Origin of the sequence: Asanoa sp. WMMD1127 (assembly GCF_029626225.1) — a bacterium.
In the GTDB taxonomy this organism is placed as follows: Bacteria; Actinomycetota; Actinomycetes; order Mycobacteriales; family Micromonosporaceae; genus Asanoa.
Map to the genome: position 1 here is coordinate 3,810,704 of NZ_JARUBP010000001.1, position 55,222 is coordinate 3,865,925.

Annotated in this window: 57 protein-coding genes (2 of these 57 cut by a window edge); 34 read left to right on the forward strand and 23 right to left on the reverse strand. The window is 73.4% G+C overall.

The features are described from left to right. Positions 1 to 561 carry the 5' portion of an MFS transporter gene (locus tag O7635_RS18175; protein WP_278081622.1) on the reverse strand. The gene continues 753 nt to the left of window position 1, outside the view, so only the first 561 of its 1,314 coding nucleotides appear in the window; its start codon is at positions 559 to 561; its stop codon lies off the left edge, out of view. Positions 562 to 658: 97 nt separating this feature from the next. Between O7635_RS18175 and O7635_RS18180 the strand changes: the two genes are divergently transcribed. After that, a complete protein-coding gene (locus tag O7635_RS18180) occupies positions 659 to 1,537 on the forward strand; it encodes a LysR family transcriptional regulator (protein WP_278081623.1) in 879 nt (292 codons plus the stop codon). Positions 1,538 to 1,697: 160 nt separating this feature from the next. On the opposite strand, the gene O7635_RS18185 is transcribed toward O7635_RS18180, so the two are convergent. Together O7635_RS18185 and O7635_RS18190 are read right to left on the reverse strand one after the other, a co-directional pair. Then, a complete protein-coding gene (locus O7635_RS18185) occupies positions 1,698 to 2,390 on the reverse strand; it encodes a TrkA family potassium uptake protein (protein WP_278085521.1) in 693 nt (230 codons plus the stop codon). Further along, on the reverse strand, positions 2,387 to 3,061 hold the full coding sequence (locus tag O7635_RS18190; protein WP_347405288.1) for a TrkA family potassium uptake protein: 675 nt from the start codon (positions 3,059 to 3,061) through the stop codon (positions 2,387 to 2,389). Before O7635_RS18190 ends, O7635_RS18185 begins: the two co-directional genes overlap by 4 nt. A gap of 108 nt (positions 3,062 to 3,169) precedes the next feature. Here O7635_RS18190 and O7635_RS18195 point away from each other — a divergent pair, with 108 nt between their 5' ends. Both O7635_RS18195 and O7635_RS18200 read left to right on the forward strand, forming a co-directional pair. Then, positions 3,170 to 5,263, forward strand: coding sequence for an APC family permease (locus O7635_RS18195; RefSeq protein ID WP_278081625.1), 2,094 nt, complete (start codon positions 3,170 to 3,172; stop codon positions 5,261 to 5,263). Then, positions 5,260 to 6,468 (forward strand): TRAM domain-containing protein, encoded by a 1,209-nt coding sequence (locus O7635_RS18200; protein ID WP_278081626.1) that lies wholly within the window; start codon positions 5,260 to 5,262, stop codon positions 6,466 to 6,468. The genes O7635_RS18195 and O7635_RS18200 overlap by 4 nt, the downstream gene beginning before the upstream one ends. Before the next feature lie 40 nt (positions 6,469 to 6,508). Here the strand turns inward: O7635_RS18200 and O7635_RS18205 are convergent, their stop codons facing one another. Further along, positions 6,509 to 6,730, reverse strand: a complete 222-nt coding sequence (locus tag O7635_RS18205) for a hypothetical protein (RefSeq protein WP_278081627.1) — start codon at positions 6,728 to 6,730, stop codon at positions 6,509 to 6,511. Positions 6,731 to 7,145: 415 nt separating this feature from the next. Here O7635_RS18205 and dxs point away from each other — a divergent pair, with 415 nt between their 5' ends. The 7 genes from dxs to O7635_RS18240 all read left to right on the forward strand — a co-directional run bounded on the left by dxs (position 7,146) and on the right by O7635_RS18240 (position 15,254). Then, positions 7,146 to 9,104: a 1-deoxy-D-xylulose-5-phosphate synthase gene (gene dxs / locus O7635_RS18210; RefSeq protein ID WP_278081628.1), complete on the forward strand. Its 1,959-nt coding sequence runs from the start codon at positions 7,146 to 7,148 to the stop codon at positions 9,102 to 9,104. Between the two features lie 3 nt (positions 9,105 to 9,107). Continuing rightward, on the forward strand, positions 9,108 to 10,367 hold the full coding sequence (locus tag O7635_RS18215; protein ID WP_278081629.1) for a PQQ-binding-like beta-propeller repeat protein: 1,260 nt from the start codon (positions 9,108 to 9,110) through the stop codon (positions 10,365 to 10,367). Between the two features lie 10 nt (positions 10,368 to 10,377). Further along, positions 10,378 to 11,772, forward strand: coding sequence for a PQQ-binding-like beta-propeller repeat protein (locus O7635_RS18220; RefSeq protein ID WP_278081630.1), 1,395 nt, complete (start codon positions 10,378 to 10,380; stop codon positions 11,770 to 11,772). 44 nt (positions 11,773 to 11,816) lie between these two features. Continuing rightward, positions 11,817 to 12,488, forward strand: a complete 672-nt coding sequence (locus tag O7635_RS18225) for a response regulator transcription factor (RefSeq protein WP_278081631.1) — start codon at positions 11,817 to 11,819, stop codon at positions 12,486 to 12,488. Continuing rightward, entirely contained in the window at positions 12,485 to 13,696 is a 1,212-nt protein-coding gene (locus O7635_RS18230; protein WP_278081632.1) for a HAMP domain-containing sensor histidine kinase, read from the forward strand. The genes O7635_RS18225 and O7635_RS18230 overlap by 4 nt, the downstream gene beginning before the upstream one ends. Before the next feature lie 32 nt (positions 13,697 to 13,728). Next, positions 13,729 to 14,115: a VOC family protein gene (locus O7635_RS18235; RefSeq protein ID WP_278081633.1), complete on the forward strand. Its 387-nt coding sequence runs from the start codon at positions 13,729 to 13,731 to the stop codon at positions 14,113 to 14,115. Between the two features lie 113 nt (positions 14,116 to 14,228). Beyond that, a complete protein-coding gene (locus tag O7635_RS18240) occupies positions 14,229 to 15,254 on the forward strand; it encodes a hypothetical protein (RefSeq protein WP_278081634.1) in 1,026 nt (341 codons plus the stop codon). Positions 15,255 to 15,364: 110 nt separating this feature from the next. Here the strand turns inward: O7635_RS18240 and O7635_RS18245 are convergent, their stop codons facing one another. Next, a complete protein-coding gene (locus O7635_RS18245; protein ID WP_278081635.1) occupies positions 15,365 to 17,359 on the reverse strand; it encodes a 3-hydroxyacyl-CoA dehydrogenase NAD-binding domain-containing protein in 1,995 nt (664 codons plus the stop codon). Beyond that, complete coding sequence (locus tag O7635_RS18250; protein ID WP_278081636.1) at positions 17,356 to 18,549, reverse strand: acetyl-CoA C-acyltransferase; 1,194 nt, start codon at positions 18,547 to 18,549, stop codon at positions 17,356 to 17,358. The genes O7635_RS18245 and O7635_RS18250 overlap by 4 nt, the downstream gene beginning before the upstream one ends. Before the next feature lie 106 nt (positions 18,550 to 18,655). Here O7635_RS18250 and galE point away from each other — a divergent pair, with 106 nt between their 5' ends. From galE to O7635_RS18265, 3 genes are all read left to right on the forward strand, one after another. Next, entirely contained in the window at positions 18,656 to 19,660 is a 1,005-nt protein-coding gene (gene galE / locus O7635_RS18255) for a UDP-glucose 4-epimerase GalE (protein WP_278081637.1), read from the forward strand. Positions 19,661 to 19,725: 65 nt separating this feature from the next. After that, the gene (locus O7635_RS18260; protein ID WP_278081638.1) at positions 19,726 to 19,980 is read left to right on the forward strand and encodes a hypothetical protein; all 255 of its coding nucleotides are present in this window, start codon (positions 19,726 to 19,728) and stop codon (positions 19,978 to 19,980) included. Continuing rightward, positions 19,977 to 20,480: a PIN domain-containing protein gene (locus O7635_RS18265; RefSeq protein ID WP_278081639.1), complete on the forward strand. Its 504-nt coding sequence runs from the start codon at positions 19,977 to 19,979 to the stop codon at positions 20,478 to 20,480. The genes O7635_RS18260 and O7635_RS18265 overlap by 4 nt, the downstream gene beginning before the upstream one ends. Before the next feature lie 44 nt (positions 20,481 to 20,524). Here the strand turns inward: O7635_RS18265 and O7635_RS18270 are convergent, their stop codons facing one another. Further along, positions 20,525 to 21,874 carry a ribonuclease D gene (locus O7635_RS18270; RefSeq protein ID WP_278081640.1) on the reverse strand — a complete coding sequence of 450 codons (1,350 nt, stop codon included), beginning with the start codon at positions 21,872 to 21,874 and terminating at the stop codon, positions 20,525 to 20,527. Positions 21,875 to 21,985: 111 nt separating this feature from the next. Between O7635_RS18270 and O7635_RS18275 the strand changes: the two genes are divergently transcribed. Beyond that, a complete protein-coding gene (locus tag O7635_RS18275) occupies positions 21,986 to 23,026 on the forward strand; it encodes a trypsin-like peptidase domain-containing protein (protein WP_347405289.1) in 1,041 nt (346 codons plus the stop codon). Positions 23,027 to 23,131: 105 nt separating this feature from the next. Here the strand turns inward: O7635_RS18275 and O7635_RS18280 are convergent, their stop codons facing one another. Continuing rightward, positions 23,132 to 24,322: an MFS transporter gene (locus O7635_RS18280; RefSeq protein WP_278081641.1), complete on the reverse strand. Its 1,191-nt coding sequence runs from the start codon at positions 24,320 to 24,322 to the stop codon at positions 23,132 to 23,134. A gap of 180 nt (positions 24,323 to 24,502) precedes the next feature. Between O7635_RS18280 and hemE the strand changes: the two genes are divergently transcribed. From hemE to hemQ, 4 genes are all read left to right on the forward strand, one after another. Then, positions 24,503 to 25,543, forward strand: coding sequence for a uroporphyrinogen decarboxylase (hemE, locus tag O7635_RS18285; protein WP_278081642.1), 1,041 nt, complete (start codon positions 24,503 to 24,505; stop codon positions 25,541 to 25,543). Positions 25,544 to 25,636: 93 nt separating this feature from the next. Further along, complete coding sequence (locus O7635_RS18290; RefSeq protein ID WP_278081643.1) at positions 25,637 to 26,200, forward strand: DUF3000 domain-containing protein; 564 nt, start codon at positions 25,637 to 25,639, stop codon at positions 26,198 to 26,200. A 24-nt stretch (positions 26,201 to 26,224) separates the two neighbouring features. Then, positions 26,225 to 27,628, forward strand: coding sequence for a protoporphyrinogen oxidase (gene hemG / locus O7635_RS18295; RefSeq protein WP_278081644.1), 1,404 nt, complete (start codon positions 26,225 to 26,227; stop codon positions 27,626 to 27,628). A gap of 14 nt (positions 27,629 to 27,642) precedes the next feature. Next, positions 27,643 to 28,347 (forward strand): hydrogen peroxide-dependent heme synthase, encoded by a 705-nt coding sequence (gene hemQ / locus O7635_RS18300; RefSeq protein ID WP_278081645.1) that lies wholly within the window; start codon positions 27,643 to 27,645, stop codon positions 28,345 to 28,347. 38 nt (positions 28,348 to 28,385) lie between these two features. On the opposite strand, the gene O7635_RS18305 is transcribed toward hemQ, so the two are convergent. Genes O7635_RS18305 through O7635_RS18315 form a run of 3 tightly spaced genes read right to left on the reverse strand, consistent with a single transcriptional unit; the run spans position 28,386 to position 29,586 of the window. Continuing rightward, positions 28,386 to 28,847: a group II truncated hemoglobin gene (locus O7635_RS18305; RefSeq protein ID WP_278081646.1), complete on the reverse strand. Its 462-nt coding sequence runs from the start codon at positions 28,845 to 28,847 to the stop codon at positions 28,386 to 28,388. 10 nt (positions 28,848 to 28,857) lie between these two features. After that, positions 28,858 to 29,304, reverse strand: a complete 447-nt coding sequence (locus O7635_RS18310; RefSeq protein ID WP_278081647.1) for a GNAT family N-acetyltransferase — start codon at positions 29,302 to 29,304, stop codon at positions 28,858 to 28,860. 21 nt (positions 29,305 to 29,325) lie between these two features. Continuing rightward, positions 29,326 to 29,586, reverse strand: coding sequence for a Prokaryotic metallothionein (locus tag O7635_RS18315; RefSeq protein WP_278081648.1), 261 nt, complete (start codon positions 29,584 to 29,586; stop codon positions 29,326 to 29,328). 178 nt (positions 29,587 to 29,764) lie between these two features. Between O7635_RS18315 and O7635_RS18320 the strand changes: the two genes are divergently transcribed. Continuing rightward, entirely contained in the window at positions 29,765 to 30,052 is a 288-nt protein-coding gene (locus O7635_RS18320; protein ID WP_278081649.1) for an isoamylase early set domain-containing protein, read from the forward strand. A 40-nt stretch (positions 30,053 to 30,092) separates the two neighbouring features. Continuing rightward, the gene (locus O7635_RS18325; RefSeq protein ID WP_278081650.1) at positions 30,093 to 31,004 is read left to right on the forward strand and encodes an aminoglycoside phosphotransferase family protein; all 912 of its coding nucleotides are present in this window, start codon (positions 30,093 to 30,095) and stop codon (positions 31,002 to 31,004) included. Here the strand turns inward: O7635_RS18325 and msrB are convergent. Then, entirely contained in the window at positions 30,988 to 31,422 is a 435-nt protein-coding gene (msrB, locus tag O7635_RS18330) for a peptide-methionine (R)-S-oxide reductase MsrB (protein ID WP_278081651.1), read from the reverse strand. The genes O7635_RS18325 and msrB overlap by 17 nt on opposite strands. Before the next feature lie 69 nt (positions 31,423 to 31,491). Between msrB and O7635_RS18335 the strand changes: the two genes are divergently transcribed. The 4 genes from O7635_RS18335 to ligD all read left to right on the forward strand — a co-directional run bounded on the left by O7635_RS18335 (position 31,492) and on the right by ligD (position 34,577). Continuing rightward, entirely contained in the window at positions 31,492 to 32,034 is a 543-nt protein-coding gene (locus tag O7635_RS18335) for a hypothetical protein (protein ID WP_278081652.1), read from the forward strand. Between the two features lie 111 nt (positions 32,035 to 32,145). Further along, a complete protein-coding gene (locus O7635_RS18340) occupies positions 32,146 to 32,868 on the forward strand; it encodes a chaplin family protein (RefSeq protein ID WP_278081653.1) in 723 nt (240 codons plus the stop codon). Positions 32,869 to 32,995: 127 nt separating this feature from the next. Continuing rightward, the gene (locus O7635_RS18345) at positions 32,996 to 33,436 is read left to right on the forward strand and encodes an NUDIX domain-containing protein (protein ID WP_278081654.1); all 441 of its coding nucleotides are present in this window, start codon (positions 32,996 to 32,998) and stop codon (positions 33,434 to 33,436) included. Positions 33,437 to 33,536: 100 nt separating this feature from the next. Beyond that, complete coding sequence (gene ligD, locus O7635_RS18350) at positions 33,537 to 34,577, forward strand: non-homologous end-joining DNA ligase (protein ID WP_278081655.1); 1,041 nt, start codon at positions 33,537 to 33,539, stop codon at positions 34,575 to 34,577. On the opposite strand, the gene O7635_RS18355 is transcribed toward ligD, so the two are convergent. From O7635_RS18355 to O7635_RS18365, 3 genes are read right to left on the reverse strand one after another with little or no spacing between them, the layout of a single operon-like run. Further along, on the reverse strand, positions 34,574 to 35,032 hold the full coding sequence (locus O7635_RS18355; protein ID WP_278081656.1) for a GNAT family N-acetyltransferase: 459 nt from the start codon (positions 35,030 to 35,032) through the stop codon (positions 34,574 to 34,576). The two genes, ligD and O7635_RS18355, sit on opposite strands and share 4 nt — an antisense overlap. 25 nt (positions 35,033 to 35,057) lie before the next feature. Then, complete coding sequence (locus O7635_RS18360) at positions 35,058 to 36,203, reverse strand: DUF6596 domain-containing protein (protein ID WP_278081657.1); 1,146 nt, start codon at positions 36,201 to 36,203, stop codon at positions 35,058 to 35,060. Positions 36,204 to 36,209: 6 nt separating this feature from the next. Continuing rightward, on the reverse strand, positions 36,210 to 36,617 hold the full coding sequence (locus tag O7635_RS18365; RefSeq protein WP_278081658.1) for a YciI family protein: 408 nt from the start codon (positions 36,615 to 36,617) through the stop codon (positions 36,210 to 36,212). Between the two features lie 147 nt (positions 36,618 to 36,764). Here O7635_RS18365 and O7635_RS18370 point away from each other — a divergent pair, with 147 nt between their 5' ends. Next, positions 36,765 to 37,223: a potassium channel family protein gene (locus O7635_RS18370; RefSeq protein WP_278081659.1), complete on the forward strand. Its 459-nt coding sequence runs from the start codon at positions 36,765 to 36,767 to the stop codon at positions 37,221 to 37,223. Here the strand turns inward: O7635_RS18370 and O7635_RS18375 are convergent. From O7635_RS18375 to O7635_RS18395, 5 genes are read right to left on the reverse strand one after another with little or no spacing between them, the layout of a single operon-like run. Next, the gene (locus O7635_RS18375) at positions 37,177 to 38,736 is read right to left on the reverse strand and encodes an alpha/beta hydrolase (protein ID WP_278081660.1); all 1,560 of its coding nucleotides are present in this window, start codon (positions 38,734 to 38,736) and stop codon (positions 37,177 to 37,179) included. The genes O7635_RS18370 and O7635_RS18375 overlap by 47 nt on opposite strands. Continuing rightward, positions 38,736 to 39,857 (reverse strand): ATP-dependent DNA ligase, encoded by a 1,122-nt coding sequence (locus O7635_RS18380; protein ID WP_278081661.1) that lies wholly within the window; start codon positions 39,855 to 39,857, stop codon positions 38,736 to 38,738. Before O7635_RS18380 ends, O7635_RS18375 begins: the two co-directional genes overlap by 1 nt. A gap of 45 nt (positions 39,858 to 39,902) precedes the next feature. After that, positions 39,903 to 40,403: a DUF456 domain-containing protein gene (locus O7635_RS18385; RefSeq protein WP_278081662.1), complete on the reverse strand. Its 501-nt coding sequence runs from the start codon at positions 40,401 to 40,403 to the stop codon at positions 39,903 to 39,905. 12 nt (positions 40,404 to 40,415) lie between these two features. After that, entirely contained in the window at positions 40,416 to 41,927 is a 1,512-nt protein-coding gene (gene dgt, locus O7635_RS18390; RefSeq protein WP_278081663.1) for a dGTP triphosphohydrolase, read from the reverse strand. Between the two features lie 9 nt (positions 41,928 to 41,936). Further along, positions 41,937 to 42,395: a GNAT family N-acetyltransferase gene (locus O7635_RS18395; RefSeq protein ID WP_278081664.1), complete on the reverse strand. Its 459-nt coding sequence runs from the start codon at positions 42,393 to 42,395 to the stop codon at positions 41,937 to 41,939. 90 nt (positions 42,396 to 42,485) lie between these two features. On the opposite strand from O7635_RS18395, the gene O7635_RS18400 reads away from it, so the two are divergent. Further along, positions 42,486 to 43,283, forward strand: coding sequence for a YndJ family protein (locus tag O7635_RS18400; RefSeq protein WP_278081665.1), 798 nt, complete (start codon positions 42,486 to 42,488; stop codon positions 43,281 to 43,283). Next, positions 43,280 to 43,768, forward strand: a complete 489-nt coding sequence (locus O7635_RS18405; RefSeq protein WP_278081666.1) for a DUF1990 domain-containing protein — start codon at positions 43,280 to 43,282, stop codon at positions 43,766 to 43,768. Before O7635_RS18400 ends, O7635_RS18405 begins: the two co-directional genes overlap by 4 nt. On the opposite strand, the gene O7635_RS18410 is transcribed toward O7635_RS18405, so the two are convergent. Both O7635_RS18410 and O7635_RS18415 read right to left on the reverse strand, forming a co-directional pair. After that, positions 43,765 to 44,652, reverse strand: a complete 888-nt coding sequence (locus O7635_RS18410) for a DNA-3-methyladenine glycosylase 2 family protein (RefSeq protein ID WP_278085523.1) — start codon at positions 44,650 to 44,652, stop codon at positions 43,765 to 43,767. The genes O7635_RS18405 and O7635_RS18410 overlap by 4 nt on opposite strands. A gap of 33 nt (positions 44,653 to 44,685) precedes the next feature. Further along, on the reverse strand, positions 44,686 to 45,558 hold the full coding sequence (locus O7635_RS18415) for a fused MFS/spermidine synthase (RefSeq protein WP_278081667.1): 873 nt from the start codon (positions 45,556 to 45,558) through the stop codon (positions 44,686 to 44,688). A gap of 62 nt (positions 45,559 to 45,620) precedes the next feature. Here O7635_RS18415 and O7635_RS18420 point away from each other — a divergent pair, with 62 nt between their 5' ends. Further along, the gene (locus O7635_RS18420) at positions 45,621 to 46,127 is read left to right on the forward strand and encodes a SigE family RNA polymerase sigma factor (RefSeq protein WP_278081668.1); all 507 of its coding nucleotides are present in this window, start codon (positions 45,621 to 45,623) and stop codon (positions 46,125 to 46,127) included. Further along, positions 46,124 to 47,452, forward strand: a complete 1,329-nt coding sequence (locus O7635_RS18425) for a hypothetical protein (protein WP_278081669.1) — start codon at positions 46,124 to 46,126, stop codon at positions 47,450 to 47,452. Before O7635_RS18420 ends, O7635_RS18425 begins: the two co-directional genes overlap by 4 nt. Here the strand turns inward: O7635_RS18425 and O7635_RS18430 are convergent. Next, complete coding sequence (locus O7635_RS18430) at positions 47,437 to 48,195, reverse strand: pyrimidine reductase family protein (protein ID WP_278081670.1); 759 nt, start codon at positions 48,193 to 48,195, stop codon at positions 47,437 to 47,439. The two genes, O7635_RS18425 and O7635_RS18430, sit on opposite strands and share 16 nt — an antisense overlap. A 92-nt stretch (positions 48,196 to 48,287) precedes the next feature. Between O7635_RS18430 and O7635_RS18435 the strand changes: the two genes are divergently transcribed. The 5 genes from O7635_RS18435 to O7635_RS18455 form a co-directional block, all read left to right on the forward strand. Further along, a complete protein-coding gene (locus O7635_RS18435) occupies positions 48,288 to 48,833 on the forward strand; it encodes a plasmid pRiA4b ORF-3 family protein (RefSeq protein WP_278081671.1) in 546 nt (181 codons plus the stop codon). Between the two features lie 113 nt (positions 48,834 to 48,946). Beyond that, positions 48,947 to 50,686, forward strand: coding sequence for an ATP-binding protein (locus O7635_RS18440; RefSeq protein ID WP_278081672.1), 1,740 nt, complete (start codon positions 48,947 to 48,949; stop codon positions 50,684 to 50,686). 14 nt (positions 50,687 to 50,700) lie between these two features. After that, the gene (locus tag O7635_RS18445; RefSeq protein ID WP_278081673.1) at positions 50,701 to 51,846 is read left to right on the forward strand and encodes an exonuclease SbcCD subunit D; all 1,146 of its coding nucleotides are present in this window, start codon (positions 50,701 to 50,703) and stop codon (positions 51,844 to 51,846) included. Continuing rightward, complete coding sequence (locus O7635_RS18450; protein ID WP_278081674.1) at positions 51,843 to 54,317, forward strand: SMC family ATPase; 2,475 nt, start codon at positions 51,843 to 51,845, stop codon at positions 54,315 to 54,317. Before O7635_RS18445 ends, O7635_RS18450 begins: the two co-directional genes overlap by 4 nt. Further along, positions 54,314 to 55,222 carry the 5' portion of a hypothetical protein gene (locus O7635_RS18455; protein ID WP_278081675.1) on the forward strand. It continues 63 nt past the right edge of the window, so only the first 909 of its 972 coding nucleotides appear in the window; the start codon lies at positions 54,314 to 54,316; the stop codon falls past the right edge of the window. The genes O7635_RS18450 and O7635_RS18455 overlap by 4 nt, the downstream gene beginning before the upstream one ends.

Consider the following 55,222-nt stretch of genomic DNA (forward strand, 5'->3'; position numbering starts at 1 on the left):
GCGGTGGACCGGTGGCGCTGCTGTGACGCGTCGGGTCAGCGCCAGCACCGCGAGCCCGATCGGCACGTTGGCGAGGAAGACCGCACGCCAACCGGCGCTCGCGACCAGGGCGCCACCGACCACCGGGCCCACCGCGACCGCGGCGCCGCTGATCGCGGCCCAGGCCGCGATCGCCCGGGCCCGGGCGGCGGGCGCCGGATGGTGATGGGCGATCAGGGCGAGTGAGGCCGGGACACAAGCCGCCGCGGCGGCGCCTGCCAGCACCCGCAACGCGATGAGCGTCCCCAGGTGCGGCGCCAGCGCGCTCAGCAGGCTGGCCGCGGTGAACCCGGCGATGCCGGCCCGGAACAGCCGTCCGGCACCATGCCGGTCGGCGGCGGCGCCGGCCGCCAGCAACAGCGCGGCGAACGCCAGGGTGTAGGCGGTGGTGATCCATTGCAGGCCCGCCCGGCCGGCGCCGAGGGAGGCGGCCAGGTCGGGTTCGGCCACCGCCAGCACCGTCAGGTCCAGCAGCACCATGAAGTAGCCGAGCGAGATGCCGGTCAGGGTAAGTGGGAGCACGGGAGCAACGGTGCGATCGGCGGCCACGTCGGCTCCACCGCGCGAGCCGCAGGCGGCGTTCGGAATTTCCGCATGCGCGGCGCGCTTGATCCACCGTGTGGAGCTCGCCCAACTGAGGACGTTCGAGGCCGTGCTGCGACACCGGACGGTGACGGACGCGGCGGTCGCGCTCGGCCTCGCGCCGTCGTCGGTGTCGCAGCAGATCAGGACGCTGGAGGCCGGCCTGGGCGTGAGCCTGTTCGAGCGGGGCCCGAAAGGCATGAGGCCCACGGCGGCCGGCGACCGTCTGCGCGGTTGGGCGCGCTCGCTTCTCGACCAGGCCGAGCAGGCCCGGCTCGCCGTCCGGGGCGAGCGCCAGCGGCTGCGCGTCGGCGCCCTGGAGACGCTGGCCGGCACGCACCTGCCCGGGGTGGTCGCCCGGCTCGCCGCCCGCCGCCCCGACCTGGCCATCGAGCCGCACACCGACCGCAACCGGTCCGGACTCCTCGCGGATCTCGTGGCGCTGCGCCTCGACGCCGCCCTCCTGCTGGACGCCGGCGCACGCCTCGGCGGGCTCGGCTTCTCGGCGCCGGCGGAACCGCTCACCTACGTCGACCTCGGACCGGTGCCGCTGGTGCTCGTCGCGGCGCCTGGGCACCCCCTCGCTGGCCGGCCCTTGACTCCAGACGAGCTGACCGGCGAGCGGTTGCTGGTCAACGTGCCGGAGTGCTCGTTCTGGATGGCGGCGGACCAGGCGCTCGGCCCGGTGCCCGAGCGGGCCCGGGTCGGTGGGGTTCCGGTGATGCGGGCCTGGGCCGAGCAGGGGCTGGGCATCACGCTGCTGCCGGCCTTCGCGGTCGGCGACAGCCTGGCCGCGGGGCGTCTGGTCCGGCTCGACCTGCCCGTCCCCGACCTGAGCCTCCGGCTGGTCTGGCGGGCCGACCGCGAGCGGCTCCCGGGCCTCCGCGACGTGCTCTACGCCGCGGCGGCGGGTTAGGGCCTGTCCTGCCGATCAACGCGGCCTGCGACGGGCCCAGCCGCCGCCTGGCGGCGTCCCAGAATCACCCGGATACAACACCGGTATCCGGGCAATTCTGGGCCACCACCAGACGACACCTGGACTCCGTCTCGGCTCACGTTGATCGGCAGGACAGGCCCTAGCTGACGGCGCGGCGGCCCGCGGCCTCCGGGCCGAGGATGACCGCGCGGACGGCGTCCTCGACCTCGGCCGTGCAGACGAAGATGAGCTCGTCGCCGGCCTCCAGCGGGTCGTCCGGTGTGGGCACCAGCACCCGGCGGCCGCGCAGGATGGCCACCAGCGCCGAGTCGCGGGGGAGCGGGACGTTGCGCACCGGCAGGCCGACGTAGGGCGCGGTCGGCGGCAGGGTGATCTCGACCAGGTTGGCCTCGCCCTGCCGGAAGGTCATCAGGCGGACCAGGTCGCCGACCGTGACCGCTTCCTCGACCAGGGCGGCCATCAGCCGCGGCTTGCTGACGGCGACGTCGACGCCCCACTGCTCGGTGAACAGCCACTCGTTCTCGGCCCGGTTGACCCGGGCGACCACCCGCGGCACCGCGAACTCGGTCTTGGTCAGCAGCGAGACGACCAGGTTGACCTTGTCGTCGCCGGTCGCGGCGACCACCACGTCGCAGCCCGCGACGTTGGCCTCCTCGAGGCTGGCCAGCTCGCAGGCGTCGGCCAGGATCCACTCGGCGGCCGGCACCCGCTCGGGGCGCAGCATCTTGGGGTTGCGCTCGATGAGCATCACCTCGTGGCCGTTGCCGACCAGCTCCGCGGCGATGGAGCGGCCCACGTTGCCCGCTCCGGCGATGGCGACCCGCACGGTCAGTGCCCCCCTTCCGGCGCGGCGCCGGCGACCTCGGTCACCGACGTGGCGATGTCGTCGGTGACCAGCATGAACAGCTGGTCACCCTCCTGGATCACGGTCGACGCCGTGGGCAGGGTCCCGATGCCGAACCGCATCAGGTAGCCCGTCCGGGCGCCGATCGCGTCCTCCAGCGCCCGCAGCTGGCGGCCGATCCAGTCCTTGTGCACCGGCACCTCGATGATCGAGACGGTGCTGGTCGGGTCACGGAAGATCTCGACGTGCCCCTCGGGGACCAGGTGCCGGATCATCCGGTCGGCGGTCCAGCGGACCGTGGCCACGGTCGGGATGCCCAGGCGCTCGTAGACCTCGGCGCGCTTCTGGTCGTAGATGCGGGCCGCGACGCGCGTCACACCGAACGTCTCGCGGGCCAGCCGGGCCGAGATGATGTTGGAGTTGTCGCCGCTGGAGACGGCGGCGAACGCGTCGGCCCGCTCGATGCCGGCCTCCCGCAGGACGTCGCGGTCGAAACCGACGCCGGCCACCGTGACGCCACCGAACTCGGGGCCCAGCCGGCGGAAGGCGTCGGGGTTCTGGTCGATCACGGCGACCGAGTGGCCGCGGTCCTCCAGGGTGTGCGCGAGCGTCGAGCCGACGCGACCACAGCCCATGATCACGACGTGCACCGGTGACACCCCTTCCACGGCGGTTTTGCGGCCGATTGACCGTACCCCCTGATGGCGGATCTCCGGACCTCGGCACCGCTCGGCAACGCTGATCAGCCCGCCGTACCCTTACCCGTTGTGGTTAGACCCACCTCGGTGATGAAGCGCCTGCTCCTCGGTCGGCCGTTCCGGTCCGACCGGCTGCAGCACACCCTGCTGCCCAAGCGGATCGCGCTGCCGGTGTTCGCCTCGGACGCCCTGTCCAGCGTCGCCTACGCGCCCGACGAGATCCTGCTGACGCTCTCCATCGCCGGCGCCTCCGCCTACGTGTTCTCGCCGTGGGTGGCCCTGGCCGTGGTCGTGGTCATGCTCACCGTGGTCGCCAGCTACCGGCAGAACGTGCACGCCTATCCCTCCGGCGGCGGCGACTACGAGGTCGCCACCGTCAACCTCGGCCCGAAGTTCGGCATCGGCGTGGCCAGCGCGCTGCTGGTCGACTACGTGTTGACGGTGGCCGTCTCGGTCTCGTCGGGCGTGGCCAACCTCGGCTCCGTCGTGCCCTGGGTGGCCGAGCACAAGATCGGCGTGGCGATCGGCGCCGTGGTCGTGCTGACCGCGATCAACCTGCGCGGCCTGCGGGAGTCGGGCACGGCGTTCGCGATCCCGACGTACGGCTTCCTGATCGTGATCATCGGCATGCTGCTGACCGGCTTCTTCCGCATCTTCGTGCTCGGTGAGGACCTCCGGGCCCCCAGCGCCGGCCTGACCATCGCCGCCGAGCACGACGTGACCGGGTTCGCCATGGTCTTCCTGTTACTCCGGACGTTCTCGTCCGGCGCCGCGGCCCTGACCGGCGTCGAGGCGATCTCCAACGGCGTGCCCGCGTTCAAACCGCCGAAGAGCCGCAACGCCGCGACCACCCTGCTGCTGCTGGGCACCGTGGCGGTCACGATGCTGGTCGGCATCGTCTATCTCTCGCGGCTGACCCACCTCCAGTTCATGGAGGACCCGACCCGGCAGATCGTCGGGGGAGCCGGCGACTACGTGCAGAAGACGGTCACCACCCAGCTCGGCGAGACGGTGTTCGGCGCCGACTCGATCCTGCTGTACGTGGTGGCCGGCGCGACGGCGCTGATCCTGTTCCTGGCGGCCAACACGGCGTTCAACGGCTTCCCGGTGCTCGGCTCGATCCTGGCCCAGGACCGCTACCTGCCCCGCCAGCTGCACACCCGGGGCGACCGGCTGGCCTTCTCCAACGGCATCATCTTCCTGGCCGTCTGTGCCGGCGTGCTGATCTTCGCGTTCCAGGCGGAGGTCACGCGGCTGATCCAGCTCTACATCGTGGGCGTGTTCGTCTCGTTCACGCTGTCCCAGGCCGGCATGATCCGGCACTGGAACCGGCTGCTGCCCCGCGAGCGCGATCCCGAGGCCCGCCGGCGCATGCTGCGGGCCCGGGCGATCAACACCTTCGGCGCGTTCCTCACCGGCACGGTCCTGGTCATCGTGCTGATCACCAAGTTCCTGCTGGGCGCCTGGATCGCGATCGCGGCGATGCTGGTGATCTACGTCGTGATGCTGGCCATCCGCCGGCACTACGACCGGGTCTCCCGCGAGCTCGCGCCGGACGAGGGCCGGCCGATCCTGCCCGCCCGCAACCACGCCGTGGTGCTCGTCTCCAAGGTGCACATGCCGACGCTGCGCGCGGTCGCGTACGCCCAGGCGACCCGGCCCGACACCCTGACCGCGGTGACGGTCAACGTCGACGAGAAGGACACGCGGGTCGTCCAGGCGGAGTGGGAGCGGCGCCAGGTGCCCGTCCCGCTGACCGTCGTCGACTCGCCCTACCGGGAGATCACCCGGCCGATCATCGACTTCGTCAAGCGGGTCCGCACCGACTCGCCGCGCGACGTGGTCACCGTCTTCATCCCCGAGTACGTGGTCGGCCACTGGTGGGAGAACTTCCTGCACAACCAGAGCGCCCTGCGGCTCAAGGGCCGGCTGCTGTTCGAGCCCGGCGTGATGGTGACCAGCGTGCCGTGGCAGCTCGCGTCGAGCCAGAGCCGCGACCTCGACCGCCTGGACGCGACCCTGATCCGCGGCCCGGCCCGCGGCCCGCGCAACCGGGGCGGCCACAAGATCGACTCGTCGGGCCTGCCGCGCGCCGACGGGGACGCGGCGGCCGGCGGCGCCGACGACGGGACGCCCGCGTCGAGCCAGGCGGACCGGTCGTGAACCCCGGCGACCGCGAGCCGATCGGCGAGGCGGAGCGGATCACGCTGACCGTGGGCGCGCCGGCGCACGGCGGGCACTGCGTGGCACGGCTCGACGGCCAGGTCGTGTTCGTGCGGCACGCGCTGCCCGGCGAGCGGGTCGTCGCCGTGGTCACCGAGGTGCACAGCGGCTACCTGCGGGCCGACGCGGTGGAGATCCTCGAGCCGTCGCCGGATCGGGTCGCGCCGCCCTGCCCGTACGCCGGGCCCGGGCTGTGTGGCGGTTGCGACCTGCAGCACGCGACCGCCGACGCGCAGCGGGCCTGGAAGACCGCGGTCCTGCGCGAGCAGCTCACCCGCCTGGGCAAGCTGGGCGACGACGAGGTCGACGCGCTCGGTGCCGCGGTCGACGGGTTGCCCGGCGAGCTGACCGGCTGGCGCACCCGGGTCCGCTACGCGGTCGACGCGGCGGGTCGCGCCGGCCTGCTCAAGCACCGTTCGCACGAGGTCGTGCCGATCGACCGCTGCCTGATCGCCCACCCGGCCATCCAGGCGCTGCCCGTGCTGGACCGGCAGTGGCCGACCGCCGACGCGGTGGAGACGGTGGCGACCTCGGGCGGCGACGTCGCGGTGCTGGAGCGGCCCGGTGGCGAGGTGCGCACGGTGCGTGAGGACGCGCTCGGTCGCACGTGGACGATCGGCGCGGAGACGTTCTGGCAGGTGCACGCCGCCGCGGCGGCGACGCTGGTCGGCGCGGTGCTCGACCTCGTCGGACCGCGGGCCGGCGAACGGGCCTGGGATCTCTACGGCGGCGCCGGGCTGTTCGCGGCCGCGCTGGCCGAGCGGGTCGGCCCGGACGGCCGGGTGACGCTGGTGGAGTCGGCGCCGGACGGGGTGGCCGCGGCCCGGGCCAACCTCGCCGACCTGCCGTGGGTCGAGGTCGTGGCGGCGAAGGTGGAGACCGCGCTGGCCCGCCGCCGGGTCGCCGGCCCGGTCGACGTGGTGGTGCTCGACCCGCCGCGCACCGGCGCGGGCGCGCGGGTGGTCGACGCGCTGGCCGGTTCGGGGGCGCGGGCGGTCGGCTACGTCGCGTGCGACCCGGCCGCGTTCGCCCGCGACGTCCGCACGTTCCGCGAGCGCGGTTGGCGGCTCGCGGAACTGCGCGGCTACGACTGTTTCCCGATGACGCACCATCTCGAGTGTGTCGGATTGCTCGTCCCGAATTAGTTTTCGGAATCAGTTTCGGTAATTGACCCCCGAACGGGGGTCAGCGTTGCGGTGCGGGGATCCTGCGGGGCCGGGGAGGGACGAAGCTGCCCTCCGTTTCCTGGCCGGCCGCGCGTGACGCGGCGCGCCGGTCACGGAGCCGGATCCAGCCGATGACAAGCAGGATCAGCGGGAGCAACGGCAACGCGATGATCGCCAGAACGATCAGCGCGATCAGTTGTCCCACGGCGTACTTTCCGGAAACGCGCGAGGAACCTGACATGTGGGCAAACCTTTTGGGGAGGGAAACTCTGCGCCCATCGTACGTCCTTTCGCGCTTGTGCCCTATTTATCACCCGACCGGAAAATCGCCGCCCCTGCGCATCGATCATGGCCATAGCGTGGGCTTTTGAAGATCCGCCGAGGAGCGGGGCCCGGTTCGCCGCCGAAAAATTGTCGCGGTCCCGTCAACAAGACTTGCCCGATCGGGCCGCCGGGCCGCCCGTTCGGGCCGCCGGCCGGCGCGGATAGTCCCATCGGCGGGAGCGTGGTGGCCGGGTCACGGACCGTCCACATGACGGAGACCGGCTGTGCCGCTACTGAACGTGAAAACTCCACGCTTTGCAAGAAGGGAGATTCGGTGAAGACGATCTCGGATCGGGGTGCGGCAGGTGCATACCCCGATACACTTGCCGGTCATGAGCGTTGAAGAGGGTCGGGCCAGTCTGTTGTCCGCCATCCGCGGCCCACAGGACCTCAAACGGCTCTCCGCCGAGGAGCTTGTCCTGCTCTCCGCAGAGATCCGCGACTTCCTCGTCGCGAAGGTCTCCCGGACCGGCGGCCACATCGGCCCCAACCTCGGTGTCGTCGAGCTGACGCTGGCGCTGCACCGGGTGTTCGACTCGCCGCGCGACAAGCTCCTGTTCGACACCGGCCACCAGGCCTACGTGCACAAGATCGTGACGGGGCGCCAGGCCGGCTTCGACCAGCTCCGCCAGCGCGGCGGGCTCTCGGGCTACCCCAACCAGGCCGAGAGCGAGCACGACCTCATCGAGAACTCGCACGCCTCGACCGCGCTGAGCTACGCCGACGGCATGGCCAAGGCCTACGCCCTGCGCGGCGAGGACCGCAGCGTGGTCGCCGTGGTCGGTGACGGCGCGCTGACCGGCGGCATGTGCTGGGAGGCGCTCAACAACATCGCGACGGCCGGCAACCCCCTGGTCATCGTCGTCAACGACAACCAGCGGTCCTACGCGTCGACCATCGGCGGCCTGGCCGACCACCTCTCGTCGCTGCGGCTCAACCCCGGCTACGAGCGGGTGCTCGACCTCGTCAAGGAGTCGCTGGGCTCGACGCCGCTCGTCGGCAAGCCGCTCTACGAGGTTTTGCACGCGGTGAAGAAGGGCATCAAGGATGCCGTGGCGCCGCAGGCCATGTTCGAGGATCTCGGCATCAAATACGTCGGGCCGGTCGACGGCCACGACATCGCCGCCGTGGAGTCCGCGCTGCGCCGCGCCAAGGGCTTCCGCGGCCCGGTCATCGTGCACGCGGTGACCCGCAAGGGCTACGGCTACCGCCCCGCCGAGGAGGACGACGCCGACTGCCTGCACGGTCCGAGCAGCGCGTTCGACGTCGAGACCGGCCAGCTGCTGGCCGCACCCAGCGTCAAGTGGACCCACGTGTTCGCCGACGAGCTGGTCGCGATCGCCGACGAGCGCCCCGACGTCGTCGGCATCACCGCCGCGATGGCCGAGCCGACCGGCATCGCCTCGCTGGCCCGCAAGCATCCCCACCGCGTCTACGACGTCGGCATCGCCGAGCAGCACGCCGCGACCTCGGCCGCCGGCCTCGCCCTGGGCGGCCTGCACCCGGTGGTCGCGGTCTACGCGACCTTCCTCAACCGGGCGTTCGACCAGGTGCTGCTCGACGTGGCCATGCACAAGCTGCCGGTGACGTTCGTGCTCGACCGGGCCGGCATCACGGGTCCCGACGGGCCGAGCCACTACGGCATCTGGGACATGTCGGTCTTCGGCGTGGTGCCGGGCCTGCGCATCGCCGCGCCCCGCGACGCCGCCACGCTGCGCGAAGAGCTGCGCGAGGCGGTCGCCGTCGACGACGGGCCGACCATCCTGCGCTTCCCGACCGGCGCCGTCGCCGCCGACCTGCCGGCCGTCCGCCGGATCGGCCAGGTCGACGTGCTGCGCGAAGACCGCCAGAAGGACGTGCTGCTCGTCGTGGTCGGCGCCTTCGGCCACCTCGGCGTCGAGGTCGCGACCCGCCTCGGCGAACACGGCTACGGCGTGACCGTCGTCGACCCGCGCTGGGTCCGCCCGGTGCCGGCGGAGCTGGTCACCCTGGCCGCCAACCACCGGCTCGTGGTCACCGTCGAAGACGGCGTGCGCACCGGCGGCGTCGGCGACGCCCTGGCCAAGGCCATGCGCGACGCCGACGTCCGGGTCCCGCTGCGCGACCTGGGCGTGCCGGCCGCGTGGCACCCGCACGGCAACCGGGCGCAGATCCTGGCCGACCTGGGCCTCACCGCCCAGGACGTCGCCCGCGAGGTCACCGGCTGGGTGTCCCGGCTCGACGACACCGCGCCGCCCGAGGCCATCAACGCGCCGGCCGCCCAACGCGACAACGTCGGCCCGAGCCGTTAGACGATGTCCGAGCGGCCGGGCGAGTGGGTGGTGATCGATCTCGGCGCCGCCCACGGCTCGGTCGACGAGGACCAGGCGCCCGGCCTCCGGCAGCGCCGGCGCGCCTGGCGGTGGCGGCTGGTCGCGACGGCCACCGCCCTGCTGCTGGTCTGCGGCGGCGCGGCCACGGCGAGCCCGCCGTTCCGCGCCACCACGACCGTCCCGGCCGAGGCCGGCGCCAGTGTCTCGGTGGCCGGCGACCTGCTCGTGGTCGCCGATCCCGCGCCGCTGCCCGAGGCGGTCACGGTGCCCGGTGGGGGCGCCGGCGGCGGGGCTGAGGCGGGCCTGACCGAGCTGCGCGGGTACGCCCTCCCCAGCGGCGCCGAACGCTGGCGGCTCCGGCTGCCCTCCGCCATGTCCCATTCCGCCAGCCGCGTCGGCGACCTCGTCCTCGTCGCGTCCCGCGACTCGATCCGCCGGCAGACCGGCACCACCGCGGTCGACGCCCGCACCGGCGAGGTCCGCTGGAACCGCGACGACGCCGTGCTGACCGTGCCCGGCGCCGGCGTCGGGCTGGCGGTCGACGAGGTGCGCAGCGCGAGCGGCGCGGGCCGCCGGGTGGCCGGCCGCATCGACGCGATCGACCTGGCCTCCGGGCGCCGCCTGTGGCACGTGCGGGTGCCCTCGACCGCGGTCGCGCACGTCGTCGCCGGCGACCCGGCCCTGGCCGTGCTCGTCCTGGACTCCGGCCGGGCCGAGGTGCACGACCTGGTCAGCGGCGCGCTGCGCGGCTACGGCAAGCTCCCGGCGGCCGACTACGCGCCCGACAACCCGCGCCTGGTCGACGACGGGTTCGTGCTGCGGCACCCCGACAGCCGGCCCGGGCAGCGGTCCGCGCTCAGCGCCTACAACCTCGACAACATCGGGCTCGAGTGGAGCCGCCCCGACCGGGTCCGCGACGTGCGGTGGTCCGACTGCGGCGGCAACCTGTGCGCGCGTACGCCCGACGGGATCTGGACCCTCGACGTCCGCGACGGCGAGCTGGCCTTCGCCGGCGGCGACGGGCTGCCCTGGCTGCCGGTGCGGGGCAGCGCCGACCAGCTCGTCTTCCGGCTGCTGCCGGACGAGCGGGTGGCCGTGGCCAGCGGCGGCACCAGCGCGGCGCCACGCCCGCTGGGCACGCTGCCGGCCGGCAACCGCGACTGCCGGGCCGGCGACGGCGCCCTGGTGTGCCGGGCGGCCGACGGCCACCACCTGGCGATCTTTACGAGACCGGCGTCCTGAGGGCCGGGCCGTGCAGCCGGGCGGCACCATCGAACTCGGGCCGGTCGTCACCGTGCCCGACGCGAGCCCGGCGATCGAGGAGGAGCTGCCCCGGCGACCGCCGTTCTGGGCCGCCCTCGTCGTGCTGGCGGCCACTTTCCTGGCGCTGGGCGGCTCGCTGGTGCCCGAACCGCCGCTGACGGCGACGGTCACCCGCCTCGGCGGCGCGGGCTCCTCGTTCGCGGTGGCCGGCGACCGGCTCTACCTCATCCGCCGGCCCAGCGAGACGTCGTCGACGCTGACCGCGATCCGGCTCCCCGACGGGGCGGAGCTGTGGACCGCGCCGTACGCGCCGACCGGCGAGCGGCTCATCCGGCTCGACACGGCGGGCCCGGTGGTGCTGGTCTCCGGCGGGGAGACGACGGGCCGGATCCGGCGCACCGACGCGTACGACGCGGCGACCGGCCGGCGGCTCTGGTCGGCGCCGGAGGAGATCGTGGTCGACGCCGAGGCCAACGCCGGCTATGCCAGCTCCGCCGACCCACCCCGGCTGCGCGCCCTGGACCTGGCGACCGGCCGGCAGCTCTGGTCGACCGCGCCGGACGACCGGTTCACCTTCACCGCGATCGGTGGCCCGGCGCCGGTGGCCGGCCGCATCCCGCCCCGGGCCGCGCCGGAGTCGGAGACCAACGCCGTCGGCGGCGCGGGCGGCGCGACCGTGGTGGGCGGCGCGGCGGGATCCGGCAGTGGTCGGGGCGGGCGGCTGGCGGTCTTCACGCGCTCGGGGCGGATCGAGCTGCGGGACGCCCGTTCCGGGGCGGTGCTGCGGGCGGCCAGTCCGCTGGGCGCCGCGGTGCTGCCGTTGACGGGGCTCAGCGTGGGCGGGCGGCTGGTCCTCTGGTACGCCCACCACGGCGGCACCGGCATCGCCGGCCTCGATCCCGAGACGCTGGACGTGCGCTGGCGGATGCCGTACGACATCGACGGTGGCGGCATCGGCCGGTGCCTGTCCCTGGTCTGCCTGAGCAGCCAGGGCGACGTGCTGGCCCTCGACCCGGTCACCGGCCGGCTGCGCTGGCGGGTCGAGGAAGTCAGTTTCGTGGTCGAGGCGCGCGGCCAGCTCGTCGCGCTGGGCGCCGTGCCGGGCGGCCTCGGGCCGGTCCGCTCGGTCGATCCGGAGACCGGCGCGATGGTCGCCGACCTGCACGGCTGGCGCACCGGCGGCCGGGGCGACCCGGTCGTCACCCGCATCCCGATCGGCGCCGCCCGCACCGTGATCGGCCTGCTCGGCCCGGCGCCGGGCGTGCTCCGGCCGCTCGGCACCGCGGCCGAGGTGCTGCTCTCCTGCCAGTCCGGTCCCGCGGCCATCGTCTGCCGCACGGCCACCGGCACACTGCGGATCTGGGCCGTGCGGCCCGGGCGCTAACTTTGCTCACACGGGCTTGACGTGGGTTGAGGGAGGGTGTTCCGGTGCGGGTGCTGGTGGTCGAAGACGAGCGCAACCTGGCCGACGCGATCGCGCGCGGGTTGCGCCGACACGGTCTGGCGGTCGACGTGGCCTACGACGGCACGTCCGGCCACGAGATGGCCTTCGTCACGCGCTACGACGTGGTCGTGCTCGACCGCGACCTGCCGGGCGTGCATGGCGACCAGATCTGCGCCGACCTCGTCTCCTCGGGCGCGCTGACCCGGGTGCTGATGCTGACCGCGAGCGGCACGGTCGCCGACCGGGTCGACGGCCTGCAGCTGGGCGCCGACGACTACCTGCCCAAGCCGTTCGCCTTCGACGAGCTGGTCGCCCGCGTGCGCGCCCTCGGCCGCCGGGCCACGCCGCCCGCGCCGCCGGTGCTGGCGATCGCCGACCTCGTGCTCGACCCGGCCCGCCGGGTGGCCACCCGGGCCGGTGCCGCGGTCGACCTGACCCGCAAGGAGTTCGGCGTGCTTGAGGAGCTGCTCAAGGCCCGCGGGGCGGTGGTGTCCAGCGAGGAGCTGCTGGAGCGGGTCTGGGACGCCAACACCGACCCGTTCACCACGACGGTCCGGGTCACGGTGATGACGTTGCGCAAGAAGCTCGGCGAGCCGCCGCTGATCGAGACGGTGGTCGGCGCCGGCTACCGGATGCCGGGGGAGCTGGTCACATGACGGTTTATGCGGCGGCCCGGGAGCGGTGGCCCCGGCCCACCTTGCGGCTGCGGCTCACGCTGCTCAACGGCGTGGTGGTGGTGGCCACCGGGCTCGTGCTGATCCTGCTGGCCTGGCTGCTGGTCGGCGACGCGATCCACCCCGCCGACCAGCTCCAGCCGGGCGCCTTCGTCGACCTCGCCGACGGCCGGCGGCTGGACGCCGCGGCCTGGCAGGCCCAGGTGGTCGACGCCGCCTCCCGCGAGCTGCTCTTCAAGGGCCTGTTCGCCCTGCTGGTGACCAGCCTGGTCGGCGTCGCCGCGGCCTACGCGGTGGCCGGCCGGGCGCTGCGCCCGCTGCACCAGGTGACCGCGACGGCCCGCCGGCTCGGCGAGCAGACGCTCGACCAGCGGATCCGCTACACCGGGGCCGACGACGAGATCGCCGAGCTGGCCCGCACCTTCGACGCCATGCTCGACCGGATCGCCTCGGCCTTCGAGGCCCAGAAGCGCTTCGTCGCCAACGCCTCACACGAGCTGCGTACGCCGCTGGCCGTGATGCGCACCGAGATCGACGTCACGCTGGCCGACGACGAGGCCGACGAGGCCGAGTTCCGTCGCATGGCGACCGTGGTGCGCGACGCCTCGGAACGCGCCAACGGCCTGGTCGACGCGCTGCTGGTGCTGGCCCGCAGCGAGGCCCAGCGCGGCCGCCGGCTGGCCCGAAAGGTGCCCACGGACCTGGCCGACGGCCTGCGCGCCGCCCTGTCCGCGGTGGGCCGTGAGGTCGACCGGCTGGGGCTGTCCGTGACGACCGACCTGGCCCCGGCCCCGGTCGTCGGCGACCCGGGCCTGCTCGAGCGCCTGGCCGGCAACCTGGTGGAGAACGCGACCCGCTACAACCACCTGCACGGCCGGCTCTGGGCCCGCACGGGCACCGACGGCGAGCAGGTGTTCCTGGTGGTGGGCAACACCGGCTTCGAGGTCGACCAGGGCGACGTGCCGGGCCTGTTCGAGCCGTTCCGCCGCGGCGGCCGCGAACGCACCGGCGCCCGTGGGTCCGGCCTCGGCCTGTCGATCGTCCGCGCGGTCTGCGACGCGCACGGCGGCACGGTGACGGCGACCCCACAGGAGGGCGGCGGCCTCGAGGTCCGGGTGACCCTGCCGGCCGCCAGCGTCACGCCGGTGGCCGCCGGCAGCGCCGTGGTGGGCGACGCGAAACCACGTTGATCTCGGCGGCCGTCGCTGGCACGGTGGCGGCCATGACGAACCGCATCCACCACCTCAACGTCAAGTGCCGCGACCCGTACGAGTTGGCGGGGTGGTGGTCCCAGGTGATCGGCTACCCGCGCTCCGACGAGGACTTCCCGGGCGACCCGGAGGCCATGTTGATCGCGCCCGACGGCGGCGGTCCCGGCATCCTGTTCTGCCACGTCGACGGCGACCTCGTCACTCCTAGCCGGCTCCACCTCGACCTGCAGCCGGCCGACCGCACCCGCGACGAGGAGGTCGAGCGGCTGCTCGGCATCGGCGCCACGCTGGTCGGCGACCGCCGCCGCCCCGACGGCACCGGCTGGGTGACCCTGGCCGATCCGGAGGGCAACGAGTTCTGCGTCGAGCGCAGTGCGGAGGAACGGGCCACCACGTGAGATCGAGTCACGATCGGGACACACGTTGTGTCCCGTGGCTGACGGAGGGCGCGTGGCGGATGCGCGCACTGGCTACGATCCGGCAGTCCGCGTGAGTCTCCTGGGGAGCCGTGATGTCCGACCCTTACAACCAGCAACCGTCGTACGGCTCCCAGCCGCCTTACGGTCAGCAACCGCCGCAATACGGTCAGCAGCAGCCGCAATATGGGCAGCCCTATGGCGAGCAGCCCCCGCAGCAGCCGCAGTACGGCGGCGGCCAGACTTACGGCTCGCCGCAGCAGCCGGGCACCTACGGCCAGCCGCAGCAGCCCAGCTACGGCGGTGACTACGGCCAGCAGCCCGACTACGCGCAGCAGCAGCCGTCGTCCGGGGCGCCGTACGGGCCGTCGTCGGGCGCGCCGTACGGGCAGCAGCCCTCGTCCGGGGCGCCCTACGGCCAGCAGCCGGGCTACGGCGCGCAGCCGGCCTACGGCCAGCCGCCGCAGCAGCCGACCTACGGCGAGCAGCCCTACGGCGGGCCGCCGCTGCCGCCGACCGCGCCGCCGAAGAAGAGCAAGGCCGGCAAGATCGTCCTGATCGTGCTCGCCGTCGTGCTGCTGCTCTGCGTCGGTGGCGGCACCGCGCTCTACTTCGTCCTGCGCGACCCGGTGAAGGAGGTCGTCGCGGCGGCCAACACCCGGGTGGTCGCGCCCGACACGCTGGGCGGCAAGCCGAAGATCACCGACCCAGAGCTGCAGAAGGCCGTCGACGACATGAAGTCCCAGCTCAACTCGGACCTGCCCAACGCGACCAGCACCGCGGCCGCGTTCTACGGCGACATCGCCAAGCAGGAGCTCGTCATGCTGGTGGCCGCGTCCGGTGTGGTCGCCGACCCGGCCAAGGAGCTCGACGACACGTTCACCGACATGACCGCCAGCGGCTTCACGGTGAAGAACATCAAGACGGTCGAGGCCGGCCCGCTGGGTGGCAGCGCCAAGTGCGGCGACGGCGTGATCGCCGACGCCGGCGCCGAGGTGCCGCTGGGCGTCTGCGCCTGGGCCGACAAGGGCAGCGTCGGCATGATCGGCATCTACAACGCCAAGGGCGACGACGCCAACAAGACCTTCCTCTCGATGCGTGCCGAGGTCGAGAAGCAGTAACAGCTCAACGACAAGGCCCCCGGGGACACGTCCCCGGGGGCTTTTCGTCGAGCTGTTAAGAACGGTCCGTTCCTATGCGGAAAGCGTTAGGAACGGACCGTTCCTTGCTCTCAGAGGCGGCCGGTGGCCGCTAGGTGCGGCGTGATGCCGCCCAGGTGGAACGGCCAGCCCGCGCCGAGGATCAGGCACAGGTCGATGTCGCGGGCGTCGGCCACCACGCCGTCGGCCAGCATCGTGCGGACCTCGTCGGCGATCGCGTCGAGCGCCTTGTCGCGGACCTGCTCGGCGGTCAGCGGCGCGTCGCCGACCTGGAGCAGCGCGACCACCGACTGGTCGATCTCGCCCTCGCGGTCGGTCAGCGACCGGCCGCTCTCGACGATCCGGCCCAGGTTGTCGCTGACGCCGAAGCGGTCCGGGAACGCCGCGTGCATCGTCTTCGCGACGTGCAGCGCGACCGGCGGGCCGACCATCGTGAGCAGCGCCAGCGGCCGCATCGGCAGGCCCAGCGGGTCGAGCGCGGTGTTGGCCACCTCGACCGGCGTGCCGGCGTCGATCGCCGCGTAGATCTCGCCCAGGAACCGCGTCAGCAGCCGGTTGACCACGAACGCCGGCGCGTCCTTGACCAGCACGCAGGACTTCTTCAGTTGCTTGCCCACGGCGAACGCGGTGGCCAGCGTCGGGTCGTCGGTCTGGCCGGCCCGGACGATCTCGACCAGCGGCATCACCGCGACCGGGTTGAAGAAGTGGAAGCCGACGACCCGCTCGGGGTGCTCGAGGTCGGCGGCCATCTCGGTGACCGACAGCGACGAGGTGTTGGTCGCCAGCACCGCCTCGGGTGACACGATCTTCTCGAGCTCGGCGAAGACCTGCTTCTTGACGCCCAGCTCCTCGAAGACCGCCTCGATGACGAAGTCGGCGTCCGCGAAGGCCGCCTTGTCGACCGAGCCGCTGACCAGGCCGCGCAACTTGGCCGCCGTACCCTCGTCGATCCGGCCCTTGCCGTGCAGCTTGTCGATCTCGCCGTGCACGTAGGCGACGCCCTTGTCGACCCGCTCCTGGTCGAGGTCGGTGAGCACCACCGGCACCTCGAGGCGGCGGGCGAACAGCAGCGCCATCTGGCCGGCCATCAGGCCCGCGCCGACCACGCCGACCTTGGTGACGGCGCGGGCCAGCGCCTTGTCGGGCGCGCCGGCCGGCCGCTTCGCGCGTCGCTGCACCAGGTCGAACGCGTAGAGGCTGTTGCGCAGCTGCGGGCCGGTGACCAGGTCGCCGAGCGCCTCGTCCTCCGCGGCCGTGCCGGTGGCGAAGTCGGCGTCCTTGGCCAGCGCCAGCAGCTCCAGCGCCTTCTCGGCGGACGCGACGGCGCCGTGGAGCCGCTCGTCGAGCTGCATCTTGGCGAAGTAGAGCACGCCGTCCCACATGTCGCGGTCGATCTCCGGCCGCTCGACGGTGATCTCGCCCGCCACCACACCGGCCGCCCACTCCAGCGAGCGCTCGAGGAAGTCGGCCGGCTCCAGCAGCACGTCGGCGAGGCCGAGCTCGCGGGCCTGCGGCGGGCGCAGCGTCTTCTGCGTCAGCGGGTTCTGGATGATCACCTGGGCCGCCGGCGCGATGCCGATCAGGTTGGGCAGCAGCTGGGTGCCGCCCCAGGCCGGCACGAGGCCCAGGGAGACCTCGGGCAGCGCGAGGGCGTTGGCCCCGCTCGACAGCGTCCGGTAGTGGCAGTGCAGCGCCACCTCGAGGCCGCCGCCCATCGCCACGCCGTTGACGAACGCGAACGTCGGGATCGCCGACTCGCGCAGCCGGTTGAACACCCGGTGCCCGTAGCGGCCGAGCTCCACCGCCTGCTCGCGCGACTGGATCAGCGGCATGCCGGTGATGTCGGCGCCGACCGAGAAGATGTACGGCTTCCCGGTGATCGCGATGAACGCCGGCTCCAGGGCAGTGGCCGCCGTGATCGCCTCGTCGAGGCTGGCCAGCCCGCCGGGGCCGAAGCTGTTGGGCTTGGTGTGGTCGAGCCCGTTGTCGAGCGTGATGAGGGCCGCCTTGCGGCCCTTGACGGTTACGGCGCGCACCAGCGCCCTGGTGACGACCTCGCTGCTCACTTGGCGCCCTCCCAGGCCGGGTTCTCCCAGATGACCGAGCCGCCCATGCCGATGCCGATGCACATGGCGGTGATGCCGTACCGCACCTCGGGGTGCTCCGCGAACTGGCGCGCGAGCTGCGTCATCAGCCGCACGCCGGACGAGGCCAGCGGGTGGCCGACCGCGATCGCGCCGCCCCACTGGTTGACCCGCGGGTCGTCGTCGGCGATGCCGAAGTGGTCGAGGAACGCCAGCACCTGCACGGCGAACGCCTCGTTGAGCTCGAACAGCCCGATGTCCTCGATGGACAGACCGGCGATCCGCAGCGCCTTCTCCGTCGCCGGGATCGGGCCGACGCCCATCACCTCGGGCTCGACACCCACGAAGCCGTAGGAGACCAGTCGCATCGCCACCGGCAGGCCCAGCTCGCGGGCCGTGTCCTCGGCGGCGATCAGGCTCGCGGTCGCGCCGTCGTTGAGGCCGGCCGAGTTGCCGGCGGTGACCCGGCCGTGCGGGCGGAACGGGGTCTTGAGCGTGGCGAGCTTCTCCAGGCTGGACTCGCGCGGCGCCTCGTCAGCGGTGGCGAGGCCCCAGCCCAGCTCGGGGTCCCGGATCGCGACCGGCACGAGGTCGTCCTGCAGCTTGCCGTTCGCGTACGCCTTGGCGGTCTTGATCTGGCTGGCCAGGCCGAACGCGTCGGACCGCTCGCGGGTGATCCCCGGCAGCCGGTCGTGCAGGTTCTCGGCGGTCTTGCCCATCACCAGCGCGCTCGGGTCGACCAGCTTCTCGGCGAGGATGCGCGGGTTGGGGTCGACGCCCTCGCCCATCGGGTGGCGGCCCATGTGCTCGACGCCGCCGGCGATCGCGACGTCGTAGGCGCCCATCGCGATGCCGCCCGCGACGGTGGTGACGGCGGTCATCGCGCCGGCGCACATGCGGTCGATGGCGAAACCGGGCACGGTCTTCGGCAGGCCCGAGAGCAGGGCGGCGGTGCGGCCGATGGTCAGGCCCTGGTCGCCGATCTGGGTGGTCGCGGCGATGGCGACCTCCTCCACCTTGTCCGGCGGGAGCTGGGGGTTGCGGCGCAGCAGCTCACGGATGCAGCGGATGACGAGATCGTCGGCGCGGGTGTGCGCGTACATGCCACCCGCCTTTCCGAACGGGGTGCGAACGCCGTCGACGAACGCGACGTCGCGGACAGAACGGGGCACGGGTCTGGGCCTCCTCATCGGGTGACTGACCAGTAATGCTACTCGCCAGTAACCTCGCGCGGGGCGTGGAGTGGGACACAACGCCGTGGTTGGTAGGGTGCGGCGCATGAAGGTCTTGATCGCGGGCGGGGCGGGTTTCATCGGCAGCACGGTCGCGTCGGCCTGCCTCGACGCCGGGATCACCCCCGTGATCATCGACAACCTGGTCACGGGCCGGCGTGAGTTCGTGCGGGACCGGATCTTCTACGACGGCGACATCGCCGACGGCGCCCTCATCGACCGGATCTTCGCCGAGCACCCCGACATCTCCGCCGTCGTGCACGCGGCCGCGCTGATCGTCGTGCCGGAGTCGGTGGCCGAGCCGGTGCGGTACTACCGCGAGAACGTGTCGAAGTCGCTCGACCTGATCGAGCACGTGACGCGCAACGGCTGCCAGCGCTACCTGTTCTCGTCGTCGGCGTCCATCTACGCGCCGGGCGCCGACTTCACCGTCGACGAGACGTCGGCGCTGCGCCCCGAGTCGCCGTACGCCCGGACCAAGGCCGTCATGGAGTGGGTGCTGGAGGACTGCACCAACGCCTATGACCTGCGGGTCATCTCGCTGCGCTACTTCAACCCGATCGGCGCGGACCCGAAGATGCGCACGGGCCTGCAGTACGCGAAGCCCACGCACCTGCTCGGCCGCCTGATCACGGCGCTAGAGGCGGGCGAGGAGTTCCAGATCACCGGCACCGACTGGCCGACCCGCGACGGCAGCGCGATCCGCGACTTCATCCACGTCTGGGACCTGGCCCGCGCCCACGTCGAGGCCCTGCGCCGCTTCGACGAGGTGCTGCCCGTGTCGGGCTCGCGCCGTTATGACGTGCTCAACCTGGGCACAGGCACCGGCACGACGGTCCGCGAGTTCGTGGCGGCCTTCCAGCGGGTCGCCGACCGCCCGCTGCGCGTGGCGGACGCCCCGTCCCGCCCGGGCGACGTGGTGGGCTCCTACACGCGCACGGAGAAGGCACACGCGGCGTTGGGCTGGACCCCGGACCACACGGTCGAGGACGGCATCCGCGACTCCCTCGACTGGTCCGCCAACCACCGCCCCAAACTCCTCGGCGAGTAGGCCGTGTGCAACTCGTTGCATGTCGAATGCAGCGAGTTGTAGCCTGGTCGTGGGCGGTGATGAGGATGGCTTCGCAGACGATCGGCTTCGCGGTTTCCGACGAGGATCGGGAGCGTCTCGACCGACTGGTCGAGCACTTCGGTGGCGGCAACAGGTCGGCCTACCTTCGGGCCACGCTCAAGGTGATGGAGTCGCTGCTGCGCGCCGAGCGCCTACGCGAGCTACAGGCTGCCAACCATCGGCGACTAGCCGAGCGGGGCATCGCCCCCGAGGATTTGCCTGACCTGATCCGAGACGCCTACAAGGGAGCGAGCGGGTGAGCCTGCCCGGGCCCGTCGCGACGCCCGTCGTCTTCGACGTCAATGTGCTCGTCCAGGCGATCGCGTCCGGCAACAGCCCTTACCTTTCGTGGCCGTCGCCACCACCGACGTCAGGCAACCCGTTCGCCGACTGTCTCGGCATCGTCAACGACGCCGCGGAGTTCGCGCTCTGGCTGTCGCCGCACGTCCTCGACAACACGACCCGTGTGCTGATGGCGGTCGTCGGCACCCCGACGACCGAAGCCGACGACTACCGCGCGATCCTGACCGAGATGGCCGAGGCGTCCGGCGGCGGCGTTGTGCTGCCGCCGCGCACAGTTCACGACTGTCCGGACCACGAGGACAACCTCGTGCTCGACCTGGTCGCCGATGTCGGTGCCCTCCTCGTCGTCTCCGAGGACACCGACCTCACCGCGATGTCCCCGTGGCGCGGCGTGCCGATCCTCAGGGCACGCGAGTTCGCCGGTCGGGTCGACGCGATGCGCCGCCACCGACGCTGATGGCCGACGTCGTGCCATAACGGGCGCGACCAAGGCTGACGGGGTCAGCCTTTGGGGGCCTCCAGGGCGGCGGCGAGGTCGGTGGCGATCAGGGAGACCTGCCACGCCCGGGCGCCGTAGCCGCGGAGGGTGGCCGAGACGGTTTCCGGGGTGATGTCTTCCGGTGGGGTCCAGGCCAGGCGGCGGATCGAGTCCGGGGTGATCAGGTTTTCCGGCGGCAGCTTGTGTGCCGCCGCCGTCGTCGTCACCACCTCGCGGCAGCGCGACAGGCGGGCCGCGGCCACCGGGTCGCGTTCGGCCCAGCGGTGCGGTGGGGGCGGGCCGTCGATCGGTGGGTTGGTCGGCAGGGCGTCGTCGGGCAGGCCGCGGGCCGTGTCGAGGGCGTCGAGCCAGATGCGGGCCAGCCGGCGCACCGAGCGGCCGCCGAAGCCCGGCAGCGACAGCAGCGTGCGCTCGTCCTTGGGGTCGATCTCGGCCGCCGCGATGATGGCCGAGTCCGGCAGCACCCGGCCCGGCGCCGAGTCGCGGCGGGCGGCGATGTCGTCGCGGGCGTACCAGATCGCGCGCACCCGCGCCTGGGCCCGCGCCCCGCGGATGCGGTGGATGCCGGAGGTGCGGCGCCACGGGTCGGGGCGGTTGCGCGGCGGCTGCGCGCCCCAGGCGACCAGCGCCGCGAACTCCTCGGCGGCCCAGTCCTGCTTGCCCTGGGCGACGAGCTCGGCGGCCAGCGCGTCGCGGAGGTCGACCAGGAGCTCCACGTCGAGGGCGGCATAGGAGAGCCACGACTCCGGCAGCGGGCGGCTCGACCAGTCGGCGGCGGAGTGGTGCTTCTCCAGCGCGTACCCGAGGAGTTGTTCCGTCAGCGCGGCCAGGCCGACGCGCTCGAAGCCGGCGAGTCGACCGGCCAGCTCGGTGTCGAAGAGCCGGCGGGGGCGCAGGCCGAGGTCGGACAGGCACGGCAGGTCCTGGCTGGCGGCGTGCAGCACCCACTCGGCGTCGGCGATGGCGGCATCGAGCGTACGCAGGTCGCCCAGCGGCAGCGGATCGATCAGCACGGTGCCGGAGCCGCCGCGCCGGAGCTGGACCAGGTAGGCCCGCTGGCTGTAGCGGTAGCCCGAGGCACGCTCGGCGTCGATCGCCACGGGGCCGGTGCCGGCGGCGAAGCGGGCCACGGCTTCGGCCAGCTCGTCGGGCGTCTCCACGGGCGCGGGCGTGCCCTCGCGTGGGGCCGTGAGCAGCTGCGGCGCGGGGCCGGCCGGGGCCGCGGCCGGAGGCTCCGGGGCCGTCGGGCCGTCGGGGGAGCCGGTGGAGGGGCCGTCCGCTTCGGGGGAGGTGGGCGACTCGTCCCCCGCTCGGCGTGCGGCCCGACGGCGCAGGGGTGGTTCGTCGGTCACCTGCCAACCCTAGTAGGCGCGCCGTCACGCATCGGACAGCCGGGTCGGCGCGTCGGGAGGTGCGGTACGGTCGCGCGGGGGCCCAGTCCGGTGCGACGGGAGGGAGCGGAGATGTCCGCCGGGGACGAGCGCACAACCGACGGCCCGATCTACCGGCCCACGGAGCGGGCCGGTCTCGGAGCGCCGCCTTATGCCCCACCTGGCCCGCGTGGTCCGAGCGAGCGGGTTGCCTGGACCCCGCCGGAGTACGCGCCACCGGCCCCCCGCCACCCCGTCGACGCGGGACCCGTCCCACCCCGCCCGCGGTTCGACCCCGGGCCGCCGTTCGGCCCCGGCGTGGTCACGCCACCCCCGCCGGCGGAGACCCGGAAAGGTGAAAACCGCCGCTGGGCCGTCGGTGCGACCTTCGCCCTCGTCGTCCTGCTGGCCGGCGTCGTGGCCTACCAGGCCGTCCGGATCGAGCAGCTCGGCGACCGGCTGGCCGCCAGCGAGCGGACCCAGGCCGACGACCGCGCCGCGGTCGCGGGCCGCCTCGACGGGCTCGACGGACGGGCGGCCGATCTGGAGAAGAAGGCCGGCGCGGCGTTCAACCCGGAGGCCATCTCCAGCGCCGCGCTGCCCAGCGTGTTCCGGGTGGCCTCGGGCGACGTGACCGGCACGGCGTTCGCGGTGGGCAAGCAGGCCGGCGGCAAGACCAACCTGATCACCAACTTCCATGTGGTCGAGGGCGTCTACGACGGCGGGGGTCGCGAGGTGTTCCTGGAGCGGGCGGGCAAGCGCTACCCGGCCACGATCGTGTCGGTCAACCGGGGCGGCGACGTGGCGCACCTGCGTACCAGCACCAAGATCAATGGTCTCGTCACCGCCAAGGGCGGGGTCAAGTCGGGCCAGCCGGTGGTCGTGGTGGGCGCGCCGCTGGGTCTCAGCGACTCCGTGACGACGGGCGTGGTGAGCGCGGTGCGCGAGCTGCCGGACAGCAACGGCCCGATGATCCAGTTCGACGCGCCGATCAACCCCGGCAACTCGGGCGGCCCTGTGATCAACTCGGCCAAGCAGGTGGTGGGCATCGCCACGGCGAAGGCGCAGAATGCCGAGGGCATCGGGCTCGCGGTGCCGATCAAGGTCGCCTGCGACGCCTTCAAGATCTGCTGAACCGGTGCGGCCGCCGCGATCTCCCTTTCCGCGGCGGCCGCACCCGGTGGGCCGCCGGCTTAGGGCCTATCCGGTGGAGCACCACCCTGATCCACCGGATAGGCCCTAGCTCGGCGTCAGGGTCTGGTCGGTGAGGTGGGGCCAGGCGACGCCGGTCAGGACGGTCATGCCGGCGGCGGCCGCCCAGAACGGGGCGGTCAGGGAGGTGGCGCCGGCCAGCGCGCCGCCGGCCAGGGTGCCGAGTGCCGCCCCACCCAGGTCGAGCATCGCGTAGGTGCTGCCGACCCGGCCCCGCAACGCGTCCGGCACGAGTCGTTGGCGGATCGACATCGTGACCACGCCCCACACCGTCGTGTGCACGCCGAACAGCACCAGGACCGCGGTGGCGACCCATGGTGTCCGGGTCGTCGCCAGCACCACCTGGGTGGCGATCTCGATCAGCAGGCCCACCCGGAGCAGCGAGCCGGGGCCGAACCGGGCGCGCAGCCGGGTGGCGACCAGCGCCCCGACCAGCCCGCCGACGGCCCAGATCGAGAGCAGCACGCCGTACGCCACGGGGGTCAGGCCCAGGCGCCGCTGCGCGTAGAGCACGAACGTCGCGAAGGCCGCGCAGAACAGCAGGTTCATCACCGCGAGGCAGACGGCGAGCAGCCGCAGGGCCGGGCGTTGCCAGAGCGCCAGGAGTCCTTCGCGGATGTCGGCCCGCAGGGTGCTCCGGGCGCGCGGGGCGGCCCGGCCGGGCAGAGGCCGGAGCAGCGCCAGCACCCCGCCCGCGGCCAGGAACGTGATCGCGTCGAAGCCGAACGGGACCGCCGCGCCGACCACGAAAAGGTAGGCGCCGAGCGGTTTGGCGGCGAGCTGGTTGCCGACGGTGAACGTGGCGAAGAGGCGGGCGTTGGCCCGCTCCAGGTCCGCGTCCTCCACGATGGCGGGCAGGATCGCGCCGTACGCCGGGTCGGCCACCGTCTCCCCGACCCCGAGCAGGAGGAACGCGGCGTAGACGAGCGGGATGCCGGCCGTACCCGACCACACGGCCGCGGCGAGGCCGAACATGATCGCGGCGCGGGCGAGGTTGGCCAGCAGCACCACGCGGCGGCGGTCGAGGCGATCGACGTACGCGCCGGAGATCGGGGCGAAGAGCCACGGAAGTTGTTGCACGAAAGCGGCGCCGGCGACGAGGGCCGGGTCGTCGGTCAGGGAGGCGACGAGCAGCGGGCCGGCGATCATCGTGACGCCGTCGCCGATGTTGGAGATCGCGGAAGCGGACCAGAGCAGACGGAATTCGGTGCTGAGCACAGAGCTCTCCTCGGGAAACCGGGCAGGGGAAATCCGCCCGAGTCACACCGAGGCTCGAGAAGGGCCGGGAGACGTCAGGCGGCGGGCGCGGTGCCGCGGAAGCATCGACCGCCAACGATCGAGTTGCGGTCGACCATAGCGGAGATCGGCGGGCAAGACGACCGTGAAACGATGGGGGCGATGACGACGACGACGCACACCGACTCCGCCCTGGTCCGCGCCGCCCGGGGTCAGGACGCCCCGCACACGCCGGTCTGGTTCATGCGCCAGGCCGGGCGCTCGCTGCCGGAATATCGGGAGCTGCGGGCGGGCATCGGGATGCTCGAGACGATCCGCCGTCCCGACCTGGTCACCGAGATCACGCTGCAGCCGGTTCGCCGGCACGGCGTCGACGCGGCGATCCTGTTCAGCGACATCGTGGTGCCGGTCGCGGCGGCCGGCGTGGGCGTCGACATCGTGGCCGGCACCGGGCCGGTGGTCGACGAGCCGATCCGCGCCCCGCAGGACGTGGCCCGGTTGCGCCGGCTCGACCCGGTCGACGTCTCCTACGTCGACGAGGCCGTCCGCCTCAGCACCGCCGAGCTGGGCGACACGCCGCTGATCGGCTTCGCCGGTGCGCCGTTCACGCTGGCCAGCTACCTGGTCGAGGGCGGGCCGTCGCGGACGCACGCCAAGACCAAGGCGCTGATGTACGGCGACCCCGACACCTGGCACGCCCTCTGCGCCCGGCTGGCCGAGAACGCGCTGACCTTCCTCCGCGTGCAGGTCGACGCCGGCGTCGCCGCGGTGCAGCTGTTCGACTCGTGGGTCGGCGCGCTGTCCGAGGCCGACTACCGCCGCTTCGTGCTGCCGCACTCGTCGGCCGTGCTGGCGGGGCTGGCCGAGACGGGCGTGCCGCGGATCCATTTCGGCGTCGGCACGGGCGAGCTGCTGGGCGCGATGGGCGAGGCCGGCGCCGACGTGGTCGGGGTCGACTGGCGTACGCCGCTCGACGTCGCCACCCGCCGGATCGGCCCCGACAAGGCGGTGCAGGGCAACCTCGACCCGTGCACGCTGCTGGCGCCGTGGGAGGTCGTCGAGGCCGAGGTGCGCCGGGTGCTCGACCAGGGCCGGGCCGCGCCGGGGCACATCTTCAACCTCGGTCACGGCGTGCTGCCGGAGATCGATCCGACGGTGCTGACCCGCGTCACCGCGCTAGTACACGAGCTTTCCGCGAAATAAGTCGGTTTTGTCCGCGCCGGCCCAGCCGATCTTGCCAGGGCCCCCGGCGTGCCCTACCCCCATGGCGCCCGCATCCATGCATAGGCTGCGGTCATGGCTCCGACAGCGGTTCCCGACGTCTTCGCGAACGCCGTCGCCAGCCTTCGCGCCGCGACCCCGCGCGCCGAGATCGTCCTCGAAGAGGTCGGCGCGCCCCAGCGGCTGGCGCCGTTCACGTTCGCGCTCAGCGCCTCGGTGACCAAGCCCGACGACGACGAGATGGCGACGGGCCGGCTGATCCTGCTCCACGACCCGGCCGGGCACGAGGCCTGGGAGGGCACGATGCGGCTGGTCACCTACGTGACCGCCGAGGTCGACGTCGACATGGCCGCCGACCCGCTGCTGCCCACGGTCGGCTGGACGTGGCTGACCGACGCGCTCGACGCCCAGGACGCGCACTACCGCGCCATCGGCGGCACCGTCACCCAGACCATGTCGACCCGGTTCGGCGACCTGGCCGGCCCGCCGACCGCCGCCGACATCGAGATCCGGGCGAGCTGGACCCCCACCGACGACGACCTCGGCGCCCACCTGCTGGCCTGGTCGACCCTGCTGGCCTCGACGGCGGGCCTGCCGCCGCCCGGCGTCACAGCCCTACCCGGCCGCCGCACCGCCTGATCCTCGCCGCCATATGGTGGTGCCATGCGAAGCGTGGCGGTGATCGGTGGGGGCATTGCCGGACTGGCCGCCGCGGTGCGGATCAGGGATCAGGCGCCCGACGTGCGTGTCACGGTCTTCGAGCAGGGCGCGACCCTGGGCGGGAAGCTGCGGACCGGGGAGCTGGCCGGGTCGCCGGTCGAGCTCGGCGCCGAGGCGTTCCTGGTAAGGGACGCCGCGACCGGTGCGGACTCGCCCGCGATCACGCTGGCCCGGCGCGTCGGGCTCGGTGCCGACCTGGTCAACCCCGCCGTCGGGGCCGCGGCGCTCGCGGTCGACGGCAAGCTGGTGCCGATGCCGCGCGGCACGCTGACCGGTGTTCCCGGCGATCTCGCCGCCCTTGAGGGCGTCGCGCGCGTCGCCGACCACGATCTCGACGCCGGGCGGCCGTTGCTCGCCGAGGGTGCGGACGTCGCGGTCGGCGCGTTGGTCCGGCGACGGCTGGGCGACCAGGTCGTGGACCGGCTCGTGGACCCCATGCTCGGCGGCGTCTACGCCGGTCGGGCCGACCAGCTCTCGTTGGCCGCCACCATGCCCGCGCTGGCCCAGCAGGCCCGGGTCGAGGGCACCCTGACCGGCGCGGTGAAGGCCGCCCAGGCCGCGTTCCCGCGGGTGCCGGGCGGCGCCGTCTTCGCCACCGTGCGCGGCGGCGTCAGCCGGCTCGTCGAGGCGGCCGCCGCGGCCTCGGGCGCCGAGATCCGGCTCGGCGCCACGGTCCGCGAGCTCGCCCGCACGCCCGAGGGCTGGCGGTTGACCGTCGGGCCGACCCGCGACCCGCAACACGTGACCGTCGACGCGGTGGTGCTGGCGGTGCCGGCCCGGCCGGCGGCCCGGCTGCTCGCCGCCGTGGAGCACGTCGCGGCCGAGCGCGTCGGCGCCCTCGACTACGCCAGCGTGGCGTTGGTCACCCTCGCGCTGCCCCGCCCTGAGCTGCCGGAGCTGTCCGGCTTCCTCGTGCCGGCCGAGAACGGCACCGCGGTCAAGGCCGCCACCTTCTTCTCGACCAAGTGGGCCCACCTGGCCCGGCCTGACGGGGTCGCGCTCGTTCGGGCCTCGGTCGGCCGCTACGGCGACGAGCACGTGCTGCAGCGCGACGACGCCGAGCTGGCCGCGATCGTCCACAGGGAACTGTCCAATTTGGTCGAGCACAGCCTGCCGAAGCCGTTGGAGACGAAGGTGCAGCGGTGGGGCGGGGCGTTGCCGCAGTACGCGCCCGGGCATCTCGACCGGGTCGCCGCCGCTCGGGCCGCCCTGCGCGCGAGCGCGCCGACGGTCGCCCTGGCCGGCGCCGGCTACGACGGGGTGGGGATCCCGATCTGCGTACGCTCGGGCGAAGCCGCCGCCGACGCCGTGCTTGCCGCCCTGCGGGACCCGCAGCGACGCGGCTGAGAGAGGATGAAGGCATGACGGAGCAGACCAACGCCGCCCGGATCCGGGAGCTCAACGACACCATCCGCTACACGATGTGGTCGGTGTTCCGGGCCGCGGAGCCGCTCCCGCCGACCCGCCGCGCCGGCCTGGCCGCCGAGGTCGACACCCTCTTCGCCGACCTGGCCAGCAAGGACGTCGTGGTCCGGGGCACCTACGACGTGTCGGGCCTGCGGGCCGACGCCGACGTGCTGATCTGGTGGCACGCGCCGACCAGCGACGCGCTCCAGGAGGCGTACGCCCAGTTCCGCCGGACCGCCCTGGGCCGGCACCTGGCGCCGGTCTGGTCGCAGCTGGCGCTGCACCGGCCGGCCGAGTTCAACAAGAGCCACCTGCCGGCGTTCCTGGCCGGTGAGGACGCCCGGGCCTACGTCTGCGTCTACCCGTTCGTCCGCTCCTACGAGTGGTACCTGCTGCCCGACGAGGACCGCCGCGACATGCTCGCCGAGCATGGCCGGCAGGCGCGTGGTTTCCCGGACGTGCGGGCCAACACGGTGGCGTCGTTCGCCCTCGGCGACTACGAGTGGATCCTGGCCTTCGAGGCCGACGAGCTGCACCGGATCGTCGATCTGATGCGTGAGCTGCGCGCGTCGCGGGCCCGCCGGCACGTGCGCGAGGAGGTCCCGTTCTACACGGGCCGCCGCCGCAGCATGAGCGAGCTGGTGGAGGCCCTGCCTTAAGGGCCTCCAGGCGGGTCAGCGGCGCTTCCTGTTGCCCCTTAGGGCTGGTAGGGCGGCGCTACTCCCCAGCCCCAGTGGGGCACGGGCGCGTGCTCGGCCGGCGTCGCGCCCGGCTGCGAGTTGGCCATCGCGATCCGGGTGCCCCATTCGAGATAGCCGACCAGCGCCGCCCGGAACTCGGGGTCGGCCGGCAGCCGGGCGTCGTCGGCGGCGAGGCTCATCAGCGACGCGAACCGGTAGCGGTGCTCGGGCGTGATGCCGAGGTTCCGGTGGTGGGCCAGCATGTTCTCGTAGCCGCCGAGCTTGTCGGTGTAGTCCGCCGGACCGCCGAACACCTCGGACCACCAGGTCGTGACGTGGTCGCGGTGCGCCGCCGTGACGCCGCCGGGGAAGAACGGGCTCAGCAGGTCGTCCCGCTCCACCCGGTCGTAGAACGCGTTGATCATCCGAGCGATGGCCTCCCGGCCGCCTGCCCACTCGTACAACGTCGGGGTGGTCATGCCCCCAAAGCTATGCCGCCCGGGCCATCGGAACGTGCGGGATGCCGTCCTCGAGGTAGCCCTCGCCGCTGATCGTGTAGCCGTAGCGGCCGTAGAAGCCGGCCAGGTGCGCCTGGGCGTCGAGGACCGACGGGCGGGCGCCGACGATCTCCAGGGCCGCGTCCATCAGCCGGCCGGCCAGGCCCGAGCCACGCCCCTCCTTGGCCACCACGACGCGGCCGATCCGCTGCACGCCGTCCGGCTCGGCCAGCACCCGCAGGTAGGCGACCGGGAGGCCGGACCGCGCGACCCAGACGTGCCGGGTCCCGGGCTCGAGGTCGCGCCCGTCGATGTCGAGGTACGCCGCCTCCTGCTCGACGATGAACACCGCGCAGCGCAACTCGAGCAGGCGGTACAGCGTGGTCGTGTCGAGGTCGGCGAAGGACGCCACCCGTACGTCTTCGGTCCGGGGCTGCATGACCAACGAGCATAGGGACCCTCAGCCGGGGTGCGCGCCCACGGTGTCGGTGATCTTCGCCCCCTCGGCGCCGGCCGAGGCCCGCGAGCAGTGCGCGCAGCAGAAGAACCGGCCGCCCACCTCGACGCCGTGGCCCACGATCTTGACGCCACAGTGCTCGCAGATCGGCGCGAGGCGCTGGATGGCGCATTCGAACGAGTCGAAGACGTGCCGGTCGCCGCTGATCGTCGTCACTTCGAACGACAACCAGTAGTCGTTGCCACAGGTTTCACACACGGCCATGGCGTCGGCCCCCCAATCGCGTTACCCGCAGCGTGACCCGAGGCGGGGTGGGCGGGCAACCGGAACGCCGGATTTGCGCAGGTGAAACATCGAAAAACGCCCGGTGTGTCGGTCCGTCCATGTCCTCGTCCGGGCAGGGAAGCTCCAAGAGGTTGTGTCCTTACCGGGAGGAGCCGACATGATCAAGAGAAGCAGACTCTTCGGCAACAAGACCCGCGTGACGTTCAGCCTGCCCAAGGACAACCCGGTCGGGCCGGTCAGCGTCGTGGGTTGCTTCAACGGCTGGGAGCCCGGCCGGCACGAGCTGCAGCCGCGGCGGGACGGCACCCGCACGGTCACGCTCAACCTCGACCCGGGCGAGTACACGTTCCGTTACCTCGCCACCGGTGGCGTCTGGCTCGACGACGAGCAGGCGGACCGGATCGACGGGCACGGTGGCCGGATCGTTCTCGGTCACGCACAGTAAACACCTGAAAGACCGGTCAACGGGGCACTAACCTCTCCGGATGACCGCCGAAGAGATTGTCGTACCCCCGGCTCTCGTGGCCGCCCAGGTCCGGTTCCGCGGCGAAGCGGGCCGGGCCTGGGTGGAACGGGTGGCCGGCGTGGCGGCGGACTACCTCGACCGCTGGCGGCTGCGCCGGGACGGCCCGACCCGCAGCGGCGTGGCCGGGCTCGTGCTTCCGGTGATCACCGATGACGGCACGCCGGCGATGCTCAAGCTCCAGGACACCGACTGGGACCATCCCGGTGAGGGTCTGGCGCTGCGCACCTGGGCCGGCGACGGCGCCGCCCGCCTGCTCCGCGAGGACCCGGAGACGTGGACCCTGCTGATCGAGCGCCTCGACCCCGACCGCGACCTGCATGCGGTCAAGGACGACACGGCGGCGGTACGGGTGATCGCCACGCTGCTGAACCGGCTCAACGCGTACACCGCGCCGCCGGAGATTCCACGGCTGGCCGACCGGGCCGAGAAGCTGATCGCCGACGCGCCGCTGCTGGCGGCCCGGCTGCGTGACCCGGCCGAGGGGCGCCTGCTGCGGCGGTGGGCCGACCAGGTCGCGGAGGTGGTCGGCGACGCGGGTGACCGCCTGCTGCACTGGGACCTGCACTACGAGAACGTGCTAGCCGGCGGCCGGGAGCCGTGGCTCGCGATCGACCCCAAGCCGCTGGCCGGCGACCCGGGCTTCGAACTGGCGCCCGCGTTGTGGAACCGGTGGGACAAGGCGGCGCCGGTCCGCACGGTCCGGCGCCGGTTCGACGTCATGGTCGAGACGATGGGCCTCGACCGCGAGCGGGCGGCTGTCTGGACCGTCGGCCGCAGCCTGCAGAACTCGATCTGGTCCGTCGAGGACGGCGACGTCGCGCTCGAACCCGAGCAGGTGACGATCGCCGAAGCGGTCACTCGGCGGGGATGAGCCGCATGCTGACGGAGTTGATGCAGTAGCGGGCGTCCTTGGGCGTGAACCCCTCGCCGTCGAACCGGTGGCCGAGGTGGGAATCGCAGTGGGCGCAGCGAACCTCGACCCGGACCATGCCCAGCGACCGGTCCTCGATGTAGCGGATCGCGCCCCGGATCGCCTCGTCGAACGACGGCCAGCCGCAGTGCGAGTCGAACTTCGTGCCGCTCTCGAACAGCGCGGCGCCGCACGCCCGGCAGACGTACGTGCCCGGGGTCTTGGTGTCGACGTATACGCCCGTGAACGGCCGCTCGGTGCCGGCCTGACGGAGCACCCGGAACTCCTCCGGGTTGAGGCGCACCCGCCACTCGGCGTCGGTCTTCGGCAGCTCGTCGGTGGGGATTTCGGACACGGGGGAGGACTTGTCGGGTGCCATGCGTTCCACCGTACGACCCCCTTCGCGCGGAAGCCGATTACCAAGGTGTGACCCCGTCGTTGACAGTGCATGCGAACCCCGGCCCGAGCGGCCCGTGGTGAAGCGGAGCAGCCACTTCCCGGCGATCCGCTGCGTTTCCGCCCGACCTGGCGCCAGGCGCTGGGGCGGGGGATGTGGGTGGGCCTGCTGGTGGCCGGCGCGCTCGCGCTGACCGGCCTGGCGGCACTGCTCGCGCCCGTCGTGGCGCACTGGATCACCGGCGTCGAGCCGCAGCGCACGGTGCCGCCGCAGGCCTGGTGGGCGCTGGTGGCGCCGGTGCCCCTCGGCGGCGTGCTGGGCCTGCTGGTGGGCCGGCGGGTCGGCACCGACCTCGACTCCGCCGGGGTGTGGGCGGTGCCGGGCGCGCTCGGCGACTCGGCCGCCTGGCAGCGGGTCGTGGAGGTGCGGATGGAGCGGCGCGGCCGGCGCACGGTGGTGGCGTTGCCACTGGTGGACGGGTCGATCGTCCGGCTGCGGGCCCCGTACGACGGGCACCTGCTGGGGCGTGACCCGGAGTTCGAGCGCAAGCAGTTCCGGATCCGTCTGCTCTGGGAGACCCACCGGTACGGCTGACCCTGCCCGGGTGATCTGCTCCCGGCTGCTTGGGCGTTTTCGGACAAAGCCATCTAGGCTCCGACAAATGCTCCTCTCGGTACGAACTTTCCGGACGACAGGAACAGGATCATGACGATCAAACGACGGCTGGCGGCCAGCGCTGCCCTGCCGGCCGCCGGCCTCGCGGTCGTGGCCGGCGCCCTCGCCCTCACCGGCCAGGCGGCCGGCGCCGCGCCACTCGGCGACGGCATGGCGCCCGCTGACAACGGCGACGGCACCGCCGCGGCCGCCGCGGACCGCGCCCAATCCGTTGCCGACGAGGCCCGCGACGCCGCGCTCGACGGCGCCGCCCTGCTGCCACCCGCCGCCGACCCGACCGGCGACGAGGCCGCGACGGACGAGGAGGGCCCGGCGGAACTGCCCGCGGCGGCCAGGTTCGGCAGCGGCGTCTCGCACATCGCCAGCGGCCAGAACGCCGGCATCCTCAACGGCACGCAGGTGGTCGTGCCGATCCAGATCCCGGTGAACGTCTGCGGCAACAGCCTCGCGGTGCTCGGCGGCGCGGCGGCCTCGTGCGGCGACGACGACGAGGAGGAGCCGCCGGCCCCGCCGGTCGACGAGGAGCCGCCACCGCCGACCGCGCAGGAAGAGCCGCCGCCGGTGCCGCTGCCGCGGCCGGTCGCGGAGCCGCCGGCCGCGCAACCCGAGCTGCCGAAGACCGGGCTGCCGGTCGGGTCGATCGCGGGTCTGGGCGGGGTCCTGACCGCCGGCGGCGCGGCCATGCAGTTGGCCGGCGTCCGCCGCGGCGCCCGCTACGTCGGCCGCCACCGCCGCCGCCCCAGCCCGTCCTGACGTTTCGCGCGGCTTTGCTCTGCAGCCACATACGCAACACCCCGCTCGTGGGGGTGTTGCGTATGTGCAAGCGTTGATCTTCGGCGACGGGACCGTCGTCGCGCGCGCCGTCTGACACGATCGCGCGATGGGCGGAGAAGAGATCGAGCTTCGGGTCTGCTGCGGCGTCGTGGTCATCGACGAGCGCGACCGGGTTCTGCTCATGCGGCGTGCCGGCGAAGGCACCTGGGGCCTCCCCGGCGGCGGGATGGAGCCGGGCGAGACCTGGGAGCAGACGGCCCGACGCGAATGCAGGGAAGAAACCGGTTGGGACATCGATCTGGACGGACTGCTCGGCCTCTACAGCGATCCCGCTACACAGACCCATCGCTACCCGGACGGCACGATTGTGCAGTGCGTCGGCGCGGTGTTCCTGGGCAAGCCGCGCAGCCGGACCGCCATGCCGGACGGTGAGGCCACCGACCTCGGCTGGTATCCGCTCGAACGGCTTCCGGCGCCCTTGTTCGGGCCTGACGTGCCCGTCCTGCGCGACGCGATCCGGCGGCGGGACGCACCCTTCGTCGACTAGCGGCAGCCACCACGGACCGACGCTCCCGCGGGCTTACTCGGACCATTCCGAAACAGGACGGGCCCCCGGCGGGCCGCGGTCGGGGCTTAGGGTCGAGGGCATGCCGTCGAAGAAGGCCGCCGCTGTCGAGGTTGAGGTCGCCGGGCACGCCGTGCGGCTCAGCAGCCCGGACCGGGTGATGTTTCCGCGGGCCGGCTACACCAAGCAGGACGTGTTCGACTACTACCTGGCCGTGGGCGACGGGATCATGCGGGCGCTCGACCACCGCCCGACGACCCTGCAGCGGTTCCCGGACGGGATCGACGGCGAGGCGTTCTACCAGAAGCGGCTGCCGGCCCGCGGCACGCCCGACTGGCTCACCGGCGCCGAGATCACCTTCCCGAGCGGCCGCACCGCCACCGAGCTGTGTCCCGTCGACCTCGCCCACGTCGCCTGGGCCGCGCAGATGAACGCCGTGGTCTTCCACGCCTGGCCCGTCCGGGCGGCCGACCCGGACCACCCCGACGAGCTGCGGATCGACCTCGACCCGCAGCCGGGCACCGACTTCGGCGACGCGGCCGAGGCGGCCGGTGAGCTGCGCGCGATCCTCGAAGAGCTGGGCACGACCGGCTGGCCGAAGACCTCCGGCGGTCGCGGCGTGCACGTCTACCTGCGGATCGAGCCACGGTGGACGTTCGTCGAGGTGCGCCGGGCGACGATCGCGCTGGCCCGGGCGCTGGAGCGGCGCCGGCCCGACCTGGTCACCACGAGCTGGTGGAAGGAGGAGCGCGGGGAGCGGGTGTTCGTCGACTTCAACCAGATGGCCCGCGACCGCACGATCGCCTGCGCCTACTCGCTGCGGGCCAACGCGCGGGCCACCGCCTCGACGCCGGTGACCTGGGCCGAGCTGCCCGACGTGGAGCCGGACGACTTCGACCTGCGTACGCTGCCCAAGCGGTTCGCGGAGATCGGCGACCCGCACGCCGGGATCAACGACGCGGCGTTCGACATCACGCCGCTGCTCGAGTGGTCGGCGGCCGACGAGCGCGAGGGCCGTGGCGGCGACATGCCCTATCCTCCCGACCACCCCAAGATGCCGGGGGAGCCGCCGCGGGTGCAGCCGAGCAAGAAGAACCCGGCCAACTGGACCGACGAGGGCTAGAGCAGAAGCTTCATGCCCTCGTGGGTCGCGGCGAAGCCCAGTGACTCATAGAACCGCTGGGCGTCGGCCCGCCGCTTGTCGGTGGTGAGCTGCACCAGCGAGCAGCCAGCGACACGGGCCTCGGCCACGGCCCAATCGATCATCCGGCGACCCAGGCCGGCGCCGCGGTGTGCGGCCGCGACGCGTACTCCCTCGATCTCCATGCGCGTGCCGCCGCGCCGGGTCAGCGACGGGATCATGATCAGCTGCAGCGTGCCGACGACCTCGCCGCCGAGCTCGGCGACGACCACCGTGTTGCGCGGATCGCCGTCGATGGCGTCGAAGGCCTGCCAGTAGGCCGCGTCGACCTCTTCGGCCACCGTCTCCCGCCCGGCGCCGATCGGGTCGTCGGCCAGCAGCGCAACGATCGCCGGCAGGTCGGCCCGGGTAGCGGGCCGGAAGATCACGTCAGTCACCCGCGAAGCGTCGCACACGCGCCGGTCAGCCCCGCAGCCGCGCGTTGAGCCGGGCCGCCTGCCGGGTGAGATGGGCCCGTTCCGGGACGTTGGGCGCCGACCGGGCCGCCTCGGCGTAGAGCCGGGCGGCCTCGGCCAGGTCGCCGGCCCGCTCGTGCAGATAGGCGGCGGCGGCCGTGTGGCGCGGCAGCGTGGGGTCGACGTCGGCCAGCGCGGCCAGGCCGGCCCGCGCACCGTCGGCCTCGCCGACCGCGACCGCCCGGTTGAGCCGCGCCACCGGGCTGTCGGTCAACCGCACCAGCTCGTCGTACCACTCGACGATCTGCACCCAGTCGGTCTCGTCGGCGGCGCGTGCGTCCGCGTGCAGCGCGGCGATGGCGGCCTGGGCCTGGAACTCGCCCAGGCGGTCGCGGGCCAAGGCGGCTTGGAGCACGTCGACGCCCTCGGCGATCAGCCGCGTGTCCCACCGGCCGCGGTCCTGCTCGGCCAGCGGCACGAGACTGCCGTCAGGCCGGGTGCGGGCCGCGCGCCGGGCGTGGTGCAGCAGCATGAGCGCGAGCAGGCCGGCCACCTCCTCGTCCTTGACCTGCGCGGCGAGCTGGCGGGTAAGCCGGATCGCCTCGGCCGCCAGGTCGACGTCGCCGGAGTAGCCCTCGTTGAAGACCAGGTAGAGCACCCGCAGCACGGTGCCGAGGTCGCCTGGCTGGTCGAGCCGCACGCCCGCGACGGTCCGCTTGGCCCGGCTGATCCGCTGGGCCATCGTCGCCTCGGGCACCAGGTAGGCGGCGGCGATCTGCCGGGTGGTCAGGCCGCCGACCGCGCGCAGCGTGAGCGCGACCGCCGAGGCCGGGGTCAGGGACGGGTGCGCGCAGAGGAAATAAAGCGCGAGCGTGTCGTCCGCCGCCTCGGCCGGGCCGGGGGTGGGCTGGCGGTCGACCAGCTCCTCCCGCCGGCGCCGGGACGTGTCGGCCCGGGTCGCGTCGAGGAACTTGCGCCAGGCCACCGCGACGAGCCAGCCCTTGGGGTCCCGGGGCGGGTCGGCCGGCCAGCCGCGCACCGCCTCGACCAGCGCGTCCTGGACGGCATCCTCGGCCGCCGCGAAGTCAGCTCCGCGGCGGACGAGGATCCCGATGACCGTGGGGGTGAGGGTCCGCAACAGGGACTCGTCCACCGTGCGTCACTCCGTGATGGTCGGGGGCTCACCCAGGAACGGGCGCAGCTCGAGCCACTCGTGGATCGGCTTGCCGCCGGCGCCCGGGGCCGCGGACAGCTCGCCGGCCAGCTCCACCGCGCGCTCGTAGCTGTCGACGTCGATCACCATCCACCCGGCGATCAGGTCCTTGGTCTCCGCGAACGGGCCGTCGGTGACCGGCGGCCGCCCCTCGCCGTCGTAGCGGACGAACGTGCCCTCGGGGGACAGCGCCTGGCCGTCGACGTACTCGCCGGTGCCCTCGAGCCGGGCCGCGAAGTCGCGCATGTAGCCGATGTGGGCCTCGACCTCCTCGGGCGTCCACTTGTCCATCGGGACGTCGTTGACCGCCGCCGGCGCGCCGCGGTAGTGCTTGAGCAGCAGGTACTTCGCCATCGTGGTTCTCCTCGTTCGATACGGCCATCGTGCCGTGTGCACTGCGGGGACGGAGCCGCGCCCCGGTTCTCGACATCCGGCGACAAACAATTTTCCGGCCGGTCGCAGGACCTCCCCGCTGGCGGCCGGGGTGCATGATGATGCGCCATGAGGGCCCTGCTGTTCCCGTTCAAGGCGATCTACCGCGGGTTGGTCTACTTCGCCAACTCGCCACGGACGCTGATGCTGTCGTACGCCCTGATGATCGTCATCGCGGCAGCGCTCTACAGCGTGTTCGAGAAGGTCGGGGTCGGTGACTCGCTCTGGTGGGCGGTGGTCACCGCGTCGACGGTCGGGTACGGCGACATCTCGCCGGACACCTGGCAGGCGCGCGCCATCGCGGTCGTGCTGATCTCCACGATGGTGCTGCTGGTGATCCCGCTGATCACGGCGCACTTCGCCAGCAAGCTGATCGTCGACACCGACGCGTTCCGGCACGACGAGCAGGAGGAGCTGAAGAACAACCTGCGGGTCGTGCGCCGGCTGCTGGAGGAGATGGCCGCCCGCGACGGCGTCGCGCCTATTTCGCCGGGCAGCGCTTCCCCTCCGGCGGCAGGGTCTGACTGAGCAGGTACGCGTCGACGGCCTCGGTGATGCAGGCGGTCTGCGGGTAGGCGGTGTGCCCCTCGCCCTCCCAGGTCAGCAGCCGGCCCACGCCGAGCATGCTGGCCAGGGCGGGCGCCTGGGCGTAGGGCGTCGCCGGGTCGCCGGTCGTGCCGACGACCAGGATGGGGGCGGACCCGGTGGCCGGCCCGGTAGGATAGGGCTCGTGCCCGCCCGGCCAGACCGCGCAGGTCAGCATGCCGACCGCGAGCGGCGCCCCGAACAGGGGGATCTGCGAGCGCCACTCGCCCTGCAGCGTGCGGACCTGGTTGACGTCGGGCACGGTCTTCTGGTCGGCGCAGTTGACGGCGATGTTGGCGTCGAACAGGTTGGAGTAGGTGCCGTTGGGCTCGCGCTCCGCGTAGGAGTCGGCGAGCCGGAACACCTCCGCCGGGTTGCCCTCCTCGAGCGACTTGATCGCGCTGGCCAGGGCCTGCCAGCCCGACTGGGTGTAGAGCGACGAGATCACCGCGTAGAACACCCAGCCGGAGGTGGCCTTGCGGCCGCCGGCGCCGGTCACCGGTGACACCTCGGCCTTGTCGATCGCCGTGGTGACCGCGGCCTTGGCGTCGGGCGCGATCGGGCACTGGTCGGGTGTCGCGGTGCACCACTTGGCGAAGTTGTCGAAGGCCAGCGCGAAGCCCTTGGCCTGGCTCTCGGAGCCGGCCTGGAAGTTCTGCCGCGGGTCGACGGCGCCGTCGAGCACCAGGGCCCGCACGTTCTGCGGGAAGAGCTGGGCGTACGTGGCGCCGAGCAGCGTGCCGTAGGAGTAGCCGAGGTAGGTCAGCTGCTTGTCGCCGACGGCGGACCGGATCGCGTCCATGTCGCGGGCGGCCTGCACGGTGGAGAACAGCTTGAGCTTGTCGCCGTATTTGGCGCCGCACTCCGCCCCAATGCTCCGGTTGAGGTCGACCAGGCCGTCGAACTGGGCCTGGGTCTCGGGGTCGGGCACGTAGCCGAAGCTCTCGTCGAGCTGGGCGTCGCTGATGCACTCGACCGGGCTCGACCGGTTGACCCCGCGCGGGTCGAAGCCGACGATGTCGAACCGGTCGGTCACCTCGGCCGGGATGCCCTGGAAGGCCGCGCCGAACGACAGGTAGACGGCCAGGTTGACGCCGGACGCCCCGGGACCGCCCGGGTTGACCACCAGCGAGCCGATCCGGTCGTGCTGCTTGTCGGACCGCACCCGGATCAGCGCGAGGTCGAAGGTCTGGCCGTTGCCCTGGTCGGCCCAGTCCTGCGGCACCTTGAGCGTGGCGCAGTCGTAGCTCATCCCGTTGGCGCCCCGGCCGACGAGCTGGGCCGGCACCTCGGGGCACGGACGCCAGGCCGGCTGGCCGGACGCGGCGGGCGCGGGCTGGGCGCTGGGCGCCACGTTGCCGCCCGAGTTGGGGGCGATCACCGGCACGGTGCAGCCGGTCAGCACGAGCAGGCCCGCGAGCAGACCGAGGGCGAGGAGGCGCAGCCGCAGACGCACTAGGAGACTCCCGTCCCGGCGGCGGGGTCCCCGCCGAGAACCTCGTCGACGTTGAACCGGACCGGCCGCTCCAGCTGGTCGTAGCCGCAGGAGCGCGGGTCGCGGTCGGGCCGCCAGCGGACGAACTGGGCGGTGTGCCGGAACCGGTCGCCCTCCATGGCGTCGTAGGCGACCTCGACCACCAGGTCGGGCCGCAGCGGCTCCCAGGCCAGGTTCTTGCCGCCGGTCCACCGGCTCACCCCGCCGGGGCGGCGCTGGCCGGTCGCGCTGGTCGGGCCAACCTGCTGCTCGTCGCTGTCGGGGTCGATCCACGGGTGCTCGGCCGGCTCGCGGTGGTCGGCCAGCTCGTCGAGCAGCTCCGAGCGGCGGGCCATGCTGAACGACGACGAGACGCCGACGTGGTGCAGGGTGCCGTGCTCGTCGTAGAGGCCGAGCAGCAGGGAGCCGACCACCGGGCCGGACTTGTGCCAGCGGAAGCCGGCGACGACCGCGTCGGCCGTACGCGCGTGCTTGATCTTGAACATCAGCCGCTTGTTGGGCTCGTAGGCGATGTCGGCCGGCTTGGCGATCAGCCCGTCGAGCCCGGCGCCCTCGAAGATCTCGAACCAGCGCTGCGCGGTCTCGATGTCGTGGGTGGTCGGCGTGACGTGCACCGGCGAGCGGACGCCGGCCAGCGCCTTCTCCAGCCTGGCGCGGCGGGTCGAGTAGGGCTCGTCGACCAGGCTCTCGTCGCCGAGCGCGAGCAGGTCGAACGCCACGAAGTCGGCCGGTGTCTGCTCGGCGAGCAGCTTGACCCGCGACGCGGCCGGGTGGATCCGTTGGGTCAGCCAGTCCCACTCGAGCTTGGGCTGCTGCCCCTCCGCGCGGTGGATGACCACGATCTCGCCGTCGACCGCGCACCGCTCCGGGAGCTGGGCCTTGGCCTGCTCGACCACCTCGGGGAAGTAGCGCGTGAGGGTCTTGCCGCCCCGGCTGGCCAGCTCGACCTCGTCGCCGTCACGGAACACGATGCACCGGAAGCCGTCCCACTTGGGCTCGTAGCTCATGCCCTCGGCCTCGGGGATCTGCGGCACGCTCTTGGCGAGCATCGGCTCGACCGGCGGGTTGATCGGCAGGTCCATCTCACTGAGTCTTCCAGATCGCGGCAGCGCTGTGGTGCGCCCGGTTCAGCTCACCACGACGGCGGCCACCCAGATGATCGCGATGGCCAGCGCCGCGCCGAGCTCGACGAGCATCGCCAGGCCGGCCGCCTTGATCGCGTGCTTGGTCGACGGCCAGGCCAGCTTCGAGTCGCCGAGGCGGGCCAGCTCCGCCAGCCAGACGCCGGCGACGAAGCCGATGACCAGGCCGACCACGGGGATCACGAAGAAGCCGACGATCGCCAGCACGCCGCCGAGGAGCAGGGTCTTGTTGGGTACGCCGCTGCGCTTGAGGTTGCGCCCCGGCCAGGCGTACTTGACCACGATGCCGAGGATGACGATGACCGTGGCCAGCGCGAGCAGGCCCCAGCGGGCGCCGCCCTCGCCCACGAAGATCGCCCAGGCGACCGCCGCGGCCCAGGTCAGCAGCAGGCCGGGCAGGAACGGGATCACGACGCCGAAGACGCCGATCACCATGGCGACCCCGCACAGGATCGTGATGTTGGTTTCGGTCGCCGTCAGATCCATCCGGGAACTTTCTCAGAGGACGAAGGCATCGGTCCAGAGCTGTCCCGATCGACCGGAGAGCGCGTCGAGCAACGCCACCGCCTGCTGGTCGGTCAGCGCCGCCACGAAGTCGACGATCGCCCGCCCGCGGGCCCGGGCGGCCCGGTCCGGCGTGCCCGCCGGCAGCTCCGCCTCGGCCAGCTCGACCAGGTCGTGCAGGCGCTGCGGCAGCCGGGCCTCCTCGGCCGGGTCGACGATCCAGGCCAGCAGCGCCTCGACCAGGGTGGCCAGCAGCCGGGCCTGGCCGCGCTGGTGCAGGGCGAGGTCCGGCCGGTCCAGCACGAACCGGTGGTGGATCAGCTTGAGGATCTGGACCTCGTGCCACTGCGGCCGGTCGAGCAGCACGTAGCCGGAGCGCACGGCCGGGTTGTCGGTCAGCCGGACCGCGTCGACCAGGCGGCGGGTCCAGCGGGCGGAGAACCGGGCGACGTACTGCTCGGCGGCGACCGAGCCGTCGAACGGGTCGGCCAGCAGCCCGTCGACCAGGTCGTGGCGGACCTGCTCGACCGCGTCGGCGAACGCGTCGTCGTCGGTGATCCACCGGTCGCGGCGGTGCAGCCGGCGGCGCAGCTTCTCGATGGCCACCCCCGCCTGGCGGCTGCCGGCGTCGAGCGCGCCGTCGGAGAGCCCGCCGAGCCGCTTGGTCTCGCGCTGCCAGCCGATCAGCTCGGCGGCCACGGTGCCCTGCTGCAGCACGCCGACGCGGTGGAAGTCCTCGACGTCGTGGATCGCGTAGGCGATGTCGTCGGCGGTGTCCATGATGGACGCCTCGACGGTCTGCTGCCAGTCGGGGATCCGGCCGGCGAACGGGGCCCGGGCCTGGCGCAGGTCGTCGACCTCGGTCGTGTAGGCGCCGAACTTGGCCGAGCCGCTCGACGGGTCCCAGTCGGGCGCGGACGCCCCACGCGGCGGCGGGCTCATCCGCCGTGGGTGCGGGTCCGGATAGTCGAGCCGGGTCCAGGGATACTTCACGATCGCCGCGCGTACGGCCGCCGTCAGGTTGAGCCCGATCGTCGCGGCGCCGCGGATCTCGGTGCTGGTGACGATCCGGTACGACTGCGCGTTGCCCTCGAAGCCGTCGGGGAGCCCGAGCCGCTCGCGGGCCAGCCGGTCCAGCACGGCCTCGCCGAGGTGCCCGAACGGCGGGTGGCCGAGGTCGTGGGCGAGCGCGGCGGCCTCGACGACGTCGGGGTCGCAGCCACCGAGCTTGTCGAGCAGGGCCAGGTTGTCGACGTCGGCGGTGAGCCGCTCGGCGATCGCCCGGGCCACCTGGGCCACCTTGAGGCTGTGGGTCAGCCGGTTGTGCACCAGCAGGCCGCTGCCGCCCGGGCTGATCACCTGGGTGACCCCGCCCAGCCGGGCGAAGAACGGCGAGGTGACGATCCGGTCGCGGTCGGCGCGGAACGGGCTGGCGGCCAGATCGCCGGGCGAGGTGCGCCCGGTGTCGAACAGCCGCCGGGCGCGGGGGTCGACCGGCTCCGACATGATCCGACGCTAGCGCACCGCCGGTTTCGCGAGGTGAACCAGGCCCGGACCGCGGTCGAGGGTGCGCCGCGCGAAGATCGTGTACCCGTTGCGCTCGTACAGCCGGATGTTGTCATGGCTGGCCGCGCCGGTGAACAGCTCGAAGCGGCGGGCATCCGGGTGCGCGGCTTCGACCGCCCGCAGCATCCGCCGGCCGAGCCCCTGCCCGCGCAGGTCGGGCGCCACGGCGAGCCGGCCGATGTGGCAGGTGCCGGCGGCGTCCAGGCGGCCGCGCCCGACGACGACCAGCCGGCCGGCCAGGTGGCGACCGACGAATACGGTGTCGAGGACCGCGGTGAGCTCGGCCAGCGTCTCGGTGAGCACCGGTAGGTGCGGATCGTCATAGCGCTGCGCCTCGCTCAGGAATGCCGCGCGCTGCAGCGTGAACACCTCGCCGGCGTCGGCGGCGTCGGCCCGTCGGATCTCCATGCGGCCAGCACAGCGTCCCGTGTCGGAGGCCACATCCGGCGACGCCGGCACGTCTCGACACGTGGGACTTGAACGTGTTCAAATGATCTCGTGACACCGCTCGTGAACCTCGTCGACGCCCTCGCCATGCTCTGGCTCGTGCCGCTGGCGCTCGGGCTGGTCGGTGTGCCGGCGCCCGTCCGACGGCTTTGGCCGTGGGTCGCGTCGCCGGGCGTCGTGGCGTTGTGGCTGCCTCGCGGTGTGGGGGCCGCGCTGCTCGCCGTGCCCTATCTCGTGCTGACCGTCGCGCTGGCGGGGCTCGCGGTGCGTCGGCTGCGCCGGTTCGCGGCGGCCGACGTGGCGGTGGCGACCGGGCTGGCCGCGCCGGTGATCGCCGCCTCGGCGCTGGTGGCCGAGCGGGCGGGGCACCGGCTGCTGGGCTTCCCGCTCGAGACGCTGGCGCTGACCGTGCCGCACCTGCATTACGCGGGCCTGGTGGCGGCCCTGGTCGCGGCGCTCGTTTGCCGGGCCACCGGCGACTCGCCGCTCGGCCGGGCGGCCGCCTGGTGCGTGCCGGCCGGCACCGGCATCGTCCTGGTCGGCTACTTCGTCGGCGACGCGATGGAGTTGGTCGGGGCGGCGGTGCTGACCGCCGGCATGTGGCTGGTCGCGGCGCTGACGGTGACGCGGATCGGGCCGCGGGCGCCGCGCGGGGTTCGCATGCTGTTCCTGACCTCGTCCGGCATGCTGGTGGTCACCATGCTGCTCGCCCTCGACTGGGCCGCCGGCCACGTGTTCCCGGTGCCGCACCTGTCGATCGGCGCGATGGTGGCGACGCACGGGGTACTCAACGCGGTGGGCTTCGCGATGTGCGCGCTGCTCGCCTGGCGACGGACGGAGACGACATGAGTTCCCTGACCTACGCCGAGGTCGGCGCGACCGAGACGGGCGTGCTGCCGGCCGGCTACGGGCACCTGCGCTACCGCACGAGGGTGGGGCACGACGTGTTCGCAGCCGCCGCCGAGGCGGTGCTGACCTGGCGGATGCACCGCGCGGCCGGCATCCGGGTCGAGACCTCGGCGGACCGCGCGGCGCCCGGCGTCGACGTGACGATGCACATCGGCCCGATGCGGGCGCCGTGCCGGGTCGTCTGGGCGGTCGACGAGCCGGGCCGGGCCGGCTGGGGCTACGGGACGCTGCCGGGGCACCCCGCCCGCGGCGAGGAGGCGTTCGTGGTCACGCAGGAGGCCGACGGGACGACCTGGTTCGAGGTCATCGCGTTCAGCGTGCCGGCAAGCTTCCTCATGCGGGCGGGCGGCCCGGTGGCCCGGCTCTTCCAGCGGGCGTACGCGGCCTGGAACGGCCGCGCGCTGCGCAAGCTCGTCAACAGCTAGAACTTCGCGAACGAGCGGATCGGCATGCGGGGGCCGAACTTCGGCGCCATCAGGCCGCTGGCCTCGAGCAGCATGCAGACCCGGCCGCGGTGGCCGCGGAACGGCTCCAGCAGCTCCAGCATGCGAGCGTCGTCGCCGCGGGCCTCGCCGGCCAGGTTCCAGGCCACCGTGTTGGGGATGTGGAAGTCGCCGACGCTGACCGCGTCCGGGTCGCCGTAGGCGATGCGCACCACCTCGGCCGCGGTCCAGACGCCGATCCCGGTGATCGACCGCATCCGGGTGGTGGCCTCGGCCGCGGTCGCGCACCGTTCGATAGCGGCGGCCGCGGCGGCGGCCCGGCGCAGCGTGTCGGCGCGCTTCTGCTCGACGCCGAACGGATGGAACACCCAGTAGGGCTGGGCCGCGATCACCTCGGGCTCGGGCGGGAGCGTCAGCCCCTCGACCGGCCCGGGCGCCGGGGTGCCGAACTTCCGGACCGTCGCCGAGTAGCCCCGGTAGGCCTCCTTGCCGGTCACCTTCTGCTCGAAGATCGCCCGCATCAGCCGGGGGAAGACGATCCCGGTGGTCGGGATGCGCCGGCCGCGGTGCACTCGGGCCAGCTCGCGGACCACCGGGTGGGCGGCGGCCAGGTCGGCGAAACCGGACAGGTCGTCGCGCAACCCGGCGACCGCGTCGGCCTGGTCGACCACCCAGCCCTGACCCGGCCCGTACCCGGTGGCGGTCAGCTCCTGCCCCTGCCGGCGCAGCGCCAGCGTCGCCGGGCCCTCCGGGGTGTGCGTCGCCCACCAGAACGTGTCGCCGGTGAACCGGGCGCAGGGGTCCCAGCGGCTCATCGGGATCGGACCCACCGAGCCACCGAGGTGGTAGCCCTCCGGAACCCGCATCACCCGCACAGCGTCAACTCTCGCACGCCTGTGTCATTCGACGACCTCGGGTCGGGGGCCGAACATTCCGACCGGAGGTGGGGCCGAGGGGGTGGCGTCCGCGTCGGTGACGACCGGGGCACCGCTCGCGAAGCGGGTCAGGTCGTCGCCCGCGAGCAGGCGGCCGGGGAACCAGTCGCCGGCGACCCGGCGGGCCAGCTCGGGCGTCGGCAGCGCGGTGTTGGCCGCGGTCAGCACCAGGTTGCCGAACCGGCGGCCGCGCAGCACCGAGGAGTCGGCCACCAGGGCGGCCTCGGCGAAGACGGCCGACACCGTGGCGACCTGACCCTTGGCCAGCGCCATCGGCGGGCCGTCGGTCATGTTGACCAGGTAGCGGCCGTCGGGGTGCAGCACCCGGGCCGCCTCCCGGACGAACTCGACCGAGCGGACGCTGGCCGGGGTGCGCGCGCCGGCGAAGACGTCGACGATCACCACGTCGAACTCGTCGTCGCGGGCCCTGGTCAGCTCGGTGCGGGCGTCGCCGATCCGGATCCTGAGTTTGCGGTCGGCCGGCCACGGCAGGTGCGTGCGGACGAAGTCGACCAGCTTCGCGTCGGCCTCGACGACCAGCTGGCGGCTGCCCGGGCGGCTCGCGGCCAGGTAGCGCGCCAGGGTCAGCCCACCGCCGCCGAGGTGCAGCACCCGCAGCGGCATCAGCGGGGGAGCGGTCAGGTCGAGGGAGGCCGCGATCCGGCGCACGTACTCGAACTCGAGGTAGGTCGGGTCGTCGAGGTCGACGTGCGACTGCGGCGCGCCGTCGACCAGCAGCGTCCAGGCCCGTGGCCGGTCATGGTCGGGCAGCAGCTCGACGACGCCCGCCCCGATCTGGGCGACCACCCGTCGCTCCTGCCCCCGCTGCCGACCCACACCCAGAACTTAGTCTGCTCGCCGACCCCTCCGGACCCGACGCGGGGAGCGTGTAAGAGGGCATGGCGGCGCAGGACTCGTTCCGCGACTATGTCGCGGCCCGGCTGACGGGGTTGTCCCGCGCCGCGTACCTGCTCACCGGCGATCGGCACCTCGCCGAGGACCTGGTGCAGCAGGCGCTGATCCAGGTGGCCAGCCGGTGGGAGAAGATCTCGGCGGCCGGCGACCCCGACCCGTACGTCCGGCGGGTGCTCTATCACCAGCACGTCTCGTGGTGGCGGCGCCGCCGGCTGGTCGACCAGCCGCACGCCGCCCCACCCGAGCGGGCGGTCGCCGACCAGGCGGTGTCCGACAAAGACACCGAGCTCACCGTGCGGCAGGCGCTGCGCCGGCTCACCCCGCGGCAGCGGGCGGTGCTGGTGTTGCGCTACTTCGAGGACCTCACCGAGGCGCAGACGGCCGAGGTGCTGGGCTGCTCGGTCGGCACGGTGAAGAGCAACACCCGCGACGCGCTGGCCCGGCTGCGGGCCACCGCGCCGGAGCTCGACGACCTCCGGGGGGCGCGATGAGCCAGGAGCGGCTGCTGAAGGAGCTGGCCGAGGAGATGCCGCCGGCCCGGCTCCCGGCGGACCTGTGGGACACGGGCCGCCGGCTGCGGCGCCGCCGGCGGATCGGTTACGCGGTGGCGGCGGTGCTGGTGCTGGCGCTCACGCTGGCGCTGCCGGAGGTGGCGGCCCACCGGCGGGCCGCGGTCGTCCCCGCGGACGGGCCCGGCGCGGTGCCGTCCGGGGTCGAGCTGCCCCGGGCGTGGCAGGCCAAGGTCGGTCAGTGGCCGGCCGGTCCGGGCGGCCCGGCCGCGCTGGTGTTCTACACCGACCAGACCCGCTATTTCGAGAGCACCGGCGTGGCGGTCGGCCGGAACGGCAGCTACCGGCTGATCTACCTGGACATCGGCGAGGGCCACGGCCTGCTCACCCCAGACGGCCGTTACTACGTGCGACCGGGCCTGCGGTTGCTCGACCTGTCCACCGGGGCCGAACGGCAGCTGGGCAGCGAGCCGATGGTGGGCTATCCGATGGCCTTCTCGCCCGACGGCACGGAGCTGTTGGTGGGGGTCTCCAACGACGACGGCGTGATCACCTACGGCGACGACACCGTTCCCGACAACGATCCGGAGAAGCCGGACGACCTGGTGGCGGTCGACATGCGCACGGGCGCGCGGCGGTACGTGGCGGTCGGGCGGCTCAACAGCTACAACGTGGCGGCCTGGTCGCCGGACGGCAGCCGGATCGCGGTGGAGGGACCGTTCGGCAGGGGCGACACGGGGCGCCGCCTGTCCGTCATGGACGCTCGGACGGGCGCCCCGATCTGGACCGAGGACAATGCCGCGCCGTGGCGCCGGCTGGCCGGCCGGGGCGCCTGGACACCGGACGGCCAGCTGCTGGCGATGCTCGCGGCCGAGGGCTGCGAGCAGCGCTGCGACCTGGTCGATGAGACGGCCCACCGCTGGCGCCTCGAGCTGGTCGACGTCAACACCGGCAACGTGGTCACCGCGCCGGTGCCGATCGAGGGTGTGCCCGGGGATGTCGTCGGCTGGCGAGACGGTCGCGACGCGGTGCTGACCTACGCGCCGAGCCGGGCGGACTACTACCACCGCAACCTGGTCGCGCTGCGGCCGGACGGCGTGGTCGAGACCCTCGTCGAGACGCCGACGCGCGTCTCCGGTGTCGAGGTGCCGGACGACCTGCTGCGCGCCGGCGCGTTCGGGGGTGCGCGGCCGGAACCGTCGCCCTGGGCGGCGCCGGCCTGGGCCTATCTCGTCGTGGCGGCGCCCTGCCTGCTGGCGCTGTGGATCGTGCGCCGCGTCCGCAGGCGGCGTCAGCGGCGGGTGTAGCGCAGGAGCAGCAGGTCGTCGGCGGCCATCGCGTGGTGCAGCCGCAGTCCGACCGGGCCGCCGTCGCGCTGCGGCCCGGCGGTGATCCGGCTCGCGCCGGGGCCGGTGAGCAGCGGGGAGATGGTGACGCAGAGCTCGTCGACCTGGTCGGCGGCGGTCAGCGTGCCGAACAGGTGCGGGCCGCCCTCGCAGAGGAGCTGGCTCAGCCCGCGTTCCCGCAGCGCGGCCAACCCGGCCACGATGTCGACGTCGCGCTCGCCGACGCGTACGACGTCGGCGACCTTCGTGAGGCCGGCCGGCTCCGGCGCCGCCGCCGAGGTCAGCACCACCGGCCGGACGGGGGCCTCGGTGAACACCGGCGCGGTCGGGTCGACGGCCAGCCGGTTGCTGACCACCACCAGCGTCGGCGCTTCGGGCAGCCCGCGCTCCCGGCGCCACGACCGGCGGCGCTCGTCGAGCTTGACCGCGCGGTAGCCCTCGTGCCGCATCGTGCCCGCGCCGACCACCAGGCCGTCGCAGACCATCCGGAGGATGCCGAAGACCCGCTTGTCGGCCGGGCCGGACAGCCCCGCCGAGTAGCCCTCGACCTCGACCGCGCCATCGACGCTGGTCACGAAATTGACACGAAGCGTCGGCCGCTCCGATCGCCCGTACCACGTGGTGAGGGCTTCGTCGTCGAGCTCCGTGCCGGGCGCCTGAGCTGCGTCGACGCTCCACAGCGCGCGGATCGTCCGGTCGCTCATCCGGCGACCGCGGCGGTGCTTGGGACGGCGGTGCCGGGGGTACGGTGCTGACAGTCGCAGCTCATCCGGCCAGCCTATCGAGGACCCCGCGCATGCCCCGGCAGATCTTCCAGGTCAAGGTGACGCTGGCCGATGTGCTGCCCGAGGTCTGGCGGCGGGTGGAGTTGCCGGGGGCCTACACGCTCGACCGGGTGCACCGCGTGGTCCAGCTCGCGATGGGCTGGCAGGACTACCACCTGCACTCGTTCGAGGTCGACGGCGTGCAATACGGCGAGCCCGACCCCGACGGTGAGCTCGCGGTGCGCGACGAGCTCGAGGTGCGCCTCGACGCGGTCGCGCACAAGGGCACGCGGCTGCTCTACACCTACGACTTCGGCGACTGGTGGGAGCACGACCTGCTGGTCGAGGACGTGTTCGTGGCGGAGCCCGACGAGCGCTACCCGCGGTGCCCGGCCGGCGAGCGGGCCTGCCCGCCGGAGGACGTCGGCGGCGCGTTCGGCTACGCCGAGCTGCTCGTCGCGCTGCGCGAGCAGGACCATCCGCGGCATCTGGAGCTGCGGCAGTGGGTGGGGCGCTGGTTCGACCCGGACGGCTTCGACCCGTCGCGGGCGACAACGCTACTGCGGCGCCTCACATAAACGTCTCAAAAGGATGAAACAGTCTTTCATCTCATCCGGCACCGCCCCGCGCGTCGGCTGGGAGCGAGTCGTACTGATGTTGCAAGATGCGAGTCGTGGTATCGGTGGGAGCGATGGGTGAGCAGAGTGCGGTCGGTCGGGTGCTCGGCACCTCCGACGCCACTCCGCTGCAGTTCTGGACGGCCGTCACGCCGGGCAGCTACCTGCAGCTCGACGACGTCGTGGTGACCACCCGCGAGCTGCCCGACCGCCCGCCGGTGCGGATCGCCGGCGTGGTGACCCAGGTGCGGGCCCGACACGAGGGCGCGGTCTTCGACTCCGACGTCTTCGCGATCGCCGACGGCACGCTTCCCGCCCAGGTGCAGGAGGCCGCCGAGATCACCGTCACCCGGGTCGACCCGGAGCTCTACGTGCCGCCCGCGCCCGGCGCCCTGGTCCACCGAGCCACCGGCGACCTGCGCGCGGCCGCGCTCCACTTCGACCGGATGGAACGCCAGATCCCGATGGGTACGGGTCGCGACGGCATCCCGGTCTACCTCAACGCCGACTTCCTCGACGGCAGCCGCGGCGCGCACGTCTCGATCTCCGGCATCTCGGGCGTCGCCACCAAGACCAGCTTCGCCACGTTCCTGCTCTACTCGGTGTTCAACTCGGGCGCCCTGGGCCCCGACTCGGTCAACGCCAAGGCGCTCATCTTCAACGTCAAGGGCGAGGACCTGCTCTTCCTCGACCACCCCAACGTCAAGCTCGACGACAGGACCACGGCGGCGTACGCGGCCCTCGGCCTGCCGGCCAAGCCGTTCGCCGACGTCCGGGTCTACGCGCCACCGCGGCTCGGCGACGCGTCCGGCACGCCCGACGTGAGCAGCCGGCTCTCCGGCGTCGACAGCTTCTACTGGACGCTCGAGGAGTTCTGCGCCGAGCGGCTGCTGCCCTACGTGTTCGCGGACGCCGACGACGAGCGCCAGCAATACACGATGGTCGTGCACGCCGTCACCGCCCACCTGGCCCGGCACGCGGTGCCGGCCGACGGCGGCATCGCGCTCGACGGCACGCGGCTCGGCTCCTACGCGGACCTCGTCGACTTCGTGGTCGCCCAGCTCTCCGACGACGAGACCCGGTTCACCTGGACGGGCAGCGCCGTCGGGCTGGGCACCATCAACGCGTTCGCCCGCCGCCTGATCGCCAGCAAGCGTGACCTCGGCCGGCTGATCCGCGGCGACCTGGCCACCCGCCGGCCGCACCAGATCAACACCGACGAGAGCGCCCAGGTCACCGTCGTCGACCTGCACAACCTGCCCGACCGCGCCCAGCGGTTCGTGGTCGGCGTGACGCTCAAGAAGGAGTTCGAGCGCAAGGAGAAGAAGGGCACGGCCAAGCCGCTGCTGTTCGTGGTGCTCGACGAGCTCAACAAATACGCGCCGCGCGAGGGCTCGTCGCCGATCAAGGAGGTGCTGCTCGACATCGCCGAGCGGGGCCGCTCCCTGGGCGTGATCCTGGTCGGCGCCCAGCAGACGGCCAGCGAGGTCGAGCGCCGCATCGTCACCAACTCGGCGGTCCGCGTGGTCGGCCGGCTCGACCCGGCCGAGGCGTCCCGGCCCGAATACGGTTTCCTGCCGCCCGCCCAGCGGCAGCGGGTGCTGCTCGCCAAGCCCGGCACCATGTTCGTCAACCAGCCCGACATCCCCGTGCCGCTCTGCCTCGAGTTCCCGTTCCCGTCGTGGGCGACCCGGCACTCCGAGGCGGGCGCGGCGCCGACCGGCTCGCTGCGCTCGGTCACCCAGTCGGCCGACCCGTTCGCGGTGGTCGGCTCCCGGTCGGGCGCGCTGTCCGACGACGACATCCCGTTCTAGTTCAGGAGGTTCGCGTGCGCATTCTGCACACCTCGGACTGGCACGTCGGCAAGGTCCTCAAGGGACAGTCGCGGGCCGAGGAGCACGTCGCGGTGCTCGCCCAGGTGGTCGAGATCGCCCGTGCCGAGCAGCCTGACCTGGTGATCGTGGCCGGCGACCTCTACGACACGGCCGCGCCGTCGCCGGACTCGACCCGGCTGGTCACCCGCGCGCTGTCGGCCCTGCGCCGGACCGGCGCCGACGTGGTGGCGGTCGGTGGCAACCACGACAACGGCGCGGCGCTCGACGCCCTGCGGCCCTGGGCCGACGCCGCGGGCATCACCTTGCGGGGCAGCGTCCGGGAGAACCCGGCGGAACACGTCATCGAGGGCACGACCGCGGGCGGCGAACGCTGGCAGCTGGTCGCCCTGCCGTTCCTGTCGCAGCGCTTCGCGGTCCGCGCGGTCGAGATGTACGAGCTGACCGCGGCCGAGGCCACCCAGACCTACGCCGACCACCTGTCGCGCCTGGTCGGCAAGCTGACCGAGGGGTTCTCCGCGTCGGGCGTGGTCAACCTGGTCACCGCCCACGTGACCGTGCACGGCGCCAGCCAGGGCGGCGGCGAGCGCGAGGCCCAGACCGTCATGGGCTACGCGGTGCCGGCCACCGTGTTCCCGCCCAGCGCGCACTACGTGGCGCTCGGCCACCTGCACCGGGCGCAGGCGGTCCTCGGGCCCTGCCCGATCCGCTACAGCGGCAGCCCGCTCGCCATCGACTTCGGCGAGGGGGAAAACGTGCCGGCGATCTCGATCGTCGACGTCACCGCCTCGACGCCCGCCAAGGTCCGTGAGGTGCCGGTGACGGCGGCCGTCGCGCTGCGCACCGTGCGCGGGACGTTGGAGCAGCTGGCGTCGCTCAAGACCGGCGAGGCGTGGCTGCGGGTCTACGTGCGGGAGACGCCGCGGGCCGGGCTGCGCGAGGAGGTGCAGGAGCTGCTGCCGCGGGCGCTTGAGGTCCGGATCGATCCCGATCTGGTGCCGTCGACGCCCGGACCGCGGGCGGAGGAACGCGCGGGTCGGTCGCCCCGGGAGCTGTTCGCGGCCTATCTCACCAGCCGTGGGGTCGACGACGAGGGCGTGCAGGAACTGTTCGACGAGCTCTACGAGGAGGCGTCGGCATGAGACCCCTTCGGCTTGATATGGCGGGGTTCACGGTCTTCCGTGATGAGACGACGGTCGACTTCACCGATGCCGACTTCTTCGCGCTGGTCGGCCCGACCGGCGCCGGCAAGTCCACTGTGCTCGACGCCATCTGTTTCGCGCTCTACGGGCAGGTGCCGCGCTGGGGCAGCAGCCGGGGCATCGCCAACGCGCTGTCGCCGTCGGCCACCGAGGCCCGGGTGCGGCTGGTGTTCGAGTCCGCCGGCGCCCGCTACGTGGCCACCCGGGTGGTGCGCCGCGACAGCCGGGGCAACGTCAAGACCGGCGGCGCCGGGCTCCAGCAGATGCCCGACAACTTCGACGTGTCCAAACTCGACACCGGCATGACCCCGGAGGACCTCGGTGACGTGCTGGCCGGGACCCCGGGTGAGATGGACGACGCAGTGTTGCAGGCGGTCGGGCTGCCGTACGAGCAGTTCACCAGCTGTGTGATCCTGCCGCAGGGGCAGTTCGCCGACTTCCTGCACGCCAAGCCGGCGACTCGGCAGCAGATCCTGGTCAACCTGCTGGGCCTGCACGTCTACGAGGACATCCAGAAGCGGGCCACCGCCCGGGCCCAGCAGGCCGACGCCGACCTGCGCGCAGTCGACCAGCTGCTGGCGGGCCTCGACGACACCTCCGACGAGGCCTTGGCCGAGGCGGCCGACCGGGTCGAGGCGATGCTCGCCCTGGCCACGCGGGTCACCGACGGCATGCCGGCGCTCGACGAGGCCCGCCGGGTGGCGTCGGCGGCGGCCGCCGGGCTGACCGCGCTCGACGACGAGATCGCCCTGCTGGAGCGGGTCCGCGCGCCCCGCGGCGTCGCCGCCCTGGCCTCCGCGGCGGCGGCCGCCCGCGACGACGCGACCGAGGCGGCCGACGCGGTCACCGCGGCCGAGGAGCGCGAGGAGAAGCTGCGCGGCGAGCTGGCGGCGGCGGGCGACCCGGCCGCGCTGCGCCTGCTGTTGCGCGCCCACGAGGAGCACGACGCCGTGCGCGCCGAGCTGTCCGGTCTCCACAGTGGAGTCTCCGCCGCGACGGCGGAGCACCGGACCGCGGAGGCCGCCCTCGAGAAGGCGCGGGCGGCGGCGCTGCGCACGGCGGCGGAGCTGGATGCGGCCCGGCGGGCCTACCAGGACGCGCAGGCGGCCGACCGGGCGGGCGCCCTCCGCGTCCACCTGCACGCCGGCGCGCCGTGCCCCGTGTGCGAGCAGCCGGTCGCGACCGTCCCGGCGGTGCCGTCGACCTCGGCCGTGCCCGCGGCGGAGCAGGCCGGCCACGCGGCCAAGGCGGCCGACGACAAGGCGCAGGCCCAGGTCGCCGAGCGGGAGAAGGCGGCCCGCGCGCTGGAGCGCACCCTCGACCGGGCCCGGGCGCAGCACGAGCAGCTCGAGTCCCGGCTGGCCGCGCTCGACGCGCAGCTGACGACCTCACCGGGCGTCGCGGCCCTGCGCCGCGAGCTGGCGACCCTGGCCGCGCTGCAGAAGTCGCTCGACGGCGCGGTGGCGGCGCTGAAGTCGGCCCGCGAGCAGGCCCGCACCGCGAACGCGGCCCGGTCCGCCGCCGAGCAGCGGCTGACCCAGGGGTGGCGGGAGTTCGACACCGCCCGCGACGGGGTGGCCCGGTTCGCCCCGCCGGCGGCCGCGCGCGAGGATCTCGCGGAGTCGTGGTCGGCGCTGGCCGAGTGGTCGGCGGCCGAGGTGGAGAGCCGCCGGGTCGCGCGTACCGCCCTCGCCGATGCCGCCGCCGACGCGGACGCCGCGGTAGCCGACGCGCGGTCGCGGCTCGACGCGGCCTTCGTCGACGCCGGCCTGCCGGCGCCCGACGACCACGTCCGGGCGGCGACGGTCGCGGTCGAGCGGGCGACCGCCGCGCACCAGCGGGTCGAGGAGCGCCGCGCCCAGGCGCAGGGCCTGCTCGACAAGCGCACCGCGCACGAGCACGACGGCCAAATCGCCAAGTCGCTCGCGAGCCACCTGCGGGCCAACAACTTCGAGCGGTGGCTGCTGGAGGAGGCGCTCGACCTGCTGGTCGAGGGCGCGTCGCGGATCCTGCGGGAGCTGTCCGGCGGGCAGTACGACCTCGTTCACGAGAAGGGCGAGTTCTCGGTCGTCGACCACCACGACGCCGGCCTGCGCCGCGGCGTGCGCACCCTGTCCGGCGGCGAGACGTTCCAGGCGTCGCTGGCCCTCGCGCTGGCGCTGGCCGAGCAGCTGGCCGGGATGTCGACGTCGGCCGCGAGCCTGGAGTCGATCCTGCTCGACGAGGGCTTCGGCACGCTCGACGCCGCGACCCTCGACACGGTCGCCGCGACGCTCGAGGGCCTGGCCGCCCGCGGCGACCGGATGGTCGGCGTGGTCACCCACGTGCCGGCGCTGGCCGAACGGGTGCCGGTGCGGTTCGACGTCACCAAGGACGCCCGCTCGGCCCACATCACCCGGAGCGGGATATGACGGAATACTTCATCGACAACTGGGACCCGGCGTACGGCGCGTCGTTCGAGACCTCCACCGCGCCCGCGGCGCAGAGCAGCGCCCAGGTCAACACCGACGTCGAGCTGCCGGCGGCATCGTGGCGCCCGCTGACCGCGCCACCGACCGTCCGGGCCCCCGACGTGGTGCTGCTGGTCGACGGCGTGCGCCGGATCGACGCGACGCTGTGGACCCGCGAGGACGACGGCACGTCCCACCCGGGCCTGGCGGCGTCCTACGCGGCGGGCGTGGTCCGCTGCGACCTGCGCGCCGGCGCCGCCACGATGGCCGGCACGCTCGTCGAACGCGGCCTGTTCACCACCTCGCCGACGGCGACCGACATCGCGGCCGGAGCGGTCCGCTACGGCGTGCGCCAGATCTCCGGCGCCCCTGACCCGGCCCGCCTGGTGCCGGCGGTCCAGGGCCCGCTGACCGCGCTGGAGGTGGCGGTCTCCACCCAGGTCCGCGGCGAGTCCGACGACCTGCTGGTGGTCGACGGCCCGCTGCGCAACCGCCGCCAGCTGACCCGCACGATCGGCTACGTGAAGACGCAGCAGAGCCAATATCTCGACGCGACGCTGACCAACGTGGTGACCGCGCTGCGCCCCGGCGAACGCTCGCCGGTCTTCCTGATGGGCACGGCCTGGGGCGGCTACACCTGGTACCTGCGCCTGCCCGGCCCGACCGGAGCGCCGTGGGCGGGCATCGTGCGGGTGGAGTGCTCGACGGAGCTGCCGTCCCAGGAGGCCATCGAGCTGGCCGACCTGTCCCTGGTCACCCTGCCGCGCTTCGCCTCGACGCCCTACAAGGACCCGCGGGCACCCCAGAACCTGATCCCGATCGCAGGCCTGGAACGCCGCCTCCGCGGCCTACTCGGCGACTCCCGC

Coding starts and splice junctions, on each gene's coding strand:
- O7635_RS18370 (WP_278081659.1), top strand. CDS start 36,765: ATGAGGGCCCTGCTGTTCCCGTTCAAGGCGATCTACCGCGGGTTGGTC.
- O7635_RS18420 (WP_278081668.1), top strand. CDS start 45,621: ATGGCGGCGCAGGACTCGTTCCGCGACTATGTCGCGGCCCGGCTGACG.
- O7635_RS18290 (WP_278081643.1), top strand. CDS start 25,637: ATGGCTCCGACAGCGGTTCCCGACGTCTTCGCGAACGCCGTCGCCAGC.
- O7635_RS18385 (WP_278081662.1), bottom strand. CDS start 40,403: ATGGATCTGACGGCGACCGAAACCAACATCACGATCCTGTGCGGGGTC.
- hemG (WP_278081644.1), top strand. CDS start 26,225: ATGCGAAGCGTGGCGGTGATCGGTGGGGGCATTGCCGGACTGGCCGCC.
- galE (WP_278081637.1), top strand. CDS start 18,656: ATGAAGGTCTTGATCGCGGGCGGGGCGGGTTTCATCGGCAGCACGGTC.
- O7635_RS18240 (WP_278081634.1), top strand. CDS start 14,229: ATGTCCGACCCTTACAACCAGCAACCGTCGTACGGCTCCCAGCCGCCT.
- O7635_RS18425 (WP_278081669.1), top strand. CDS start 46,124: ATGAGCCAGGAGCGGCTGCTGAAGGAGCTGGCCGAGGAGATGCCGCCG.
- O7635_RS18320 (WP_278081649.1), top strand. CDS start 29,765: ATGATCAAGAGAAGCAGACTCTTCGGCAACAAGACCCGCGTGACGTTC.
- O7635_RS18345 (WP_278081654.1), top strand. CDS start 32,996: ATGGGCGGAGAAGAGATCGAGCTTCGGGTCTGCTGCGGCGTCGTGGTC.
- O7635_RS18380 (WP_278081661.1), bottom strand. CDS start 39,857: ATGGACCTGCCGATCAACCCGCCGGTCGAGCCGATGCTCGCCAAGAGC.
- hemE (WP_278081642.1), top strand. CDS start 24,503: ATGACGACGACGACGCACACCGACTCCGCCCTGGTCCGCGCCGCCCGG.
- hemQ (WP_278081645.1), top strand. CDS start 27,643: ATGACGGAGCAGACCAACGCCGCCCGGATCCGGGAGCTCAACGACACC.
- O7635_RS18215 (WP_278081629.1), top strand. CDS start 9,108: ATGTCCGAGCGGCCGGGCGAGTGGGTGGTGATCGATCTCGGCGCCGCC.
- msrB (WP_278081651.1), bottom strand. CDS start 31,422: ATGGCACCCGACAAGTCCTCCCCCGTGTCCGAAATCCCCACCGACGAG.
- dxs (WP_278081628.1), top strand. CDS start 7,146: ATGAGCGTTGAAGAGGGTCGGGCCAGTCTGTTGTCCGCCATCCGCGGC.
- O7635_RS18435 (WP_278081671.1), top strand. CDS start 48,288: ATGCCCCGGCAGATCTTCCAGGTCAAGGTGACGCTGGCCGATGTGCTG.
- dgt (WP_278081663.1), bottom strand. CDS start 41,927: ATGTCGGAGCCGGTCGACCCCCGCGCCCGGCGGCTGTTCGACACCGGG.
- ligD (WP_278081655.1), top strand. CDS start 33,537: ATGCCGTCGAAGAAGGCCGCCGCTGTCGAGGTTGAGGTCGCCGGGCAC.
- O7635_RS18275 (WP_347405289.1), top strand. CDS start 21,986: ATGTCCGCCGGGGACGAGCGCACAACCGACGGCCCGATCTACCGGCCC.
- O7635_RS18340 (WP_278081653.1), top strand. CDS start 32,146: ATGACGATCAAACGACGGCTGGCGGCCAGCGCTGCCCTGCCGGCCGCC.
- O7635_RS18450 (WP_278081674.1), top strand. CDS start 51,843: ATGAGACCCCTTCGGCTTGATATGGCGGGGTTCACGGTCTTCCGTGAT.
- O7635_RS18260 (WP_278081638.1), top strand. CDS start 19,726: ATGGCTTCGCAGACGATCGGCTTCGCGGTTTCCGACGAGGATCGGGAG.
- O7635_RS18305 (WP_278081646.1), bottom strand. CDS start 28,847: ATGACCACCCCGACGTTGTACGAGTGGGCAGGCGGCCGGGAGGCCATC.
- O7635_RS18310 (WP_278081647.1), bottom strand. CDS start 29,304: ATGCAGCCCCGGACCGAAGACGTACGGGTGGCGTCCTTCGCCGACCTC.
- O7635_RS18405 (WP_278081666.1), top strand. CDS start 43,280: ATGAGTTCCCTGACCTACGCCGAGGTCGGCGCGACCGAGACGGGCGTG.
- O7635_RS18440 (WP_278081672.1), top strand. CDS start 48,947: ATGGGTGAGCAGAGTGCGGTCGGTCGGGTGCTCGGCACCTCCGACGCC.
- O7635_RS18410 (WP_278085523.1), bottom strand. CDS start 44,652: ATGCGGGTTCCGGAGGGCTACCACCTCGGTGGCTCGGTGGGTCCGATC.
- O7635_RS18315 (WP_278081648.1), bottom strand. CDS start 29,586: ATGGCCGTGTGTGAAACCTGTGGCAACGACTACTGGTTGTCGTTCGAA.
- O7635_RS18325 (WP_278081650.1), top strand. CDS start 30,093: ATGACCGCCGAAGAGATTGTCGTACCCCCGGCTCTCGTGGCCGCCCAG.
- O7635_RS18235 (WP_278081633.1), top strand. CDS start 13,729: ATGACGAACCGCATCCACCACCTCAACGTCAAGTGCCGCGACCCGTAC.
- O7635_RS18365 (WP_278081658.1), bottom strand. CDS start 36,617: ATGGCGAAGTACCTGCTGCTCAAGCACTACCGCGGCGCGCCGGCGGCG.
- O7635_RS18205 (WP_278081627.1), bottom strand. CDS start 6,730: ATGTCAGGTTCCTCGCGCGTTTCCGGAAAGTACGCCGTGGGACAACTG.
- O7635_RS18395 (WP_278081664.1), bottom strand. CDS start 42,395: ATGGAGATCCGACGGGCCGACGCCGCCGACGCCGGCGAGGTGTTCACG.
- O7635_RS18230 (WP_278081632.1), top strand. CDS start 12,485: ATGACGGTTTATGCGGCGGCCCGGGAGCGGTGGCCCCGGCCCACCTTG.
- O7635_RS18430 (WP_278081670.1), bottom strand. CDS start 48,195: ATGAGCGACCGGACGATCCGCGCGCTGTGGAGCGTCGACGCAGCTCAG.
- O7635_RS18335 (WP_278081652.1), top strand. CDS start 31,492: ATGCGAACCCCGGCCCGAGCGGCCCGTGGTGAAGCGGAGCAGCCACTT.